The organism is Candidatus Pantoea formicae (genome assembly GCF_011752625.1).
Classification (GTDB): domain Bacteria; phylum Pseudomonadota; class Gammaproteobacteria; order Enterobacterales; family Enterobacteriaceae; genus Pantoea; species Pantoea formicae.
Window position 1 is genome coordinate 57,672 of record NZ_VWXD01000015.1, and the last position, 40,652, is coordinate 98,323.

General features: G+C 50.6%; 42 protein-coding genes and 1 pseudogene (1 of these 43 only partly in view). 19 read left to right on the forward strand and 24 right to left on the reverse strand.

Annotation, left to right across the window (positions count from 1 at the left end; all coding sequences use genetic code 11):
- Positions 1-525, reverse strand: partial view of a response regulator gene (locus F3J38_RS24915; protein ID WP_167143413.1) — the 5' portion only. The gene continues 177 nt to the left of window position 1, outside the view; 525 of the gene's 702 nt are visible here — the first part of the coding sequence; the start codon lies at positions 523-525; its stop codon lies off the left edge, out of view.
- Positions 526-695: 170 nt separating this feature from the next.
- Positions 696-1,292 (reverse strand): LuxR C-terminal-related transcriptional regulator, encoded by a 597-nt coding sequence (locus F3J38_RS24920; protein WP_167143416.1) that lies wholly within the window; start codon positions 1,290-1,292, stop codon positions 696-698.
- A gap of 203 nt (positions 1,293-1,495) precedes the next feature.
- On the opposite strand from F3J38_RS24920, the gene F3J38_RS24925 reads away from it, so the two are divergent.
- Entirely contained in the window at positions 1,496-1,681 is a 186-nt protein-coding gene (locus F3J38_RS24925) for a con-10 family general stress protein (RefSeq protein ID WP_084936342.1), read from the forward strand.
- A gap of 42 nt (positions 1,682-1,723) precedes the next feature.
- Here F3J38_RS24925 and lepB read toward each other — a convergent pair whose 3' ends face one another.
- Positions 1,724-2,641 (reverse strand): signal peptidase I, encoded by a 918-nt coding sequence (gene lepB / locus F3J38_RS24930; protein ID WP_167143419.1) that lies wholly within the window; start codon positions 2,639-2,641, stop codon positions 1,724-1,726.
- Between the two features lie 260 nt (positions 2,642-2,901).
- On the opposite strand from lepB, the gene F3J38_RS24935 reads away from it, so the two are divergent.
- Together F3J38_RS24935 and F3J38_RS24940 are read left to right on the forward strand one after the other, a co-directional pair.
- Positions 2,902-3,153, forward strand: a complete 252-nt coding sequence (locus F3J38_RS24935) for a hypothetical protein (RefSeq protein WP_167143422.1) — start codon at positions 2,902-2,904, stop codon at positions 3,151-3,153.
- A gap of 264 nt (positions 3,154-3,417) precedes the next feature.
- Positions 3,418-3,618, forward strand: a complete 201-nt coding sequence (locus F3J38_RS24940; RefSeq protein ID WP_167143425.1) for a hypothetical protein — start codon at positions 3,418-3,420, stop codon at positions 3,616-3,618.
- Between the two features lie 23 nt (positions 3,619-3,641).
- Here F3J38_RS24940 and F3J38_RS24945 read toward each other — a convergent pair whose 3' ends face one another.
- The 4 genes from F3J38_RS24945 to F3J38_RS24960 form a co-directional block, all read right to left on the reverse strand.
- Positions 3,642-3,905, reverse strand: a complete 264-nt coding sequence (locus F3J38_RS24945) for a biofilm development regulator YmgB/AriR family protein (protein ID WP_167143428.1) — start codon at positions 3,903-3,905, stop codon at positions 3,642-3,644.
- 62 nt (positions 3,906-3,967) lie between these two features.
- Positions 3,968-4,267 carry a hypothetical protein gene (locus tag F3J38_RS24950; RefSeq protein ID WP_167143431.1) on the reverse strand — a complete coding sequence of 100 codons (300 nt, stop codon included), beginning with the start codon at positions 4,265-4,267 and terminating at the stop codon, positions 3,968-3,970.
- 150 nt (positions 4,268-4,417) lie between these two features.
- Positions 4,418-4,663 (reverse strand): regulatory protein YcgZ, encoded by a 246-nt coding sequence (gene ycgZ / locus F3J38_RS24955; RefSeq protein WP_167143434.1) that lies wholly within the window; start codon positions 4,661-4,663, stop codon positions 4,418-4,420.
- Positions 4,664-4,891: 228 nt separating this feature from the next.
- The gene (locus tag F3J38_RS24960) at positions 4,892-5,149 is read right to left on the reverse strand and encodes a hypothetical protein (protein WP_167143436.1); all 258 of its coding nucleotides are present in this window, start codon (positions 5,147-5,149) and stop codon (positions 4,892-4,894) included.
- 139 nt (positions 5,150-5,288) lie between these two features.
- On the opposite strand from F3J38_RS24960, the gene F3J38_RS24965 reads away from it, so the two are divergent.
- The 3 genes from F3J38_RS24965 (at position 5,289) to msrA (ending at position 6,945) form a co-directional block, all read left to right on the forward strand.
- Positions 5,289-5,534 carry a ParD-like family protein gene (locus F3J38_RS24965; protein ID WP_167143439.1) on the forward strand — a complete coding sequence of 82 codons (246 nt, stop codon included), beginning with the start codon at positions 5,289-5,291 and terminating at the stop codon, positions 5,532-5,534.
- The gene (map, locus tag F3J38_RS24970; RefSeq protein WP_167143442.1) at positions 5,531-6,313 is read left to right on the forward strand and encodes a type I methionyl aminopeptidase; all 783 of its coding nucleotides are present in this window, start codon (positions 5,531-5,533) and stop codon (positions 6,311-6,313) included. The genes F3J38_RS24965 and map overlap by 4 nt, the downstream gene beginning before the upstream one ends.
- Positions 6,314-6,411: 98 nt before the next feature.
- Entirely contained in the window at positions 6,412-6,945 is a 534-nt protein-coding gene (msrA, locus tag F3J38_RS24975) for a peptide-methionine (S)-S-oxide reductase MsrA (protein ID WP_167143445.1), read from the forward strand.
- Here the strand turns inward: msrA and F3J38_RS24980 are convergent.
- Positions 6,942-7,847, reverse strand: a complete 906-nt coding sequence (locus F3J38_RS24980; RefSeq protein WP_167143448.1) for a LysR family transcriptional regulator — start codon at positions 7,845-7,847, stop codon at positions 6,942-6,944. The genes msrA and F3J38_RS24980 overlap by 4 nt on opposite strands.
- 136 nt (positions 7,848-7,983) lie before the next feature.
- Between F3J38_RS24980 and hpxD the strand changes: the two genes are divergently transcribed.
- A complete protein-coding gene (gene hpxD, locus F3J38_RS24985) occupies positions 7,984-9,015 on the forward strand; it encodes a molybdenum cofactor-independent xanthine hydroxylase subunit HpxD (protein WP_205298403.1) in 1,032 nt (343 codons plus the stop codon).
- Between the two features lie 11 nt (positions 9,016-9,026).
- Positions 9,027-9,992 (forward strand): PDR/VanB family oxidoreductase, encoded by a 966-nt coding sequence (locus F3J38_RS24990; RefSeq protein ID WP_205298404.1) that lies wholly within the window; start codon positions 9,027-9,029, stop codon positions 9,990-9,992.
- 8 nt (positions 9,993-10,000) lie between these two features.
- On the opposite strand, the gene F3J38_RS24995 is transcribed toward F3J38_RS24990, so the two are convergent.
- On the reverse strand, positions 10,001-10,612 hold the full coding sequence (locus F3J38_RS24995; RefSeq protein ID WP_167143451.1) for a LysE family translocator: 612 nt from the start codon (positions 10,610-10,612) through the stop codon (positions 10,001-10,003).
- 114 nt (positions 10,613-10,726) lie between these two features.
- On the opposite strand from F3J38_RS24995, the gene F3J38_RS25000 reads away from it, so the two are divergent.
- Positions 10,727-11,623 carry a LysR substrate-binding domain-containing protein gene (locus tag F3J38_RS25000; RefSeq protein ID WP_167143454.1) on the forward strand — a complete coding sequence of 299 codons (897 nt, stop codon included), beginning with the start codon at positions 10,727-10,729 and terminating at the stop codon, positions 11,621-11,623.
- 31 nt (positions 11,624-11,654) lie between these two features.
- Here the strand turns inward: F3J38_RS25000 and F3J38_RS25005 are convergent, their stop codons facing one another.
- Positions 11,655-13,220, reverse strand: coding sequence for a methyl-accepting chemotaxis protein (locus F3J38_RS25005; RefSeq protein WP_167143457.1), 1,566 nt, complete (start codon positions 13,218-13,220; stop codon positions 11,655-11,657).
- A 998-nt stretch (positions 13,221-14,218) separates the two neighbouring features.
- On the opposite strand from F3J38_RS25005, the gene F3J38_RS25010 reads away from it, so the two are divergent.
- On the forward strand, positions 14,219-14,422 hold the full coding sequence (locus F3J38_RS25010) for a con-10 family general stress protein (RefSeq protein ID WP_084936359.1): 204 nt from the start codon (positions 14,219-14,221) through the stop codon (positions 14,420-14,422).
- Between the two features lie 463 nt (positions 14,423-14,885).
- On the opposite strand, the gene F3J38_RS25015 is transcribed toward F3J38_RS25010, so the two are convergent.
- The 3 genes from F3J38_RS25015 to F3J38_RS25025 are packed head-to-tail and all read right to left on the reverse strand — an operon-like array spanning position 14,886 to position 18,719.
- On the reverse strand, positions 14,886-16,196 hold the full coding sequence (locus tag F3J38_RS25015) for a c-type cytochrome (RefSeq protein WP_167143460.1): 1,311 nt from the start codon (positions 16,194-16,196) through the stop codon (positions 14,886-14,888).
- Position 16,197: 1 nt separating this feature from the next.
- A complete protein-coding gene (locus F3J38_RS25020; RefSeq protein ID WP_167143463.1) occupies positions 16,198-17,970 on the reverse strand; it encodes a GMC family oxidoreductase in 1,773 nt (590 codons plus the stop codon).
- Positions 17,971-17,999: 29 nt separating this feature from the next.
- On the reverse strand, positions 18,000-18,719 hold the full coding sequence (locus F3J38_RS25025) for a gluconate 2-dehydrogenase subunit 3 family protein (protein ID WP_167143466.1): 720 nt from the start codon (positions 18,717-18,719) through the stop codon (positions 18,000-18,002).
- Between the two features lie 434 nt (positions 18,720-19,153).
- On the opposite strand from F3J38_RS25025, the gene F3J38_RS25030 reads away from it, so the two are divergent.
- From F3J38_RS25030 to F3J38_RS25065, 8 genes are all read left to right on the forward strand, one after another.
- Positions 19,154-20,173 carry a LacI family DNA-binding transcriptional regulator gene (locus F3J38_RS25030; protein WP_167143469.1) on the forward strand — a complete coding sequence of 340 codons (1,020 nt, stop codon included), beginning with the start codon at positions 19,154-19,156 and terminating at the stop codon, positions 20,171-20,173.
- 258 nt (positions 20,174-20,431) lie between these two features.
- Positions 20,432-22,771 (forward strand): type VI secretion system Vgr family protein, encoded by a 2,340-nt coding sequence (locus F3J38_RS25035; RefSeq protein ID WP_167143472.1) that lies wholly within the window; start codon positions 20,432-20,434, stop codon positions 22,769-22,771.
- Positions 22,768-25,242, forward strand: coding sequence for a DUF2169 family type VI secretion system accessory protein (locus tag F3J38_RS25040; RefSeq protein ID WP_167143475.1), 2,475 nt, complete (start codon positions 22,768-22,770; stop codon positions 25,240-25,242). The genes F3J38_RS25035 and F3J38_RS25040 overlap by 4 nt, the downstream gene beginning before the upstream one ends.
- Entirely contained in the window at positions 25,239-26,324 is a 1,086-nt protein-coding gene (locus F3J38_RS25045; RefSeq protein ID WP_167143478.1) for a pentapeptide repeat-containing protein, read from the forward strand. Before F3J38_RS25040 ends, F3J38_RS25045 begins: the two co-directional genes overlap by 4 nt.
- Positions 26,314-26,922 carry a DUF3540 domain-containing protein gene (locus tag F3J38_RS25050; protein WP_167143481.1) on the forward strand — a complete coding sequence of 203 codons (609 nt, stop codon included), beginning with the start codon at positions 26,314-26,316 and terminating at the stop codon, positions 26,920-26,922. Before F3J38_RS25045 ends, F3J38_RS25050 begins: the two co-directional genes overlap by 11 nt.
- 11 nt (positions 26,923-26,933) lie before the next feature.
- The gene (locus F3J38_RS25055; protein WP_167143484.1) at positions 26,934-27,314 is read left to right on the forward strand and encodes a DUF4150 domain-containing protein; all 381 of its coding nucleotides are present in this window, start codon (positions 26,934-26,936) and stop codon (positions 27,312-27,314) included.
- 129 nt (positions 27,315-27,443) lie between these two features.
- The gene (locus tag F3J38_RS25060; RefSeq protein ID WP_167143487.1) at positions 27,444-27,698 is read left to right on the forward strand and encodes a hypothetical protein; all 255 of its coding nucleotides are present in this window, start codon (positions 27,444-27,446) and stop codon (positions 27,696-27,698) included.
- Between the two features lie 365 nt (positions 27,699-28,063).
- Positions 28,064-29,683 carry an inorganic phosphate transporter gene (locus F3J38_RS25065; RefSeq protein ID WP_167143490.1) on the forward strand — a complete coding sequence of 540 codons (1,620 nt, stop codon included), beginning with the start codon at positions 28,064-28,066 and terminating at the stop codon, positions 29,681-29,683.
- 1,035 nt (positions 29,684-30,718) lie between these two features.
- Here F3J38_RS25065 and F3J38_RS25070 read toward each other — a convergent pair.
- The 6 genes and pseudogenes from F3J38_RS25070 to F3J38_RS25090 form a co-directional block, all read right to left on the reverse strand.
- The gene (locus F3J38_RS25070) at positions 30,719-30,919 is read right to left on the reverse strand and encodes a hypothetical protein (protein WP_167143493.1); all 201 of its coding nucleotides are present in this window, start codon (positions 30,917-30,919) and stop codon (positions 30,719-30,721) included.
- A 226-nt stretch (positions 30,920-31,145) separates the two neighbouring features.
- The gene (locus F3J38_RS25075) at positions 31,146-31,535 is read right to left on the reverse strand and encodes a hypothetical protein (RefSeq protein WP_167143274.1); all 390 of its coding nucleotides are present in this window, start codon (positions 31,533-31,535) and stop codon (positions 31,146-31,148) included.
- A pseudogene (locus F3J38_RS25080) lies at positions 31,433-31,676 on the reverse strand (DUF4113 domain-containing protein); the annotation flags it as partial. The gene F3J38_RS25075 and the pseudogene F3J38_RS25080, both read right to left, overlap by 103 nt.
- Positions 31,677-32,206: 530 nt before the next feature.
- On the reverse strand, positions 32,207-32,338 hold the full coding sequence (locus F3J38_RS28290) for a hypothetical protein (RefSeq protein ID WP_255463839.1): 132 nt from the start codon (positions 32,336-32,338) through the stop codon (positions 32,207-32,209).
- A 358-nt stretch (positions 32,339-32,696) separates the two neighbouring features.
- The gene (locus tag F3J38_RS25085; RefSeq protein WP_167143494.1) at positions 32,697-33,161 is read right to left on the reverse strand and encodes a tail fiber assembly protein; all 465 of its coding nucleotides are present in this window, start codon (positions 33,159-33,161) and stop codon (positions 32,697-32,699) included.
- Positions 33,162-33,170: 9 nt separating this feature from the next.
- Positions 33,171-34,130, reverse strand: coding sequence for a gp53-like domain-containing protein (locus F3J38_RS25090; RefSeq protein ID WP_167143497.1), 960 nt, complete (start codon positions 34,128-34,130; stop codon positions 33,171-33,173).
- Between the two features lie 132 nt (positions 34,131-34,262).
- On the opposite strand from F3J38_RS25090, the gene cor reads away from it, so the two are divergent.
- Entirely contained in the window at positions 34,263-34,517 is a 255-nt protein-coding gene (cor, locus tag F3J38_RS25095; protein ID WP_240156074.1) for a phage exclusion lipoprotein Cor, read from the forward strand.
- Here cor and F3J38_RS25100 read toward each other — a convergent pair.
- Genes F3J38_RS25100 through F3J38_RS25120 form a run of 5 tightly spaced genes read right to left on the reverse strand, consistent with a single transcriptional unit; the run spans position 34,506 to position 40,517 of the window.
- Positions 34,506-35,477 (reverse strand): hypothetical protein, encoded by a 972-nt coding sequence (locus F3J38_RS25100; RefSeq protein ID WP_167143500.1) that lies wholly within the window; start codon positions 35,475-35,477, stop codon positions 34,506-34,508. The two genes, cor and F3J38_RS25100, sit on opposite strands and share 12 nt — an antisense overlap.
- Positions 35,477-38,611 (reverse strand): TipJ family phage tail tip protein, encoded by a 3,135-nt coding sequence (locus F3J38_RS25105; RefSeq protein ID WP_167143503.1) that lies wholly within the window; start codon positions 38,609-38,611, stop codon positions 35,477-35,479. The genes F3J38_RS25100 and F3J38_RS25105 overlap by 1 nt, the downstream gene beginning before the upstream one ends.
- 9 nt (positions 38,612-38,620) lie before the next feature.
- Positions 38,621-39,145 (reverse strand): tail assembly protein, encoded by a 525-nt coding sequence (locus F3J38_RS25110; RefSeq protein WP_167143506.1) that lies wholly within the window; start codon positions 39,143-39,145, stop codon positions 38,621-38,623.
- Positions 39,088-39,813, reverse strand: a complete 726-nt coding sequence (locus tag F3J38_RS25115) for an NlpC/P60 family protein (protein ID WP_167143509.1) — start codon at positions 39,811-39,813, stop codon at positions 39,088-39,090. Before F3J38_RS25115 ends, F3J38_RS25110 begins: the two co-directional genes overlap by 58 nt.
- Entirely contained in the window at positions 39,813-40,517 is a 705-nt protein-coding gene (locus F3J38_RS25120) for a phage minor tail protein L (RefSeq protein WP_167143542.1), read from the reverse strand. Before F3J38_RS25120 ends, F3J38_RS25115 begins: the two co-directional genes overlap by 1 nt.
- Positions 40,518-40,652: the final 135 nt, after the last annotated feature.

Sequence of the window (40,652 nt, forward strand, 5' to 3'; positions counted from 1 at the left end):
TGAGAGTAGATTATCCAACCGCGGCTTCACCATATTATCTTGTACAGCCAAAGGGCTATCTAATACCGCACCATCGCATTTGCGCAGAGGTATTTTGGCGAGCTCTGTGTAAATAGGTTGTGGAATATAACGTTGCCCACGGCTTAGTGTGCGAATCGCCTGCAAATAGCAGTCGGGGTCTTCACGCTTGGAGAGATAGCCGCAAATGCCGCGCTGAAACGCAACGCGAATAACGGATAAACTTTCCATAGAGGTATAAACCAGAATGGGAATCTTTGGATAATGCGCGAGAACCTGTTTGATCAGTGACAACCCATCAACTTCATCATTATCTAAAATATAATCCAGCACTAATACATTCACATCGTGCTGTTGAAGCCCGTGCCACAAATCGATACTGCGACTAAAGTTACCCACAACATGCATGTCCTGTTGTTTGCTTATCACCATTTCCATTGAAAGACGAATCATGGGGTGATCATCCAGCAACATCACGGCTATTTTTTCACTGAATGAACAGTTCATCTGGTTTCCCTCATCATAATGCATAGCAGAAGCGATAATCCGGATTGATTAAACTTCAAGATAGGGTGTAATCAGAGAATCAGATGCCCTCTACATCTGATTAATCCGTAAGGATTTCCCGACATATTCTTCTAGATAAAATAAAACAACATGTCATTGTTACTGATTTCTTAATCCATAGAGTTAAATCCATATCGTTTTAGGCAGTCATGAAAGTGAACATTATTTTTGCAATAGAGCTTTATGTAAATTGAACGTTTGTAATGGCTAATGGTTTTATTATTCAGCCGAAGCTTAAATGCAATCTCTTGCTGACTGCTATATTGAGAAAACCACTTCAACATTTTGAATTCTTGAGGTGAGAGTGAGGTAGCAGCACTACGCATTGGCGTCTTAGCTACAGACTCCATAGGTAAAGCAAAAAACCGTTTAATACTCGCTAATGAACTGGATTTTTTGAGTAGGGTTATCGAACTCAGTGTGTTCACAAAAAAATTCAATAATGCTGCATCTGTGATCTCAGTGAAAATAACGATACGCATTTGAGGATACAAAATCTGGGTAAGCCGTAAAAATTCATAGATTGTTTCAATATTATCCTCTTCAGTTTTAAGTTCAACGACAAGAATATCTGCATGTTGATAAGTGAGAATGCGTCTCGCATCATTGATTGATACGCAGGTTAATACTTGATCATGTTGAGAAGTCATTAAGGCGCTGAGTCCCTGCGCCACCCAATTATCTGCATCAATGCTGAGAATGTTCATATTTTTTTAGGTGAAGAGTTAAAAAGCAATTAAATCGCGAACGCTGACCATTTAACATCGGACAACAATGCTGTCTTTGTACGATAAAGCTTACAGCCTTAAAATCGCCCGGCTGCGACTGGCGCAGCGGCAACGGCACACTAAAATTATGATGTGACTAGCTAGTCCTTATCTCTAACGGAACATTGATATGAGGTCTTCCTATGAAACAACAGAGCTACAGAGGCGGTGCAGGGAATTTTGCTAACGATCCGGCACGAGCAAAAGAAGCAGGCAGAGCGGGAGGCAAAGCCAGTGGGGGCAACTTCAGAAACGATCCTGAACGCGCCGTTGAAGCGGGTCGGAAAGGAGGCAAAATAAGTCGCCGTCCTCCAACAAAGTCTGAATAAAGCGCTTTAGGATTTCGTTTGCCAGGGACTGGCATCTCTATCTCAGTGAATGAGGCCAATCCGATTAAGTCTAATTCCTGTTGGCCACTGATCTTCTTGTTTCTCAACACTGAGCCAAACAGCAACGGCCTTCCCCACCAGATTGCGCTCTGGCACAAATCCCCAGTAACGGCTGTCATAGCTGTTATTACGATTGTCACCCATCATGAAATACGACTGAGCAGGTACGACCCACTCTGCTGGCGGTTGACCTGGTTGAAGAAAAAATTGCCGGCTGTTTATTCTCGTGTGTGGGTTTTGCAGGATCCGATGAGCCACCCCCGCCAGATTCTCAGTACGCATCAGCAAACGCGTGCCTGCCGGTGATGCTTCACCCAAAGGTACTGAGTAGAACTGGGGTGGTGCCCCTGCGCTTTCGACATAGTTGCTGGGAACAAGCGCGCTATAATTGATCGGTAACGAAGCCGCACAGCGTTCAGTATCTTGGCAAGCAGGAATAACCGTCAGCTGTTGATTTACCGGATCAAACTGGATTCGGTCGCCAGGCAAACCGATCACTCGCTTGATATACAGTTGGGATTTATCCTGTGGGAAGGTGAAGATGGCGATATCCCCTCGCTGGGGATGTCCGGTCGCGAACAGCAATTTCTGATTAAAAGGATTTTTGAGCCCATAGGAATATTTATCAGCTAACACCAAATCACCCGTCAACAAGGTGGGCATCATAGAACCTGATGGAATACGGAACGGTTCCCAGCCAAAAGAACGAACCAGTAACACCACCGCGAGCAGAGGAAACAGAGATGCGAACGTATCCACCCATGCGGGTAAAGGTTTAACGGGTTGCGTGGCTAAAAGCGCGTGAGAGAGCAGACTTGAACGTTTTTGCCTTCTCCATCCCCAACATAAACCACTTAGCACCGCAGCAACGGTCAAAATCAGGGCAAAAATGTTCACCATATACAGGTTCCATGTCCATTATTGAAATCAAGTTTTACAAAGACTCATAATTTGACGAAGCATTCAATATATGCGAAATCCAGATTTGTCGCTCATCTGGATGTGCTTTGCTTTATTAAATCAGTGGTACGGAAGTTAGAGTGGTGTGTTTATTTTTAACCCTCTCCTTAGTCTTGAGTTCTGAACATTTCAATGCGATATTTCTACAGAATAGTTTTACCGCGATGCAATTCGTCCATAGTCAAGTTAAGGGTGCCTCCATGTCTGCTGAAAATAGGATTAAGGAACTTGAGGAAACGGTACTTCGCCTCAAAATTGAAACAGATGTACTGCGCGAGCTTATGATTAAACAAGTCGCCTTGAACAATATTGCTTACAAGGGAAAGTACGATGAAGTGATTATTCAGATGGCAAAAGAGTATGAAGAACGCGGGTTGGATGTGGAGCGAAACCGAGCGATGCATGAAGCAATGCGGCAATACATCAAAGATGACGTCACTTCCGCTGACTGAGGGCTTTATAGGAAACAGGGCCAAAATCGGCTCTGTTTCTGCAGTCGGCTGTTAGAATCTTGCAGCAAATAACCCTTATTATATGAGTTAATTAACGCTTGGCTTATTAACAACCCAGACTTTCAACCTCGCGGTAAAATAGCCTTCAGAAACCACTAAATAAGCGCAGCGTTAAATATCTTTTGCTTCACAATAAGCACCTAAAGCTATCTCTTGAACAAAGAATATGGCACACTGTATGTGCATACATATTCTGGAGGTTTAGTGATTTATGACAACCGAATGACTCAAGAGATGCTCGCGCTATTAGGCTCGACCGTAACGCGATTTATGCGCGAAGGAGTCCCTTTTGAATTACATGAATTATCTCAGGCTTTGCAGAGACTTAAAGAGGATGAGATTAATCCGGAGATAAAACAGCGTTATGAAGTCCTCATTCGCCTACTTTCCGAACTCATGCACTAACCATAAAATTCACTTCGCTAACGCTAGTCGTCGGGCGTATAGCCAACCACGATTTCCAAGGTTCTGCGTAAAACGGCGGCTTGTTCCTCATCATTAACAGATTCGAGTGCTCTGATCAGACTGATGATGATGGACTTATTACTAATATTTCCTTCCGCAGCTAAGACGTTACGAACCACGATGTCTAACACCGCGACTTCCTCCCTCTGGTCCGGACCCGCATTTCTCAGAAACTCAGCCAGTTCAATGTCAGGCAGGGCAGAATAAATATCTTCTGAATGTTGCATGTTAAAGCCTCGTGCAATTACATGTCCGGATGAGTGATAACTCAGTCTAGTGCGCTTTATACTTAATGCTTCTGCCTGCTGCCTGATTGGTGAGGGTTGTTATAGTGGTGATGCGCACTCTCTGCGTCAGTGAATCCACTATATTTGCGTTGTTTTTGGTTACCCTCCGCCAGACTCTCCCTGACCTCACTCATCGCTAGCGCAACATAACGACGCCTGTCAGGGTCGTCGGATTGTTCACCCAACTTGCTGATTTGCTCAAGCAGCGCACGCGTGTTGATTGGCCCAGCCTGCTGAAGCAGCGCCAATGTGGCCTCGCCTATGATTTCATCGATAATTTGCTGGTAATCACTTCTGTTCATACATATCTCTGATTGCTTCCTGTATGGCGTAGCAGTGGCGCCATCTTCTCTCCGCGATAGATAAGTTGCTACTTCGTTAGCCACGCGTCGTACGAATGCAATGCAATATCAGAACAAGTAATGCTGTACAACTATGGCTCGTCAATCCGATCAACTTTCGCGGTCAAACAGCAAACCGATCAGTTGATGATAATGGCGCTCTTCTTCAGCTCCGCTAGAAAGCTCCAAACGACGGAGCAGTTTAGTGCACAGTGACTTGCGGTTCAGATTACGGCCTTCTCTAAGGATTTCAACCACGATCTGACCCAACGTTTCCTGCTGGGAAGGCAGAGTAGCTTTGTTGAAGTACTGCGCAATCGCTTCTGAAGAATTCTGAGTGTATCCATTCTGACGCATGTATTACCCCCAATAGGTTGGTCCGGCATGCTGCCCGTTAAGTTGTACAGGTATCCAAAAATCTGTACAAAAATATAATAAATCTCAGTACGCATTTTTTTTGCAAAAAGTGCTTTCAACGGATGGATTTGCTTTAGGACGACACAGATTAATCTGGAACCTATAAGAAAGTGCTGATGCTGCCCTTCCAGAAAAGAAAAACCTCAAATGTTGATGCGGTAACACGCGCTATTTGGACAAATCAATGCTATCGCCTTTCTGAATCAAACTGCGTAAGGGAGAGTTAGCCCGTTCATCCACCGCTGATAGATGACGATACTTTTGCAACCAATCGAGTGCCGCCAGCATCTCTGATTTACGTTGCGATGTCACTGCATCTGCAGCCATCAATTGCAGTTGTTGATTGAGTTTTGCGACAGTAATTTTTTCATTACGGATCAACAATTGATAGGCAGCTTCACCGATGATTTTTTCCATATTGTCCATTCCATTACCTCATGAGAGTGTGGGCTTGCGCTTTATTCTCAGCAAAAATTATAGCTCATCGGCTGATTCCCTCTTGCATAGCGTCTCTTAAAGCGTAACCTATATACAAAACACATATGTTTCGTATATAGGCCATTCAATGGGTATCGTTAAAATCTCCGACCTGATGCATGAGAATTTACGCATAGCGAGCACTGCGCTTAGCCGTTCAATCAATGCCCAGGCAGAACACTGGATGAAGATCGGCATGCTTGCCGAACTCTATCCCAACCTCAGTCATCATGAATTGACGCGCCTGCTGATGCGTGTCGAACGCGACGGCGGAGCAGATTTAGCGCAGCTGCTCGAACAGCCTACTTTCACACCGCAGGGAATCGCGCAATGAGCATCAAATTACATACCGCAGAAGAGATCGAATTAGCACGTGCCGCCGGACATGCCGCCGCTAAAGTGCTGGAGATTATCACACCCTACGTCAAACCCGGCGTCACTACCGATGAACTGGACGCTATTTGCCATGACTATATCGTCAATGAGCTGAAAGTGGTGCCAGCCAACATCGGCTATCACGGCTACACCCGTACAACCTGCACTTCGGTAAATCACGTGGTCTGTCACGGTATTCCTGGCGATAAGAAGCTAAAAAATGGCGATATCGTCAACATTGACGTCGGCATCATCAAAGATGGCTGGTACGGTGACACCAGCCGCATGTACTACGTGGGTGAGCCATCGGTACGCGCTAAACGTCTCGTCGATATCACCTATGAATCCATGGTTGCGGGCATTAAAGTCGTCAAACCCGGTGCGACTTTGGGCGATATTGGTGCCGCGATTCAACAGGTGGCAGAGAAAGCCGGATTCTCAGTGGTGCGTGAATATTGTGGTCACGGCGTCGGTGAGGTCTATCACGACGAGCCTCAGATTCTGCACTACGGTACACCGGGCGCGGGAATCGCGCTGAAAGCCGGGATGATCTTCACCATCGAACCGATGATCAACGCCGGTAAAGCCGGTACCAGCGTGCTCTCTGATGGCTGGACGGTGGTCACCAAAGACCGCTCGCTGTCGGCGCAGTGGGAACACACCATCGCGGTGACGGAAACCGGCTTTGATTTGTTGACGCCATGGCCAGAAGGAACCGGTGAATACGCTGCGATCTAGCGACTATTAAACGCGAAACCTCAAGCCACATCAGTAGCGTGCACCTTTGCCAGCGTGTAAGGTAGCGCTACTTTTTTTATTTCCAGGGATTAAGAGTCATGCGTGAACAAGCCATTTTTGCCGGCGGCTGTTTTTGGTGTACCGAAGCGATTTTCCAGTCCATCGATGGCGTGCTAAGCGTAGAGAGCGGCTATATCGGCGGTCATCTGCCCTCGCCCACTTATGATGAAGTCTACAGCGACACCACCGGTCACGCTGAAGCCGTCAAAATCGAGTTTGACCCGGCTATCGTGAGCTACGACGATCTGCTTGATATTCACTTCGCCACGCATGATGCCACCCAAGAAAACATCAAAGATGGCGTGGTGCGTTCCCGCTATCGTTCTGCCCTGTTTCCGACTTCTGACGCGCAACGCCTCGCCGCTGAACAAGGTATTGTCCGAGCAGCCGCTGAACTCGGTAAACCGCTGGTTACGCGCCTCGAACCCCTGGCTGAATGGTATGCGGCAGAAGATTATCACCAGAACTTCTGGGAGAAAGAAGGACAGGAAAACGCCTTCTGTATGATGAATATCCCGGCAAAACTGCAGAAACTGCGCAATAAATTTCCGAAACAGGCATCAGACGCTTAACGTGCCATCGCATCGATAACCTGTGTGATGCGCTGAATCACCCTCTGCGCCGCCCGCGATAACTGTCGGGATGGCGCAGTACAGAGTGCCAAGGTCAGCGGACGCATCACGCTGTGTTTCAACGGCACAAAGCTCAGCTGCTGCTCCTGCACTTCCGTCATCACGTCCAACAAACTCAGCACACATACCCCAGTGCCCTGCGCAATCAAGCTGCGTATCAGTCGAATATCGTTGCAGGCAATGATGTTATCCGGCGCCATGCCCTGCTTGCGGTATAGCGCACTAACCCGTTCATGGACCACCAGCGAGTCGCCAGGAATGATATGCCGTTCCTGGCTCAATTGACTGAGCGATAATGCATCGCACTGGCTCAATGGATGATCGGGCGCCATGACAATGCCCATCTCCAGCTCTGCAAACGCCAACACATCCAGCCCACTCTGTCCCGCCGGATCGAGGATCAAGCCAAAATCAATCTCAGACTGTCGAATCAACTGACTGATGGCGTGGCTGTTGTCGACGGTGAGTTCCAGCCGCAGCCACTGATGTTCACGTGCAATATCCGCAATCGCATCGGCCACTGGCCCCTTGGTCAGTGATTGCACCAGGCCCGCGCTGACGTTGCCGCGTTTCAGGCCCTGGATATCGTCAAAACGCTGGCGGGTAACGCGAAACTCGCGCTGCCAGCGCATCACATCGTCGTACAACAACTCTCCGGCGGTCGTCATCCGCAAGCCATCTGGCAAACGCTCGAACAGCGGCGTACCAAAGCTCTCTTCCGCTTGCAGGATCTGCCGATTAATGGCGGACGCGGAGACGTGCAGTTTTTCGGCGGCTTTACGTAAGCTGCCGCTGCGAGCCACTTCTGCAAAGTAGACGGAAAAGCGGGAAAATGGACTCATGCATCACCTGTACTGTTTTTTGCAACACGGGATTGAATTCTTGCTGATGGATTTGTACAGGGCTAATTATTCACAATGTCCTGACAAAAATGAAGTCTTTCCGTTGCCCTTGTTAGCCAATGACAGGAACATCACCATGAATACACCCACACCTCCTGCACACTGTACCTTCGAACCTGATGACTGGCTGCGTCTGGCACGCCAGTGGCACCCGGTTGCACGTTCGTGTGATATCACCGGGGCACCGGGCAAAGCAGTTCTGCTAGACGAACAGTTAGTGGTTTACCGCATCAATGGCAGCGTGGTGGTGGCGCGAGATGTCTGCCCGCACCGAGGCGTGCCACTGACGTTGGGTTTTCATGATGAAGAGGGGGTGGTCTGCCCTTATCACGGTTTGCGCTTTGGCGAAAACGGCCGCTGCAATCGTATCCCTTCCAGTCCGGGCCAGCCGATCCCGGCCAAACTGAACTTGATCAGTTATCAGGTAGAAGAACGTTATGGCCTGATTTGGGTGTGTATCGCACCCGACCCGGAAAACCCTGCCCCCCTGCCAACCATGCCGCATTGGGACGACGCCGGTTTTCAGCAGATTAACTGCCCCGGTTTTGATGTCGATGGTTTTGCAGGGCGTCAGGTGGAGGGCTTTCTCGATGTTGCGCACTTCGCGTGGGTACATACCGAGACTTTTGCCGACCCGAACAACCAAGTGGTGCCGGCCTATAACCCCATCGAAACGGATACCGGTTTTGCCGTGGACTACTGGAGCTCTGTCAGCAATTTTGCCGCGGATAGCCCACAGCAGGCGCCCGAAGGTTTCGAATGGCTGCGTCATTTTGAAATGCATCTGCCCTTTACCGCCACGCTGACTATTCACTTTCCCGGTGAATCACGGCTGGTCATCATGAATGCTGCCTCTCCGGTTTCAGCGCGCAAAACGCGCATGTTTGCACCTATTGCCCGCAACTTCGATCTACAGGTCCCAGTAGAAGATGTACACGCTTTCAATCTGCGGGTGTTTGAAGAGGATCGACTGATGGTGGAAACACAGAAGCCCGAACGTCTGCCGTTAGATTTGGCACTGGAAGCCCATATTCCTGCCGATCGCAGCTCCATTGCCTATCGCCGTGGCCTGAAACGTATGGGCTTTGGTGAATTCTTCCTGGTATAGCGGAGGCGAAAATGAAAGCAGAATTGCAGGTCGTGGTAGACGGCTTACATCGCCAGGGCCGTCATAATCTCAGCGTGAGTCTGGTGGCTGAGAATGGTCAGCCGCTGCCAGCGTGGCAGCCTGGTGCGCATATTGATGTCCATTTACGTGATGGCTTGGTGCGTCAGTACTCGCTGACCGGAAATAGCAACGAGCGTAATCGCTATCAGATTTGCATCGCGCGCGACAAACAGTCACGTGGTGGTTCACGTTACGTTCATGACGTCATGCGTCCCGGCCAGATCGTGGGGATTTCGGCACCGCGTAATCTGTTTCCGCTGCAACCGGCAGGCAAAGTGATCCTGATGGCCGCCGGCATTGGCATTACACCGCTGTATGCCATGGCGGAAGCGCTAGAGGCGGCGAGTGTGCCTTTTGTCCTGCATTACTATGTAAAACAGCGTGGCGATGAAGCTTTTCTGCCGCAGTTGTCAAAAGCCTTTGCACATGGCTTTTGTGAAATATGGTACAGCAGTGAAGGACATAGCCCGCGTAGCCATGTACCTGCCGAGTTGCTGGAGTGTGCTGTGGATACCCATCTCTATCTGTGCGGCCCGCAAGGCTTCATGACCCATGTCGAGCAGCAAGCCAACGCGCGCGGCTGGGACTCTGCCCATATTCACACCGAGGCATTCAAACCTGTCGCCCCGGCCGTTGAAGAGTCAGAGGCAGGCTTCACCGTGACGATTGCGCGCACCGGTCAACAATGTACCATCCCGGCCGATCAAACCATTGCTCGCGTGTTACTGGAAAACGGCGTGGATGTACCGCTGTCATGTGAGATGGGCATGTGCGGCGCATGCCTGACGCGGGTCACCGAAGGGGAGATCGATCACCGTGATACCGTGCAGTCAGACGCGGAGAAATCCGCTGCCGAACAGTACATTGCGCTGTGCTGCTCACGCAGTAAATCGCGCAATCTGGTGATCGACTTATAGCCGTTCCGCTATATCGGCAGCAACTGCCTCAGGTTGTAAAACGCTCCTGCCAGCGCGATCAGCAACAATATCATCATTGATACTTGCTCCAGGCGCTGCTGTTGTGAACCCGGCAGCCAGCGCTTTACGGTGATGATATAAAACGCCAGCACCACAAAATCGAAGACCATCCACACCAGCGCCAGTGTCATCAGGCTACTGCGGAGATGGGGCGTGATGGCGATAAACTGCGGAAACAGCGCGGCAAAGAACAGAATATCTTTTGGATTAGAGATACCCACCACAAAGCCTTTCAACAATCCACCCTGCGTTGCTGGCCGCTGGGCGGTTGCGTTTGTCGCAGCACGTAACCCTCGCCATGCGATCACGCCAATAAACAGGGAACCCAACAACCCAGCGATTTGCAAACTCATAGGATTGAGCGAAACCAGTCCCGTCAACATCAGCGCAGCTAGCGCGATCAACACCAGTGATGCCGCGTTAGTGCCCACCACGGTGGCAAAAGCGCGGCGATAACCGTGACGCGCGGCTGTGCCCGTGACCAGCGCCACCACCGGGCCTGGCGTCATTAACAGCAATAAAATCGCTAGCATATACGCCAGCAGCAGTGAGAGGTTCATGGCTACGACCTGTAAACGTCTTAGAGTGTCGCCAGTATTGCTTTTTGTTTCCTGATTGAAAAACGCTTTAAAATACCGTTGAATGTGATTTTTACTCAACCTTGAGTTTGCCTTATGACGCTTCCTCCGCTTTATGCGCTTCGCGCTTTTGCCAGTGCAGCGCAGTTGGGGTCTTTTAGCCAAGCCGCCGCTGCACTCAACGTCACCCCTGGCGCGATTAGTCGTCACATCCGCACCCTTGAAGAATGGTTCGATTGCCAACTGTTTATCCGTAAAGGGCCCAAGGTCGAAATCAGCGCTGCGGGTAGCGTATTCGCGGCACAATTACAGGCTGGATTTGCCTCTTTAGAGCAAGCTTGCTCCGCCTTCACACAGCAGGGGCATCAGCTCCGTCTCAAGGCCCCTTCGACACTGACCATGCGTTGGTTGCTGGATGTACTCCAAACATATCGTGAGCAAAACTCAACGCCTGAAGTGCAGATCACCAGCGTTTGGATGGATACGGACAAAGTCGATTTTGCCCGTGAACCTTTTGACTGCGCCATCTTGTTAGGCGACGGTCATTTTGGTGCAGACACCGAGTGCCATTTGCTGTTTCAAGAGTGGTTAATTCCGATTTGCGCCCCTGCAATGAAACGACAGGCACAAACGCAGCTAGCAAGTTGTGAATTAATTCACCCTTCGCACGATCGCCGCGACTGGCTAAGGTGGTCACAGGGGGTAGCTGATGCACCGGTCATCAATCTGTGGCAAGGCAAACTGTTCGATACTCTGGAACAGGGCACGATGGCGGCGATCAGTGGACACGGCGTTTCCATTGGCGACCTGCTGCTCAGCCAAGAGGCGATTAACCACGGCTTGCTGGTGCTGCCATTTAACCAGCCGGTGGCGACGGGCGATGGTTATTATCTGGTGTGGCCCAAAACCAGCCAAGAAGCGCCCAACATCAAGCTATTGCTACAAGGGTTGCTTGATCAGGCGCCCGTCTTAAATAACGAGAATCTGCGGTAATGGCGGCCTTCTGGCCGCCTGTCACTCCTTGCTAGGCGCTCTGACGCAGGGTAAACACGCTGACGCTGTTCACCATATTTGCCGCTTGCTCGCTCAGCATGGCGGAAGCGGCCAAAGATTGCTCCACCAGAGAGGCATTTTGCTGTGTCGTGATGTCGATTTGGCTGATAGCGGTGTTGATCTGACTGATCCCATCGGCCTGCTCGGTACTGGCTTGGTTGATCTGTGACAGCACTTCCTTCATGTTCACCACGTTGTTCATCATTTCCGCCATCAGTTTGTTGGCATCCGCCACCATGTCACGGCCATCGACAATGCGCGTGGAAGACTCCTCAATCAGATGGCGAATCTCATGCGATGAGGTGGCGGTTTTCTGTGCCAGCGCACGCACTTCCTGGGCGACTACTGCAAATCCGCGACCGTGTTCGCCTGCACGTGCTGCCTCTACCGCAGCATTCAATGCCAGGATATTGGTTTGGAAAGCAATCGAGTCGATCAGGTTGATGATGTCAGCCATCTGGCTGGCAGAATCATGAATTTCGGCCATTTTGCTCGAGACGTTGTTCATCATGCTGGCGTTCTGCCCGACGGCATTCTCCGCCTTTTCAGACAGCCCGGCGGCAAAGTGAGTATTGTTGCGGGTGTTGCTGATGGTGGCGGTAAACTCTTCGACTGATGCAGCCGTCTGTTCTACCGAACTCGCCTGCTCTTCAGTACGCGCAGCAAGGTCATGAGTGCCGGACATAATTTCACTCGCGCCCCCTGAGATCTGTTCGGCACTCAATCGAATATGACTGACAATATCCGACATCTTTTCCTGCATTTGCTGAATAGCATTAATTAACTGACCCATCTCATCTTTACGCTTTTCATAAAAGCCAGAGCTGAGATCCCCATCTGCTACTCGGCCGAGGAAGGCAATCACATTTTTCAATGGCACAGTGATCGAGCGGATAATGACCCAACCAATAAAAGCCGATAATAAAATAGCCACGATAAAAATAATCACCATGGAAATTTTTGTGTTGTGGTATGAACCCATGAAATTAGTGTAAGAGCCGTTCATCTGCTGCTCTTGCAAAGCAATAAAGCGCTGCACTTCGCCGGTATATTCCGTCTGACGTGATGCAAGGGTTGTTAAATAGTAGTCCAGCGCTTTGCTCGAATCATTATTCAGCACCTGCAAGAATTCATTGCGTGCCTGTAAATAGGCATTGCGTTTCTCGGTCAGGCTTTGCAAATACGCCTTCGAATCGTCATCTGTGGCCAGTGCGTTCAGTTTACTGTAAATCGCCGTAATCTGACCTGTCGCGCCCTGCAGACCATTCATGATGGTGGTACGCCTTTCTGCGCTGATCGGGCTCAGCAGCAGCGCCTGTTGCTGAATAGTGGTATTGATTTCATCGATTAGTTGGTTACCCAAGGCAATCGTGGGGTAATCATCTTTCATCATGCCGTTAACGCCGGTTTGCGCGAGGAATAATGAGTTCAATCCCAGTGCCGCGACTAACAGCAGCATGGCGATGTTTATCAGGGAAGAAATGATAAGTTTGGTGCGCAATTTAACATTGCGAGAAAATCCTTGAACTACGTCCATTTAGAAACCTCAATGATTTTTATAGGTGAGTCATAAACGCCAGGTGTTATTTAAAAACAAAGAAAAGAAGAGGCTCCGACCGTTAATCGGATGCATCCCTGCTGTTATCGTCAGTGAGGAGGGCAACATTAGAGACTTTACTTAAATATAACTAATTTATATAAGTCGATTCACTTCGTGCGAAGTTCATTAAAATATCATTTTGATCAGTTAAATTAAATTGTTAGCAATAATAGTCACTCAAGTGATCAATGGACTTTATTTATTAAACTGGATTGATTTCATTTCACCTTACGTCCGTCTAATGAAAAGTAGTTTTTGCTGCGGGTTGTGTAATTGCTGTTAGCATTGATTGATAAACAGACGATGATAATTTCAACCGTTACGCTTAGGGCCGCCCAGCGGTTGCCCGTTATGCAAATGGAGGTCACATTCGACATTTAACTCTCTGTACGCTGTTCTGCCCCCTCCAGTGTCACGAGCGAACGTTGCTGAAGTCGCCAATCAACCACCTCTGTCTCCTGCTGCACATGCGCATGAACGCTTCCATACTTGAAGCATCATCGAGCATTGAGTGTACTAACCTAAGGAAAGGAATAGCGATGCTTAGCAGGCTAATGGGGCAAGCAGCTTTGCGGCGTAACTAATATCTTAAATAAGCGAAGCGTTAATTAACGCCTGAGAATTAATCTTAATTAATCTTAGCAAGTAAGTACCATTGCACAAGCCTGGCAGCACTGAAATGCCCAGCAGGTTAATAGCCACTTCGTTACCGCTTCGCTTATATATCGGAACGATAGACTTTACTCGACTAATGAAATGAGATAACAATCATCTTTCATGCTTCGATAGCTAAGCCAACCGATGGAATTGACTTATACTTAAACAAACAAATTCAAAAATATTAAAACTTAAGATTAATCCTGGCTTGATTATGGTAAAAACATCGCTACATTTATTTTTGCTTTATGTTGGTATAAATAGAACGAGGAGAACGCATGACGGACCCTAACAAGCATCCTGAAGAGGAAGAGAAGAAGACGCAACGTCGTGGGGGCACAGGGAACTTCGCCGAGGATAAGGAGCGCGCCGCGGAAGCAGGCCGCAAGGGTGGTCAGGTGAGTAGCGGCAATTTCAAAAATGATCCGAGCCGTGCTGTTGAAGCGGGTAGGAAAGGAGGAAAGATCAGTCGCCGTAAATAACCTCTCTCTTAATACAATACAAGGTTAGCTTCACTAACCTTCTCCACAACACTCTTCTGACGTTTATTACCGCTTCGCTTAAATGCGAAATGAACGACGTCAGAAGAGTTATTCCCATTAGAAACGAGACTAAATCGATCATTTCTTGATCAATCGTGCGCCATTTGCCGCTTCGCTTATTAATAATTTTTCCCTTATATATTAATGATCAATTTTACTTTCAGAACAAATAACCTGTCAGGAATTAACCCGTATATTTGTACATGAACACCAATTTTGTACACTTTCTTTTAAATTAATTGAAAGCACGATTAACTTAATTTCAAAAGTCGAAAACAGGATCGTCAATCTGACATTTACGCCCCCTTAACATCCCACGCCGCTGTTTCACTTCTCCTGCTTAAAGCAACAAAAAAGGCTGCTATTCCTTACGGAATAACAGCCTCGCTCAAGGCACCGAAACTCAGTGTGGCGCCATTTGTGCTGGCAGTTTCAATTGTGCACGCGCCTTGGCCACTTCATCAGCACTCACCGGTTTAGCCGCGTTGCCCCAGCTGTTACGCAGGTAGGTCGCCGCCGCAGCAACCTGCTCGTCCGAAAGCTTCCAGGCGAACGACGGCATTGCACCGCTAGTCGGGTTACCCAGGGTCACGGCACCGCGCCCACCCTGTAGCACGGTGGTGATGACAGATGAAGCGTCATCCGCTAACAGACCAGGATTACCTGCCAGGCTCGCCGCAAGGTTTGGAATGCCTTTACCGTCACTGTTATGGCAGGCCGTACAGTTCGCCGAGTAGACGTTTTCGCCCATCTTCATTTGCGCATTGTCCATCGCCAATGGCTGCGGCAAAGTAGTGGCCGAGGCCGGAACCTGCTTCAGATACACGGCAATAGCCTTGAGATCGGCATCGGTCAAATGCTGGGTTGAGTTGGTCACCGCCTCAGCCATTGGACCGGAAGCCACCGCCACATGGTTGCTACCCAACTTGAGGTAATCCACCACCTGCTGCTCAGACCAGCTTCCGATACCGGTGTGCGGGTTCGGAGTGATATCAGGGGCATGCCATTCACCGAGATTGCCGCCTTGCAGATAATCGCTGCTGTCACCGCCAATCAGGTTTTTCGCCGTATGGCAGGCGGCACAGTGCTCCGGTCCCTCTACCAGATAAGCACCTCGGTTCCATTCGGCGGTTTGAGTGCTATCGGCCTGGAAGCCAGCATTTTTAAAGAACAGCAGGTTCCAGCCCATCATCGCCAGACGAATGTTATACGGGAAGCCGAGGTTAGTTTCCGGCACCTGATAGTGAATCGGCTTAACTGAACGCAGGTACATCCACAGATCATGCATGTCTTGATCGGTCAACTTCACATAAGCGTTGTAAGGCATCGCAGGATAAAGGTGTTCCCCCTCTTTCCCCTTACCGTGACGTACTGCGCGGAAGAAATCGCGCTCCGTCCAACTGCCGATACCGGTTTCGCTATCCGGCGTGATGTTGCTGGCGTATATGCCGCCAAAGGGTGTGCTAATCGAGTAGCCCCCGGCCAACGGCAGTTTGCTTTCCGGCATCGTGTGACAGGCCGTACAGTCACTGGCGATAGCCACATAGCGCCCACGCGCGATCGCCGCACTGTCCGCCGCTGTGGGCGGTTGGCTGGTTAACACATCGTTGCTGGCAACATCATCCGCTGAGGTATCGCCATTCATCCACAGCATGCCTGCTGCCACGGCCGTCGCGATCACCGCCACGCCCGCAATCAGTTTGGTCTTTTTCATCTCACACCTTCACCAACGGACCTGGGTTTTTCAGGTACTGTTCGATAATGGCTTTCGCCGTCCACAGACTCAGTGCCCCAATGGTCCCTGTCGGGTTGTACCCGGCGTTGTTTGGGAAGGAGGAAGCACCTAGCACAAACACGTTGTGTGCATCCCAACACTGTTGGTAGCGGTTAAGCACCGAGGTTTTTGGATCGGTGCCCATGACCGCACCGCCAATGGTGTGGTCGCTGGCGAAGTTGTAAGGTGAGTACGCGCCAGAGGCAGAGTTAGTACCAATTACGGTTTCCGCGCCCATGGCCTTACCGATCTCTACACTCTTCTCCTCGATAAACTTCGCAGAAAGGCGATCGTTATCGTTGTAGTCAAAAGTGACACGCAACAAAGCATTGCCGTTGTCATCTTTGTACTCAGGATCGAGGTCAAGATAGTAATCTTCGTGCGAGAAGCTGGTGCCCTGGCCGAAAATGAAGGTGGTGTTCTGGAACGCGTGGGTATAGGCCTTTTTCCACTCTTTACCCCAGCGTGGCGAACCCGGTGGCAGTGCATCAGCGTTACCGATAGGGCGCGCGCCGCGTGCCACAACCAGAATCCCTGCGCCACCGATAAAGCCCAGACCAGTATGGTCAAAGTTATCGCCGTTCCAGTCGTCCACCTGCGAAGAGAGCGCACCGGCACCGATATACTGGTTCAGATTCTCATCTTTGAAGTGGATCGCCGCACCCGATACCGTCTGGAAGCTATAAGCACGCCCTACCACGCCGGTTTTGGTCACCGGGTTGTAAGGCACGCCAATTTTGGACAGCAGCAGCAAGCGCACGTTTTGCATTTGGAAGGCGGACAAGATCACAATGTCTGCGGGCTGTACCCACTCTTTCTTGTTCTTATCGAGATAGGTCACGCCGGTGGCGGTTTTACCGTCTTCCGCTTTATTGACGCGAACCACGGCTGAGTCCGTTAACACCGTGAAGTTCTCACGTTGCATTAATGCAGGGATGACACAGGCGTTAGGGCTGGATTTTGAGAAGTTACCGCAGCCGTAATACAGGCAGTAACCGCAATAGGTGCATGGCCCCATGCGCACACCCAGTGGGTTAACATAAGCGCGTGACGCCTGGCCGGCAGGAACCATGAAGGGTTTCAGACCGATCTTCTTCGCGCCTTCGGCAAAAATATCCGTCAGACGCATACTTTCCAGCGCAGGCAGTGGATATTCGCTTGTACGGTTGCCCTCGTAAGGGTTACCGCCTTCAATGACTTCACCGTTCAGCTTACCGGCCTTACCTGACACACCGGCAATTTTTTCAAAACGATCGTAGAACGGTTCCAAATCGTCGTAAGTGACGCCCCAGTCTTGCAGGATCACCCCTTTGGCAATCTGCTGCTTACCGTAACGCTTTATCGTCTGGCTGTAAGGTTCGAAATCGAACGGCGTAAAACGCCATGCCATCCCAGCCCAGTGCGTGCCGGAACCGCCCACGTTGTAACCCAGTTCATTCAGGTTCCACTCGCGGGTTGGCAGCGCAGTTTGCGTGGTGTTGTTACGGAAGGTAGTGGTCTCGACGGCGGGCGGCAGCAGCATACTGCGGCGCGTATCCCAGCGCAGTTCATCGGTATCGACCGACGGTGGAAAGTCTGTCGCGGTTTCAAACCACGGGCCACGTTCAATGGCAACGACATTCAGACCTGCGCGGGTCAGCTCTTCGGCGATCAAAGAGCCGCACCAACCCAGGCCGACGATGGCGACATCAGCTTTTGGACGGACGTTATTCATGTGAGAACTCTTATTGCTCAGCAAAAAAATTAAAGGGTGTTATCAATCAGGCTGGTGGGGATGATGTTGAGCTTCTGCCCTTTTTTCGGCAGCAGGTCACGGAAGTCATAGCGTGCGCCTGGGAAGCCGATCATTTTCCAGCTGGTCATGTCTTTGTTGCCACCGTAAATCGGATCGGCGAGAAAGCCTTCACGGACGTTCTGTAGCAGCAGTTCAAAGAACACCTTGGTTTCGACCTCTTCACCGAGGTCCAGACTGTTGTTCTCCATGGCGGTCAGCACCTGATCCTGCTGGTCACCACTCAGTGAGAGGAAGTCTTTGCCATATTGCTGCTGCAGGGCTTTATCCAGCGCGGCAATGCCCAAGCGATAACGTTGCGCAGGTGTCAGCGGAGATTGTGGCCCCTGCTCTGCGGTGCCTTTGACGAATTTACCTAAACGGTAGATAGCCACTGCATTGCCGTAATCACCGGCGAGCTGACGGTCGATAAAGATGGCGCAACCGGCCTCTTTGCCACTGAGACTGGTTTCATCCGCCGGAATAAAACGCTCGGCAATGGCACCTACCGTGTCAAATTCGTGCTGAGTGAGATATTGCAGTCCCCCTTTTCTCGGCGGTGCAAGCGGCGTTTGAACTTTGCCGGGCTCCCAAGGCTGCCCGCCATTGACCACTTCTGCCTGGGTAAGCGTGGGGATCGTTGAAGCCACTCCCAATGCGGTGATGGAAGTGAGAAATTCTCTACGTTTCATAATTCCCTGCCAATAAATGTTCACATTGCAAACCTGGCCAAATAACAGACGTATTTGTGCCTGGCGTTAAAAGCCATATCAGTAAGGTTTATTGGATATATACCGAGTTTGCCCATTGGGCATTTTATTAGATAAACAACGAGGTAAGTTTTTACATTCAAATCACGTAATTAATTAATTCTTAACAACGATGCAAAGAGTAATGACTCACCCTGCGCTTTAAAAGGTTTTTGTTGATGGTTTCCCATCATTGATTTTTTTAATCCAGGTGCGGGGACGTTGTAGAGTAAGTTTCGTCTCGCAACAATTAACATCTTGCCAGCGAAGAACCGTTGAGCATAATACGGCGAAAAAAACGCCCTGCTGTGACCTTAAACGCACTCTGCGTTGTTTAGATACTCGACATGATTTTGATACTGGGGCTGTGGAACAAAATGAAAAAAAACACCCTGATTAAAGTGGCCGAACTGGCTGGGGTTGGGATCGCAACGGTGGACCGCGTGCTGAATGAGCGTGGTGGCGTTCGTCCGGAAACTGTGCGCAAAGTGCTACGCGCCGCGCGTCAGGCAGGATTGCAGCGTTTATTACCGGATGATACGCAACACCCGTGGCAAATTGAGGTGTTTTTAAGCAGTAATGGCACCTGGTTTTTTCAGCAGTTGGCGGATGAATTTGCCAACATCGCCGATCGGCTTGGCTATCGTAAAATTAAATTATTTCGCACCTTGGTGACAGAAAACCCGCCGGATAAGCTTGCTGAAAAGATAAAAAAAAGCAGTGAATTGCGCGACGGTATTATTGTTTACGGCCATGACTACCCGGTGATTCATGAAACATTAGCGCACTGCAAAAATAAAGGCATTCCGGTGGTCACGCTGGTGTCTGATTTACCCGATTCACAGAGATTCTGCCATGTTGGAATAAATCAGTATCAGGCGGGACGTACGGCAGGCTTATTAATGAGCCAAACGATGCCTGCGGAAGGTGACGTCATTATGGTCAGCGGACGTTCTGATTTTAGCGCACATATCCAGCGTATTTCCGGTTTTCGCGATGCAATCACGCAACGCGCGCCCTGGTTGCATTTGCGTGAAGTATTGGCAGGCGAAGATGAGCGGCAAAAAATACGCACATTGCTTAACCAGGCACTGCTGCAATCTGACAGTGTGGTGGGGTTATATAATTCTGGCGATAATAACAGCGATATCAGCGCGGTATTGCAACAGCATCAGTTGGCCGGGCGCTGCTGTTATATCACCCATGAACTCTATGATGTCACACGGCAACTGTTGCAAACTGGCGCCCTCTCTTACACCCTGGATCAGAATGCACGTCAACACGCCGTGTTGGCGACTGACCTGCTGATTCGTCATCTTGAACATGGATTTGTACCCGATTTATATCAAGATGGGCGGGTGGAGTTGCGCATCGTCACCGCAGAAAACCTGGATTAAATAACGACTCTCAGGTGCGTCATCGCTACGCACCCCGTTTTTTCCACCGACAGGGTTAACTCGCTGTATTATTTCCAACCCTCAAACCTCAGAACATTCCTAATAATAAGCTCATCTTATGGATGTATTAAAAGCGTCACACAGGCGCATTACCATCCGCTGGTACTAACAATATTAACCTTCAAATTTGGCTTATTCTCCACTTCTAAGCCAATGAGCTTTATTTATATTTTCGTCTGCGATTAACAGAGGGAAGCCATGGATCGCGTTGTCATCGCTCATACCCCCTTGGGCAGTGCGCTGCTGTTTAAGAAACTCACCGGCATCGAGCAACTCTCTGAATGCTATCAGTTTAATGTTGAGATGCTCAGCACAGATAACAGCATTGATTTGCAAAGCTTGCTCGGCGAGCAGATCACCATGGAATTACGTCCCAATCCCACGACACAACGTTTCCTGAGCGGAATTATCACACGCATGGAATTTGTTGGGCATGAAAAACATCTCGAAGCCTATTTCGTCTATCGTGCGACTGTTCGCCCTCATTTATGGAATCTGACACAGGCCTACGGTTTTCGTATCTGGCAGCAAAAGACCGCCAGAGCCATATTGACCGAAGTTTTCCAGGAATATGACATTGCCATTGACGACCAGTTGGAAGGTGATTTCCGCAATTGGGACTATTGCGTTCAATATCAGGAAAGCCTGTATGACTTTGTCAAAAGAATCATGGAACACGAAGGTATTTACTTCTACTTTCGCCATGAAATGGGCAAGGAAACCTTGGTGCTATGTAACAGCAGCACCCCGCACAAGCCATTCGGTGATTACGCCACCATTGAATATCACCAGGCCGGCGCGGGCGGCTATGTTAACCAAGAGTGCATTGATACCTGGCACACCGCTGCCACGGTTTCGGCCAGTTTGCACAGTCACGACGATTACAATTACGAGCAGTCCAATGCGGACCTTTCCGCGACGTCACAAATCAGCCAAGCCAAAACCCCTGGCAATATCAGCCGGGTAGAGTGGCCAGGGCGCTATCCCATTCAGGGTGATGGTACCCATTATGCCCAGATTCGCCAGCAGGAGCAGATCGCCCGCCAACTGCAAACCGAAGGGGCGGGAGATGCATTTGGTTTAGCTCCCGGCTATACCTTCGCGCTCTGCCTCTCTCCACGCGCGGAAGATGAGGGCAAACCGTTTCTGATTACTCGGGTGGCCTATCACCTGGAAGAGAACAGCTATACCAGTAACGATGAAGACGTCACTAAACATCGTTTCTGCTTCAGCGTCGTACCCGCTTCGATTACCTGGCGCCCTGCCCGTTCAACGGCCTGGCCGCGCACGACCGGCCCGCAGACGGCCGTGGTGATTAAAGCCAGTGATGCCAGCAAAGGCGATGGTGAACATGTCTCCACCGACCAATTAGGCCGTGTACGCGTAAAGTTCCACTGGTTTAAAGCCGATGATGAAACCAAGCTCTACTCCTGCTGGATGCGCGTCTCCAGCGGCTGGGCAGGCAATCAATACGGTGCTTACCAAATCCCGCGCGTGGGAGAAGAAGTGGTGGTGGATTTCATCAATGGTGACCCACATACCCCGGTGGTGGTCGGCCGCGTGTATAACGATTTGCAACCCTTGCCGGTGTCTGAAAGCAGCATCACCGAAGCCAGCGAAAGTGAAATTTCTGATGGCGATAATATCGTGGCGGAGAGTGCCGCCGAGTGGAATTACGCGAAAAGCGGTATCTGGTCGCGCACCTTAGGCAGTCAGGATCCGAACGACGGTAATTTCCTCTCCTTCGACGACACGGAAGGCGAGCAATCACTGGATCTGCACGGCGCTAAACAGATCAATATCTCCGCAAAAGAGGCGATCAAGATTTTCTCCGAGAAAGAGGGAGAGGATTCCATCAAAATGTGGTCGCCGGGTAAGATTTACATCCAGAGCGAAGATACGCTCAGCACCTCGGCCCCTACCCAGAGACACAGTATTCGCGGCAGTTATTACACCGTCAGCGGCGCAAACTTCACCACCAACGGTATCGGTCTAACCATCAACGGCGTCAACGGCACCATTAATCTTGTCAGCAACTTCCAGTACACCACTTCTGAGTTCAGTGCCAAAGGTATCGTGTTTGAATATGGTCAGATTAAGTACACGCGCAACCATGCTGAATTCAAGAAAACCACCCATGAAGTCAAAGACCTGAGCACCCAAATCATCCGTAGTTCTCTGGTCTCCTTCCTCAACGGCGGCGGTGGCGGTTATGTCGGCAGTGATACGGAACAGCAGTCGGTGCGCAACACCTTAGATCGCATCCGTGCCAAGAAGCAGGAGCGCCGCAACGCACGTAACAACCCGAATCGCCAGGAAGAGCAAGGTCAGGAACTGCAAGAGCGCCAGCAAACACCCAGGCAAAGCCAGGAACAGGCCCGCGAACCGACGCCCAGGCAGAGCCAGGAGCAGCAACGCGAGCCTACACCGCGGCAGAGTGAAGAGCAGCGGCGTAACAGCAATAGCAGCAATAGCAGCAATAGCAGCAATGACAGTGCCGATGATGAGTTTTTTGATGCGCAATCAGGTCCTGCATGAAAATCATCAAACCGCTTCATCTTAGCGTGATTACGCGCCCCTACCGCTGGCAACAACAGCACCATTTAGGCGTGTCGCTGATGGCACTGATGAATATGGATGCCCTACCGCGCTTACTCACCGAACAGGCGATGTGGCAAAGCATGCCTGAAGCCCTGCAGTCGCCAGATGGCGTGCTGGATTTAGGGTTACCTAAGCAACATCCCGAATTTTTAGCCAGCGGCTTCGCCTTTCCGGCTGGCGGTCCCGCTTCCCAGTGTGATGCAGCCATTCAAGTGGGCGAAAAACGCAAAGTGCTGCGCGTTTTTGGTCATCGACAGTGGCATGATGACCAACTCACCGCGCCGCTGCCCTTCAGCAGTATGCCGTTGGATTGGCAGCACGCCATGGGCGGGGAACATGATGATGAAAATCCCTTTGGTCAACCGTTGCCGCATGTCGAGTCGCTCGATCGCCTGCTGACTCATCCCGGCCAACGCCCCTTGCCCGCCAGCTTTAATGCGCTGCCTTTCACCGCCACACGCCGTTTCTCGCGACTGGGCAACGCCTTTGATGAGCAGTGGCTGCAAAACGAATATCCCGGCTTTGCCCGTGACACCGACTGGCGCGTGTTCAACCAGGCTGAAACCGACCAATGGTGGTCAACCCGCGATGCGTTACCGGCAGGCGCGCAGTGGCGTATCGAAAACATGCATCCCAATAAACCCGTGCTGCAAGGCGTATTGCCGCCCTGGCAGGGTCGCTGTTTTATCAGCCGATTGCAGCATGATGGTGACCTGTTCGAAGAGATCTCGCTGCGTGCCACCACCGTTCACTTCTTCCCTCATCTGGAACAACTGCTGCTGATTTGGCACGGCAGCACCCGGATTCAAGAAGACGATGCGGCCGATGTCACCACGCTACTCGCCGCGCTGGAACACTGCCAACACCCTAAAACAGCGGCGCACTATCAATCGCTGATGGAGAAGCGCAGCGATCCTGAACAGTCGGTTCTGTTGGCGATGCGTCATGGCGATCTCCTGCCCGTAGGTAGCGGATGGGAAGACGATGATGGCCCAGAGGCGCTGAGCCCGATGCAGGAGAATCTGGCCAGTTGGCAGCGTCAACAACGAGAGCGGTTGCGCGAGGATCTCGCCAGCAACGGCATGGATGTCAATGAGCTTGCACCTACTGAACAAAAGCCGCGTCCGGTGGCGATGGACGAGATCCACGATTATCTCGAACGTGAGGAACAGCAGGCACAGCAGCAGTTGCAACAGATGATCGCGCGTTATGAAGCCGAAGAAGCGCGTTTTGGCGAGGCTTCGCCCGCGCACCCCACGACCGCCATTGCGCAATATCGCCAGCACCAGCTTCAGCTCGCAGAGGATTTACCCGAACCTAAACAACACGCACAGGTGCAACAGGCGCTTTACGATAATTACCGTTTTACTGCACCTGAGTTAGATGCCCCCACTCGCCTGACGCCGGAACAGTCACAGCAGGTTCGTCAGGCCGTACTGTCGCGCGACGGCGATTGTCGCAAGATGGATCTCACTGGCGCAGACCTATCCGGGCTGAATTTGCGCCATTATGATTTCTCACATGCCCTGTTGGAAGCGGTTGATTTCAGCCACTGTCAGTTAGAGGGCAGCCTGTTTAGCCATGCCATGCTGGCGCGTGCCGAGTTTCACCACAGCCTGGCCACTGACTGCGCTTTCGATAACGCCAATCTGGCATTAGCACAGTGCTATCACACCGATTTCAGCGGTTCGGTATTTAGCGAAGTCGACTGCCGCGATCTCCTGCTAGAGCAGTGCATCTTTGATCGGGCGCTACTGCATGACCTGACGATTAGCAGTGCCACCCTGGCGCATTGCCGTTTCCATGAGGCGCAGCTTGAGAGTTGCACCTTTCTCGAGATCACCTTGCAGTCGCTGGATTTTAGCCAGGCTACGCTGCGCAAAGTCAGCTTTATTGAATGTCACCTTTTAGCGCTGGTGTTTAACCAATCCCAACTGCGCGGCGTTGGCTGGATTACCTGCCAGGCACCAGAAATCGATTTTCAGCATGCACAACTCAATGACTGCGTATTTGCCGCAGGTACGCAACTGCCACGCGCCCGCTTTAACGGCGCACGCATGACGCAGTGCAATTTACGCGCCTGCCTGCTGCAGCAATCACAATTTCGGCTCGCCTATCTGGTAAACAGCGACCTCAGTGAAGCCGATTGTTCGCAGGCAGATATGCGCCAACTTCAGGCCAAAGACTGCCAGTTTATTCGCACCCGCTTCCAGCAGGCACGGCTTACCGACAGCAATCTCACCGGCGCGTTTATGTCTAAAACGCATCTACAGGGATGCGACCTCAGCGGCTGCAACCTATTTCGCACTGATATTGCACAAGCTTGGGTGGATGGCGAGACACGCTTCGACGATGCCTGGACCAGCGGCATGAAGTCGATTCCCTCTCGTGATAAGGCGCGCGGATGAGAAGCCTGACACCTGATGCACTGCAACGCGCGATCAAAAGTGGTGAGATGATGCAGGAAATCAGCCTGCAAAGTATTGAACTACAGGGACTGGATCTCTCTGGCGGCTGTTTTATCGATAGTGACTTACGGGGCATACAATTTCGCGACTGCGATTTACGTGAAGCGCATTTCAGTGGCTGTGATTTACGAGGCTGTGATTTCAGTGCCCAATTGCTGCAAGACAGTGTGTTCAGCGATTGCACCATGACCGGCGCAAGATTCGTCGATAGCGGTCTACATCAATGTTTGTTTAATCGATGCCTGTTGGATGAAAGCCAATTTCAACAGAGTAATCAGGTTGGTTGCCAATTCCTCGGCGGATCGCTGGATGACAGTGATTTCAGCCACAGCGCCATGGACAGCGTGAGCTTTAGCGCATGCAGCCTGCACCATCTCTCGCTGTCAAACGCGTATGGCGAACAGTGCACGCTAATGAACGCCGATCTGCGTAGCGCCACTTTTCACCAAGCCGCCTTCTCGCTCAGCACTTTTTTCGAATGCGATTTACGCCTACAAAATTTCAGTGACCTGCATTTCAGTCAGTGTCAGTTCACTGGCAGCCAACTCGATGGCATCAACCTAAGCCGCGCCAACGTAACACAATGCAATTTCGGCAATCTGTCGCTGCGGCAGGCCACATTGACGCATCTCAACGCCAGCCAGTCACTGTTTAACAGCAGCGATCTCACAGGCAGCGATTGCCGCCACAGTGCGTTCAGCCAGGTCAATTTTGCTGATGCCGTTTTACTCGGCTGCGACTTCAGCCACTGCAATCTACAACGCGCATTGCTGCCACGCGTTCGGGCTGAGCAAGCGCTTTTTAACCACAGCGACCTGAGCGGCGCGGATTGTGCCTACGCGCAGTTCAACGGCAGCCAATTTTCTCACACTCAGTTTAGCCAGACGAAATTCCACCGTGCCAGCTGTGAAGAGAGCACCTTCACTTCACGCAGCGGCATCCTTGAGCGGGATGATGCGCTGTTTGAAGCCGAAGCGTGGAGCCAGCAGCGCCTTAATTTGAGGGAACATTATGAAAAATAGCGACAACACCTTGTTTCTGCCCATCACTCCCCCTGCACAAGCGGAAGGCGAAATTGTTGCGGTCCAGCAGGATGGCGAATTTATTGTTCAAGTCAATGGCTGTTGCTGGCGTGTATTACGGGCTGCAAGTTGTTTACTCCAACCAGAACGGGGCGATCGGGTCTTGCTGCACAGCGTCAACCAGCAACTTTGGCTGCTGGCCGTGCTGGTCCGCGCCAAACCGCAGCAGCCAGCGGTACTGCACTGTGAAAGCGATCTGCACCTTTCGACACGGGGATCGATCAACCTACACAGTCAGAAGTTTCAAGTGCGAGCGCAGCAAGGCGAGTGCGATATCGATGAGATGCAGTATCGTGGCACTAAGCTATCGGCTTGGGTTTCCGTCAGTCGCCTGTTTGGCAAACAGTGTGAAAGCGTGTGGCAGAGCATCAGCCAGTTTAGCCAGCGCCTGCTGCGCCACACTGAGCAGTGCGAGCAAGTGCGTGCTGGACAGTTGGATGTCAAAACCGAGGATTTCACTCGCCTGCATTCACGCAACACCTTAATCAGCAGCAAATCACTGACCAAAGTGGACGCTAAACAGATTCATATGGGCTAAAGGAGCGCGTTATGTTTGCCAACTGTCAACGTGGCGGTAGCGATCAAGCAGTCAGCGATGTGTGCAAAACCCCGCCACCGGTCACCTTTGTGAATATTGCCAGCGGAAATATGGCGGTACCTACCGCGCCCACCATCCTGTTTGCCGGCATGCCCGCGCACAACATGAGCACCGTTATCCCGGTCACTCAGGGTGATGAAGCAGGAGTTTTAGGGGGCGTAGTGTCCAATGTGATCCTCGGCCCCTCTCGCCATTTGACCGGCTGCACTACGGTGCTGCTTCAGGGTTCACCTGCCACACGCATGACCAGCACTACGATACAAAATCTCAACAACGCACCGGGAGTGAGACTGGTGCCAAGCCAAACGGTGGTTGCTCTGCTGGCTCGTTAAGCATGTATTCAAAGAGCCACAAAGCGAAGCGCGGCCCGTAAATATTCACTTTTAAAGCATGAATATTCTGCACTAACCGGCGTTGGCGGTTTACACTGACGCTCTTACTGGCGTGCAGAGGATGCAAACGTGCTTTCCAAGATCCCCGATTATGAAACCGACCGCGAAGGCTATCTGGAGTTTATGACGCGGAGTAACGCACTGCGCATGGAGTTACTGATCCTGTCGGAGAAGTTTACTGAGGTGCATGGCTCGTATGAAGCCGGTATGGCTGAGATGGGCGAATGGCTGCTGCACTATGCGGAAAGCGCAATGATCCAGAAAAAGAGCCAAGGTCCTATCAGCAAAGAGTGGCTAATGGATGAGCTGAAGCGCCGTTTGTAATCTTCACAAGAATGCACATCAAATCCTGTGTTTCTGCCCGTGCTTGATAAGCTCAGAGCAAATTAGTTAGATAATAATTCCTTGCTGTAAATGTAATTAGTGGTAATCAATTCACCAAGAATATGACAATAATATGGCAGAAATAAAACTCAGCTCGCTATTCGCTTACCAGCAATGAAAAACAATTAACATTCTGTTTTTAATCAACAAAAACTGAAAACCACTAAACCCATCCCGCTAAAAATTTCATTTATATGACGAGTTTTTGACAGAACTGTCATAAAACTTTCATAAATTTTCTATATGTTAGCCACACAAATCGTTGTGCTTATGCTGCTTTAGCGATCTATAGGAAATTTTCACTAATGAGCGATTACGTTACGCCTCAAGCTTTACAAGTTGCCGCTTCACCTTTGTCTTCTAATCTCCCTCGCCATACTAAGAACACTAAAAAACCGCTTTTCCTGTTTGGCATGGTATTGCTGGCTGGCGTGCTGTTTGCTGCCAACCAACTTTTCGGCGATATTCAGCAAACCGGGGCCGTCTTCAGCAGTTCACTGCCGCTAATTCTGCTGGGTTTTGCTCTGCTTGCGGCACTGGGTTTTGAGTTCGTAAATGGTTTTCACGATACGGCTAATGCTGTTGCCACGGTGATCTACACCCGTTCACTTTCACCCACGGTCGCGGTGGTGTGGTCAGGGATTTTCAATTTCCTTGGCGTGTTATGCTCCTCGGGTGCTGTGGCCTTTGGCATTATCTCGTTATTGCCCATCGAACTGATTATGCAATCCGGTAGCAGCGAAAGCTTTGTAATGATCTACGCGCTGTTGTTCTCTGCGATTATCTGGAACCTCGCCACATGGTGGTTAGGTTTGCCCGCCTCCTCTTCACATACCTTGATCGGTTCCATTATTGGCGTCGGCATCGCCAACGCCATGATGCACGGACGCAGCGCCTTGAGCGGTGTGAACTGGGGCCAGGCGATGAACATTGGTAATGCCTTGATCCTTTCACCGATTGTCGGCTTCGTGTGTGCTGCTCTGCTGCTGGTATTAATGAAGCGTGTGGTAAAAAAACCGGCACTGTATAGCGCCAGCCAGCAAGAAGGTGCGCCACCGATGTGGATCCGTGGCCTGATGGTGCTCTCCTGCACCGGCGTCTCCTTTGCACATGGTTCAAACGATGGTCAAAAAGGCATGGGATTAATGATGCTGATTCTGGTGGCTGCCCTGCCGGTCACCTATTCGCTGAACCGCGCCCTGCCCCAGTCTGATATTCCACAACTGATTACCCTCGCTTCAACCAGCCAGACACAGTTAATGCAACACACCTCTGTCGCCGCTCCGGCTCAGCCTGATGAGGTGCTGACGACCTATCTGCGCACTGGTGAGCGTGATGCCAATGTAATTGCCGCATTGGCGCAGGTGAGCGGAAATATTGGCGCGACCCTTCAGCACTATGGCACGTTGCAGTCTATCCCCGCAGAACTGAAACCCGAGATGCGTAATCAGATGTATTTGGCTGCCGAAACCATTAAGCATCTGCAAGCCGATCACACCCTGATGTTACCTACAGCCACCCAGCAAAACCTTCAGGCGCTGAAAAACACCCTGAATGGCGCCACACAATTTATTCCGACATGGGTGAAAGTGGCCGTGGCTCTCGCATTGGGACTGGGCACCATGGTGGGCTGGCGTCGCATCGTCACCACTCTGGGAGAGAAGATTGGCAAAAGCCAGCTGAACTATGCGCAGGGCATCAGTGCGCAAATGGTCGCGATGGGCACTATTGGCGCAGCCGATGCGTTTGGACTGCCGGTTTCAACCACCCATGTGCTCTCTTCAGGCATCGCTGGCACCATGGCCGCCAATCGCAGCGGTTTACAGTTCGGCACACTGCGCAATATGGTGCTGGCCTGGGTGCTCACCCTGCCTGCTGCTGCGCTGCTCTCCGCCGCTCTCTATTGGATGATGACTTCACTGTAACGCTCGCTTCGACAGGGATAAGACAATGTCTGCACACGAAATCTGTGTAAATACACAGTTTAAAATCATCGTAAAGCGTCCAGGAGCGCCGATTTATGTCGGTTGGACTATGGTTTTTAAGCTGTTAGTGGTGAACTTAGATGAATTTCGACATTCTCATATGCCCCACCCATGCCCCACGGAATTATTAACCTGCATTTAAAAACTTTACCGCTTCGCTCGCTATTACTTGTTACCATCCTATTATCAAAGAGTCGCTTCTACTTCCCTGTACTATCGACAAACTCCGATTGATCATGATTCGCACCCATTGTGTAGCCCGGGCTTATCTGTGCCGGGCTTTTTTTTTGTAACTATCACTTCCGAAACGGAACGAAATTACCTACTCCTCTCAGTAAATTCTTATCATCGATCTTTTCGGAAACTTTAGTAAACCGTTGCTATAATAGCGACGTGATACACACAGCAACGTGTTGTTTTACGAAAGAGAATTTCCATGGAACGAATTTTACCCGCCTCTGTGCGGGTTTTTTTGTGCCTAAGCGGCAGGGATCACATCTTTTAGCCACGAATGGAGCATGATGAAGGCTCATACCAGTAGTACATTAATTTCCCCCGAGACTTGCCCGCGCTTCATCTCACTCGCAGCGCGGGCTTTTTTGCGCCCATGGTCTACATTATTCACTGGTACATATGAAAGCGCGGAGGCGAGCATGCGATATCTTCTGCTGCCAGGGATTACTACTGCTCTGATTATGGTAATTGTTTTTCTAATGCAGACACACTGGAGTCCCATGCCGTGGTGACTCGACCCATCACGGCAGGCAAATAATAACTATAAAAGATTATTAGACACTCTCCGCACAGGCTGAACTCAAGGGCATCCTGTGCTTTTTTTTACGCGCGTGCTGACTATTTCTTTGACTGATACTATGCTCAATCAGTTCCCGTTTCCCAATGGGACGCCATCAATTGCAGGCATATCATTTGCCGCCCGGTGTCCACTGCTCCGGGCTTTTTTGAAAAAACCTGACTTCAGGGTTTATGCTGACTCAGCAGGTCCAAAACGACATCGACCGCCAGGTGATTGTCATCCCCAGTAAAATTTAGTTTTACATTCTCAATCAGAGAATCTTTTGTCAGCTCTTTTTGCTCTTCCAGAATGCTCATCAGAGACTCACCTAACACCCCAATCACACGTGAGTGTAGATTTTCAAAATACTTTGCATCTTTCATGGCATACCTCATGAATGAGAATTGTTTCAATCAGTCTATACCACCCCAATGTGAGTAGATTTTTGATTGGCCTTAAAAGCAAAAAATAAAAAGGCGTACTAATATTCTTTAGTCCTGACTGCTTACTCGTGGTTGAGGGCAAGCTCTTACTCTTCTTGGAAATGTTAGGCACATCATTGCGCCTGGCCCGGTGGATTGGACTCTTCCGGGCTTTTATTTTTCCGCATCAGATTGGTGAGCCATCCCGTTCGTGTATTGCGGTCACCTCATGCGTTACCACTCCTACCACATCCACATCCTCAAGCAGATCATCATCCAGCGTAAGGCCGTCATCGGTAACTATCCGGCGCGGATGCATATAGGTATGACCCCATTCATACATGCCTGACAAATCCAGTAGTACAGTATCGCCGTTCTGTGGTCGCCGCTTCTCATCTACGATGCAACTCCGCCCTTTCCATTCCACCAGGTAGCAGGTCGTGCTGGTTGCCATCACTTTTTGAACCGGCAACGTCATCTCGCCACTGGCAGGTCCGAAATTCGAGTGGTGTAAGTCGGAGATAACATTTCCCGCTTCATTGCCCACGCTTTCTGAGTACCCTGTCCTGCGAACCATATTTTCTCCTTCCCGCTCTGGTTAAGGCCGTCGACTAAGCGCCCCACTGCTGGCCTGTGGTTTGTAGTCGTCAAAGAGATTGAGCTGTGAAATGCCCTGGCTAAAAAAGTCGCCGAGGATCGCACCTGCTTTAATATAGCGCCGCATGAATGTTGCGCTGATGACATAACACGTGTTCGCATCAACCAGCGCGAACATCACATTCCACCATTGGGATTGAAAACCTGAAACAGGCGCTCCTCACCGTTTGTAGGTGAAATGTCCCGGAACGTTGTTGTGTGGGTTTCAATCCACTTATTCGCTTCACTAAGGGAATACTCCCACTTATAACGTTTAAGCACTGCCACAAAGTCGACTGTACTGATTGTGAATCGGCCCTCTGCATCACGCTTTAGCGCCTGTCTGAAGGCCATCTTAATTTCGTAGTCACGGGGCATTGTCATTCTCACTCAATAATACTGTATGTGCGTACAGTATTATTTGTAAAAAGAAGCTTATCAAGATCGTTAACGTGAGGTTTTTGTAAAGCCTTTGGCGCATAACTAAATTTACTTTTTTAATTGCTCTGTTTTTGACAAATCATTTTGGAAACCTAAGCTTTATTAGCAACATACCGTTGCTTTCATGGACTGGGGAAATTATGAAGAAGTTTTTAAGCGGATTAATCATTATTACAGGCCTTGTGACGCTGGCAGGATGCCATCATGAAAGCCCTGCAGTAGGCCATGATGGTCGACCGCATGCACCAAGCGGCGAATCAGTACCTGGCGGCCCGCTGGGCAAAGGCCCGGTTGGTCAGCCACAGAGTTAGTCAGTGCCCGGCCACCGTGCCGGGTTTTTTATGCTCTAGCACAGAACAATCCTAACCTCACAACATGTAAGAGCATTCCCACATCACTGTACTTTACACAGTCTTAGCCTAAGAGAGCTACACGCATACAGGATGTTGCGCGTTAGCGTACGAGTTTGCAGGTTTACCCTGCCATGAAACACTTTGCCTGCCACTGAGCGGGCTTTTTTACGCATGTTGCATTGGTGGGAGGCACGGTAAAACGAATTTAGGTGGAGGGGATCAGTGTGAGCGACTAACCTTTAATCACCCACCCCGTAGTCTGCTTCAAGACGGGCGCGGTACATATCTGCCCCGTCGCCGGGGCTTTTTTAAGGAGTTGGCTTTGTCGGCCACTGTATATCAGGTGCAACACTGATGTCGGTATCGTTCAGAGCGTCAATGTAATCCATCCAGGCATCTAGTGATTCAGTTTCATCACCGCTCAGTTTGCGTCCCATCAAAAGCTTGGTCTGCCCTACAGTGATTGCCTGTGTAGCTTCATCGAGCAGTGCTTTTCTTTTCGATTCTGCAATGTCTTGATAATCCGGATTGGGAATATCAATTATAACTGGCCTACCATCAACCCATGCTCCATATTTACCTTCTGGAGGGCTAAACCAGGCGTTATAATCTTCCCTGCTAATTTCAATCAGGTCGTTCATCGTGAAACCATTTACTATTGCTGTGGCAATTACATCGCTTGAGTAAAATCCTTGACCAGCATAGTAATACTTTATATTTCCCGCATCACCACCACTTACCTCTTGCTGACTTTCAATTTTTTCTTCTGACATAAAAACCTCTTAAATATTTACAACACCTGTAGCAATATAATTTATGCGGACAGCTCCAGTCTGCGCCCCACCGTTGTTATAAACTCGGCAGTCAAAACCGGAAGTTCTAAGTGCGTTCAGTACGTTCATATTAAGATTGCCAACTGCTCCATCCCCGTTCGATACCACTACGCTGGTAATTCCCGAAAATGCGATTGGAAACGTTAGGGTGCTGTCACCCGAAGAATTCTGGGTCTGAACAGCAGTTGCGCAAATTATTTGGTATGCCTGAGTAGTGGAGAATGGTATTCGTATAAAACTGGCATTTCCCACAACACCCATGTTTATCAGCGTCTGTCTTGCATTTGTAGTTGAACTAAATGCTAATTGCCCCGCTCCTGTTATTGGGTTCCCGCCCATAGCAATTGCACCTGTCATTGCGCCGCCAGATTTTTGTAAAGCGCCCGTTATTCTGGTGTCATCCCCGGCGGCTACTGTGCCTGATGCTGTACCTACGTTTCTTGAAGATGAATTACCTAAATCACTTTTATTAGCCTTGCTATCAATCGATTCCTGAAAGTCTTTAAACTGACTCATCAGATATCCCCAGCTTGGACCAGTAAACTTTGTCAGGTCTGGCAATGTTACGGTGACAGACGCATCGCTGCTGAAAATTTTCTGCCAGTTCACCTTATCAAAGTTAAAACCTCGTATTGCCTTAGCTACATCAGCCGCTACCTGAGCCGTGATTCCGACGAGGGCTGCATTTGGTAGTGCCGTCCAGGCTAATCCGGAACTAGTTGGTCCATTGAAAGCAGTGGTCAGCGTCAATGCTGTAGCCGACCCAATAGCCTGGACACCAAGTGTGTAAGTCACTCCGCCAACAACTGCGACCATAAGGTCATTTACTTTTAATTCAGTTGCAAAGTTAGTGCCTGTACCAGTAACGGCTGTTGAACCACTGGTGAGCGTAATAGTGCCTGCTGGCATAGTTTTCTCCGGGCAATAAGAAAACCCAGCGCTCAGGCCGGGCTATGTAATCATCTCTGTTCTAATCAAGTAAATAAATCGATCGATAAGATCTAAATCATTCACTTCAATCGAAATGGCTGAGGTGATTTCATGCTGTATACAAAAAATGAAGGTATTTATATGAAGATGACACTCACTATTTCTATAGCATTATTGGCTTTATCTGGTTGCGCATCAAATACGCCGCCAATCTGCTATAACAAAGCTAAAATCACCAATCACGTATATGACGTAGCTGTATTTAAAATTGAAAACGGTAAATACCTTGCTGGAAATCCATTCCATACATGGGCGGATAAATCACAGTTCGTTGACACTTCAGAATGCGACAAGCTAAACCCCTAAAGCCTGCCTGTAATAAGTGTCATAGACTGAAGTGTTGATTGACGCTGGCGGCCCCATTGAAGAACCTGGTGGGGCATTACCAACCGATTTATATTCTCTTGCAGCATAGAGATCTGCACCAGATGCTTCAAATAATCCCTGACTGTTTATGCCTGCGCTGTAGCAGTTGTAGCGCGACTGGCCTTGTATGGGATAGGTCGGATCCCATGGGATATTAACCAGAACAGAAGCGCCAGCCGTAATAGCAACCGGTGTGCTTTGCCCTGACTTCCCCCCCACCCTCATTTCCAATGGAAGGCAGTTGTTATGCCACACAATCTGACCATCTAAATACATGAAGAACCCTGCGGAAGGAATATTAACCAGAGTTTTTGAGAATACATAAATCCTGCACGGCCCCATGGCTATCGAACCGTCAATTGCCGGGCGGAATCTTAATGACCAAAATCCATTCTGGTTAATTTCATCCCACATGACATGATCGAAACCTGATGATGCAGTAGAGCGGTGGAAAGCAATAAAAGCAGCTCCGTATGGCACAGAGGTTTGCAATACCTGCCCATATCCGGGTGTAAGGTCTATTACCTGAGTAAGTGCCAACGGTGTAAATGGAGGTGCTAATTTCATCACTGGAGGATTTTTGGTGTAATCGTTATAAACAAAGCCATCATATTTAAGCGTGGCATTCGCAGTAGCGTAAACCACCAGTTTCGGGACCGTACCCTCGACCCCACTCCATGACACTGTTTGTCCTGATATCGTCACCGTTCCAGACTTTTGAGCAGTTCCCTGGATAACGGCACCACCCACAAGAAACGCCGTCAGCGTGAAACCTGCATAGCTATAGGATTTGCTGCCGGAACCCGAGACAACGGCAATATCTACAACGAACCCATAGTTCATGCTGTTTACGGCATCATAAGTGGTTCCATCGATGTAGGCGTAATATCCGTCAGCCATTACCTTTGAACCCCCATAGAACACACTACCTGTCCACTCGCGTTGTACCAGGCTGCGCCATTGTTATCGACGACGAATTTCCCCCGACCAGCAACAGAGCCCAGTAGTTCGAATGAACCGTCCGAACGCATGATTGTGCCCATCATTCCAGCCACATAATTTGCTGAATACCAGGAGCCAATCTTGGCCAGCGTGATACCGGCGTAGTTTATGAACGCATCATTGATAAACACCTGGCCGTTTACAGCTGCGAAAGCCATCTGATAATTGCCAGCCTCACTGCCGGTATAGATACCGAACTGGTCCGCGTTGAAAGCTATCGTCGATTTGTAAGAGCTGCCTGATGGTTCGATTCCGATGGCCATTCCTGCACCGTAATAAACGTCATTACGCGTGATTCCAACTCTAAGCGTGTATGAGGCTTTTGCCGTCCCGTTATCCGTCACTGTGGCCGTCAGCTTCTCATTAACCGCCGCATTAAGGTCACCCATCTGGGCCTGTACTTGGGTCTCAAGCTCGGCCATTGCCAGAGAGACTGTAGCGATGGTTGTTTTCACTACTATCACGTCGGCGCGAACTTCACCGTTAATGGCGAACTGATGGTCAACGATTGAGTTGTTATTGAGGGCATTCTGCAGCATGCCTTCAATATTAGTGTTGATGTTTCCGGTGAGGTTCTCGAACGCCTCAGAGTTACGGATCCCTTCGTCGATCAGTTCAATCATCCCGGGAATGTCAGATGAAGCCTGCCCTGACACCTCAACGAATTGCGATACACCAAATGCATTTTTGGTGCGCACATACATGTAATACGTATGGTCGGCTTTTAAGCCATGCAGCGTCCATTGAGATGCGCGCCCGAGGAACTGCGCTTCATCCTCGACCGCACCGATGCTGCTCGCCGGTACTTCTCCGGTGTACCAGAATTCAAATGACGTGTCGGTTGTAGCCGTGACATTCATAATAGGCACAATATCGGCCGAGAAGATTCCAGGCGTCCACTGGATTGAGGTTGGCGTATCCGGCGCGCCGATCACCAGATTCACCTGCGTCTCAGCACCCTTCATGCCGTTCTCATTACGACCGCGAACTCCGAGCGTATAGCTGCCAGCGTCAAGCCCATAAAAGTCATAGCGGAATTGGTCGGTTTCGTACTGAGCAACGACCTTGCCGTCAGTGGTGTAAACGTACAGCTCAAACACAATTTTCTTGGTGAGCGTCGCTGTTTCCCACGTCGCCGTTACCTGCACGGTTTCGGTGTTGGTATTGATGATCCGCAGATTCTCGATGTTCGGCACGCGATAGCCATTTAGCGTATCGTTAGGCGTTTCGAATACCGCTCCATCATCAACAATTGCCTGCTTGTTCGGATCGTGCAGCGTGGCAGAAATGCTGTATACGGAGTTGTTGTCTTCCTCTGAAATGCCCATGATGCGGAACATGCGCGGTGCCACTTCCCCGGTAGTGATGACGAATACCGTCCCGTCACGCACCCATGCCGGTGTTGTTTTGAGCGTAATCACCCGGCCTGCGATGCTGGCGATTTCATACTTCACGAACTTGCCGTTCGAGCCTATCAGGGACATCGAGTCTCCACCGCCGGCCAACGTTGAGACGTCAGCATCAACAGTGATGGCTCTGGTTGCGTGAGAGGTGATTCGGCCACCGAGGCGTGTGGCAGCGTAGTTGTTATCCATCACCTCAACGATATCGCCGGGAATAAAGCGGATAGCCTCACGCGCCATCTTGAAGGTAACTTTCTTGGTTTCACGCTTGGCGGTTTCCAGCATCCATTTGCCGGTGCGGAAAGCCTGTCCGCGTGACGTGCAACCGAAAGCCTCCATTGTGGTTTCGTTGTATCCGTAGCGATCAATCATCTCATCGTCTGAGACGTATTCCTTCACCTGCTCCCAGCCGTTATTCGGGTCTGTCCAGGAAACGACTACCGCGTTGTAGCGCTCTGAACGCTTCATTGAGCTGTAGGTGAACAAGCCGTCGACCACGCTGGCGTTAGTGATTGATGCAACCGGGTCCTGCGGGTTATCCAGCATTACAGAGAAGCGCATACCGTCCCAAAGCGCAATGCCACGGAACATGCCTGCAATGTCATCCAGTAGGTCGCGGGCGCTCTTCTGCTCGGTGATGTAGGCGTTAAGTGTGAAGCGTGGCTCTTCACCGCCGTAGCCATCATCAACGAGCTGATCGCAGAACTGTGAGAGCACATACAGGCTTCCGTCATCTACATCGACATAACCAGCGCGGCGCGCCAGCCCATAGCGGGTATTCTTCACCAACGCGCGGAATATCCACGCCGGGTTATTGGTCCAGGCTGACTTAAATCCCCCTGTCCAGATGCCGGTATAGGTGCGGGCGATCGGGTCGTAGTTATCCGGCACGTCGACAATCAGGCCGCGCAGATGGTAAGTGCGCGTTGGCGTGTCGGTGTACTGGTCGCGGTCAACCACGCAACCAGCAACTGCCGTGTAGGGGTAAGACAGATTGTCATCAGTGATTTCGGTGAAGCTGTTCCACACCGTGCCGTTGTTCAGCAGGTCGCTGCTACTGTCGGCTGTGACACGCCGCAGGCGAATATCAAACGGCTTTGTCTCGGGGGCGTCGAAAAGATGTGCCTCGAGGTATTCACCGGATATTTTGCCGCTGATTGTTACCGTCTTCTGTGTCTGCCATGCACCGTTACCCACACGGGTTTCGATTACCATGGTGACGGCCGTTTCCAGCTGATTCCCCTTGGTGTCCTGTTGTACCAGACCAGATACGCCAATGTTCATGCGAACCCGGTCCACATCCGTGTCGGTAACTGTGCGAACCAGCGGCGTCGCTTGCGTCACATCGGTGTTAACGACCGTGGTCGCCTCGATGGCATTAAACCCGTTAATCGGCGTTTGCGTTGCCGTTCCCGGCCGCCATGCCACACTGACGCCATTTATCGTGGAGTTACCTGATGAATCGGTCACCGGCGTTTTGTTCAGCATGAAAGATGAAAGGTGGTTTTGGTCTACTGGACCATAGATCGGTCCTTCACTGATGAGGTCGAGAACGCGGAGGAATTGCTTTGATTTTAGGTTATCGTCTAGAAGTTTCGGAGTGCTGCCGCCACCGCCGCCTGAGCCCATGCTGTCACCTTAACTGATTGAAATATTCCAGTCCTGATTGTTCGTTGTGTCGATACCCAGACTGCCTACGTTGGAGCCAACCACCATTTCACCTAGAAGAAGCGGCACCGGCCGCCCCTGCCCGATGCGGTTTTCCGCACTGGTGAATGAATTGTTCGTGATGGAGTTCGTGTCCTGATCCGCTGACGTGCTCGTCTTCATGTGCGAGGTCATGTACAGCGAGTACGCCACCGATGCGACCGTTACAGCGACCATGATCCACACGGCGGCCACGGCAGAAATTGAGCCTTCTACCACCGGCACAATCAGTACGCGAGAACCGTCTTTAACGTTGCGGTTCATGTGGAATTCGAGGTTGTCACCGCAGATGTCGCTTCCATCGATGCGCATGCGGATCCGAGTGTTATAGAAATCACGCTTGAATGCCGGACACTGCGACAGCAGAAGGCGCAATCCCTGCGCTGGCGTGTCGACGTTCATTGTGATCTGGCGGAAATGTCGTCGTAAATTCCCCGCAAATCCAAAAGTGAGCATTGTTCGTGTCTCCAGATGGAGTGAATGAGTGGCACGTGTATTTGACGCAGCGGCTCGCGGCGGCTTAGCCTGCCGTGCACTTCGTGGTGCAGGATGGTGTTGTCGCCCAGCCAGATCATTGCGTGGCACGGGTCGCACTCAGGGAACGCACGCCGGATTATGACGTCACCAGGCTGAATTGCTTCGAAGCCAACTTCATAAAACCCATTGCCTGCAATGTTCTTCAGGTAAAGATTTTCCCCGCGCACCCACCAACCGTTGGTTCGCTCGAAGTCGGGTAAATCAATGCCGCAGAGATGATAGGCATCGCGAAACAGCGTGTAGCAGTCCGTTTCACCGTGCACGAACCGGCGACCGAGCAGATGCGGTACCGGCTGGAATTTTCGCAGCCTCCCGCCGCTGGCCAGCCACCATTCAATGCCGGTTGCTAGTTGTGCGGCGCGGTCAGCACCCGACAGCACCAGTTTTGGTTCAGGATGAGAATGAAAAACGGCGGTGATTTCACCCGCCGCTTCTGCTTCAAGCCAGTCCCTGTCGTCAATCCGGAAGTTTCGCGCCGGATCGGGATGCGCGTTGCGACATCGCCACAGGCTATCGCCATCGACAATCAGTCCGCACACTTCGTCGCCCGATGAGGCGGCATAGGCCAGGCAATCAGATTCAAGCATCAGGACACCTTGGCAGAGCCGGGATAGCCGCCATATGGCAGCGCGGAGGGTTTGGCGAATCGTAACCGGCAGCCGCTGCGGTGCTTTGAGCACTTATCGCGGGACAGGTCAGACGCTGGGTTGTCCTTCTCGTCGGCCACCGCGCCGCCGGAATAGCCGCAACCATCGCCGCGATACACCCACTGGCATACGTCAGCCAGGATGGTGCGCGCCGGGATAATGGCGTTATCACAGTCTACTGGAGTGGCGAGGTTGTAGGTGACAGTCTCGAAAGTCTCTTCTGCCATTTCCTCAATGACATAGCGCGATACCGCTTCCATTGTCGGATCCGCGTCCCCATTCCCGTTCGGGAAGTTCACCGCATCCAGATACTTAACCAGCACCTGTCGGCGCGTCACCACGGCGCCCAGCGCATCATCGAAATCGTGGTTGATTCCGGTAATCAGGCCGGTGATGTTTGCTACCTTCATCGTCGGGCGCGAATACGTTCCCTCTGATTTCACTTCGAAACCTTCAACGGCGATCGGATAGGCCGAGTAAGCGCGTCCCTGCCATATGACATCGTTGTAATAGCCGTTAGTGCCAGCGTGGAAGCGGATGACATCGCCGCCAAACGATTGCAGGTCGACTTCGAACAGGTCGAGCATCGCGCCAACACCGGCATCAACGCTCTCGATGATTAGTTCTGCTGGTATGTCTCGCATATTGCGCCCATAAAAATCTATGGTCACCTCCATTTTTGCAACCCTGATTTTGATTAATGACGAGAGGCTTGCTTAAATCTATACGGCGTCTGATGGGATATTGTCCCGCGCCACGATGAAGTTCGCACCTGTGGA

What these genes read in the sequence shown, in the direction of transcription:
- F3J38_RS24920 (WP_167143416.1), bottom strand. Translation starts at nt 1,292, where the DNA reads ATGAACATTCTCAGCATTGATGCAGATAATTGGGTGGCGCAGGGACTC.
- F3J38_RS24925 (WP_084936342.1), top strand. Translation starts at nt 1,496, where the DNA reads ATGAAACAACAGAGCTACAGAGGCGGTGCAGGGAATTTTGCTAACGAT.
- lepB (WP_167143419.1), bottom strand. Translation starts at nt 2,641, where the DNA reads ATGGTGAACATTTTTGCCCTGATTTTGACCGTTGCTGCGGTGCTAAGT.
- F3J38_RS24935 (WP_167143422.1), top strand. Translation starts at nt 2,902, where the DNA reads ATGTCTGCTGAAAATAGGATTAAGGAACTTGAGGAAACGGTACTTCGC.
- F3J38_RS24945 (WP_167143428.1), bottom strand. Translation starts at nt 3,905, where the DNA reads ATGCAACATTCAGAAGATATTTATTCTGCCCTGCCTGACATTGAACTG.
- F3J38_RS24950 (WP_167143431.1), bottom strand. Translation starts at nt 4,267, where the DNA reads ATGAACAGAAGTGATTACCAGCAAATTATCGATGAAATCATAGGCGAG.
- ycgZ (WP_167143434.1), bottom strand. Translation starts at nt 4,663, where the DNA reads ATGCGTCAGAATGGATACACTCAGAATTCTTCAGAAGCGATTGCGCAG.
- F3J38_RS24960 (WP_167143436.1), bottom strand. Translation starts at nt 5,149, where the DNA reads ATGGACAATATGGAAAAAATCATCGGTGAAGCTGCCTATCAATTGTTG.
- F3J38_RS24965 (WP_167143439.1), top strand. Translation starts at nt 5,289, where the DNA reads ATGGGTATCGTTAAAATCTCCGACCTGATGCATGAGAATTTACGCATA.
- map (WP_167143442.1), top strand. Translation starts at nt 5,531, where the DNA reads ATGAGCATCAAATTACATACCGCAGAAGAGATCGAATTAGCACGTGCC.
- msrA (WP_167143445.1), top strand. Translation starts at nt 6,412, where the DNA reads ATGCGTGAACAAGCCATTTTTGCCGGCGGCTGTTTTTGGTGTACCGAA.
- F3J38_RS24980 (WP_167143448.1), bottom strand. Translation starts at nt 7,847, where the DNA reads ATGAGTCCATTTTCCCGCTTTTCCGTCTACTTTGCAGAAGTGGCTCGC.
- hpxD (WP_205298403.1), top strand. Translation starts at nt 7,984, where the DNA reads ATGAATACACCCACACCTCCTGCACACTGTACCTTCGAACCTGATGAC.
- F3J38_RS24990 (WP_205298404.1), top strand. Translation starts at nt 9,027, where the DNA reads ATGAAAGCAGAATTGCAGGTCGTGGTAGACGGCTTACATCGCCAGGGC.
- F3J38_RS24995 (WP_167143451.1), bottom strand. Translation starts at nt 10,612, where the DNA reads ATGAACCTCTCACTGCTGCTGGCGTATATGCTAGCGATTTTATTGCTG.
- F3J38_RS25000 (WP_167143454.1), top strand. Translation starts at nt 10,727, where the DNA reads ATGACGCTTCCTCCGCTTTATGCGCTTCGCGCTTTTGCCAGTGCAGCG.
- F3J38_RS25005 (WP_167143457.1), bottom strand. Translation starts at nt 13,220, where the DNA reads ATGGACGTAGTTCAAGGATTTTCTCGCAATGTTAAATTGCGCACCAAA.
- F3J38_RS25010 (WP_084936359.1), top strand. Translation starts at nt 14,219, where the DNA reads ATGACGGACCCTAACAAGCATCCTGAAGAGGAAGAGAAGAAGACGCAA.
- F3J38_RS25015 (WP_167143460.1), bottom strand. Translation starts at nt 16,196, where the DNA reads ATGAAAAAGACCAAACTGATTGCGGGCGTGGCGGTGATCGCGACGGCC.
- F3J38_RS25020 (WP_167143463.1), bottom strand. Translation starts at nt 17,970, where the DNA reads ATGAATAACGTCCGTCCAAAAGCTGATGTCGCCATCGTCGGCCTGGGT.
- F3J38_RS25025 (WP_167143466.1), bottom strand. Translation starts at nt 18,719, where the DNA reads ATGAAACGTAGAGAATTTCTCACTTCCATCACCGCATTGGGAGTGGCT.
- F3J38_RS25030 (WP_167143469.1), top strand. Translation starts at nt 19,154, where the DNA reads ATGAAAAAAAACACCCTGATTAAAGTGGCCGAACTGGCTGGGGTTGGG.
- F3J38_RS25035 (WP_167143472.1), top strand. Translation starts at nt 20,432, where the DNA reads ATGGATCGCGTTGTCATCGCTCATACCCCCTTGGGCAGTGCGCTGCTG.
- F3J38_RS25040 (WP_167143475.1), top strand. Translation starts at nt 22,768, where the DNA reads ATGAAAATCATCAAACCGCTTCATCTTAGCGTGATTACGCGCCCCTAC.
- F3J38_RS25045 (WP_167143478.1), top strand. Translation starts at nt 25,239, where the DNA reads ATGAGAAGCCTGACACCTGATGCACTGCAACGCGCGATCAAAAGTGGT.
- F3J38_RS25050 (WP_167143481.1), top strand. Translation starts at nt 26,314, where the DNA reads ATGAAAAATAGCGACAACACCTTGTTTCTGCCCATCACTCCCCCTGCA.
- F3J38_RS25055 (WP_167143484.1), top strand. Translation starts at nt 26,934, where the DNA reads ATGTTTGCCAACTGTCAACGTGGCGGTAGCGATCAAGCAGTCAGCGAT.
- F3J38_RS25065 (WP_167143490.1), top strand. Translation starts at nt 28,064, where the DNA reads ATGAGCGATTACGTTACGCCTCAAGCTTTACAAGTTGCCGCTTCACCT.
- F3J38_RS25070 (WP_167143493.1), bottom strand. Translation starts at nt 30,919, where the DNA reads ATGAAAGATGCAAAGTATTTTGAAAATCTACACTCACGTGTGATTGGG.
- F3J38_RS25075 (WP_167143274.1), bottom strand. Translation starts at nt 31,535, where the DNA reads ATGGTTCGCAGGACAGGGTACTCAGAAAGCGTGGGCAATGAAGCGGGA.
- F3J38_RS25085 (WP_167143494.1), bottom strand. Translation starts at nt 33,161, where the DNA reads ATGTCAGAAGAAAAAATTGAAAGTCAGCAAGAGGTAAGTGGTGGTGAT.
- F3J38_RS25090 (WP_167143497.1), bottom strand. Translation starts at nt 34,130, where the DNA reads ATGCCAGCAGGCACTATTACGCTCACCAGTGGTTCAACAGCCGTTACT.
- cor (WP_240156074.1), top strand. Translation starts at nt 34,263, where the DNA reads ATGCTGTATACAAAAAATGAAGGTATTTATATGAAGATGACACTCACT.
- F3J38_RS25100 (WP_167143500.1), bottom strand. Translation starts at nt 35,477, where the DNA reads ATGGCTGACGGATATTACGCCTACATCGATGGAACCACTTATGATGCC.
- F3J38_RS25105 (WP_167143503.1), bottom strand. Translation starts at nt 38,611, where the DNA reads ATGGGCTCAGGCGGCGGTGGCGGCAGCACTCCGAAACTTCTAGACGAT.
- F3J38_RS25110 (WP_167143506.1), bottom strand. Translation starts at nt 39,145, where the DNA reads ATGCTCACTTTTGGATTTGCGGGGAATTTACGACGACATTTCCGCCAG.
- F3J38_RS25115 (WP_167143509.1), bottom strand. Translation starts at nt 39,813, where the DNA reads ATGCTTGAATCTGATTGCCTGGCCTATGCCGCCTCATCGGGCGACGAA.
- F3J38_RS25120 (WP_167143542.1), bottom strand. Translation starts at nt 40,517, where the DNA reads ATGCGAGACATACCAGCAGAACTAATCATCGAGAGCGTTGATGCCGGT.